The sequence below is a fragment of the Corallococcus sp. AB032C genome (genome assembly GCF_003668935.1).
Lineage (GTDB): Bacteria > Myxococcota > Myxococcia > Myxococcales > Myxococcaceae > Corallococcus > Corallococcus exiguus.
Window position 1 is genome coordinate 1 of record NZ_RAWP01000061.1, and the last position, 57,671, is coordinate 57,671.

The following is a 57,671-nucleotide window of genomic DNA, read 5'->3' on the forward strand; positions in this document are numbered from 1 at the left end:
GCGCTCGGGGGGAGGGCTTGGCGGGGCTTCTTCCCCGTGGGCGGGGAGCTCACGTCGGGCCGGCCGGATCGTAAGGAGGGACTGTACTTCGGCACGGAGCTGCCGCCGGATGACCCTCGCGTGCGCGCCGGCACTCCGCTGCATGGACCCAACCTGTTCCCCCTTGAGCCAGACGGGCTGGGCGGCGCGGTGCTGGCGTACATGGCGGTGCTGACGTCCCTGGGACACGCGTTGATGTCCGGCATCGCGCTCAGCCTGGACCTGGAGGCGGACTTCTTCGCTGCTCGGTACATGGCGGATCCGACGGTACTGTTCCGCATCTTCAACTACCCGCCGGGCCCGGAGGTGGACGCGCAAGGGCTTCCGGTGTGGGGCGTGGGCGAGCACACCGACTACGGCGTGCTCACCATCCTCAAGCAGGACGACGCGGGCGGGCTCCAGGTGAAGACGCGCCAGGACGGGCACACGCGGTGGGTGGATGCGCCGCCGGTGGAGGACGCGTTCGTGTGCAACATCGGCGACATGCTCGACCGGATGACGCGCGGTGTGTACCGCTCCACGCCGCACCGGGTGCTCAATCGCGCGGGCCGCGACCGGCTGTCGCTGCCGTTCTTCTTCGATCCGGACTGGACGGCGGAGATCGCGGCCATCGACTCACCCGCTTTGAAGGACGCGGGCGCGGACGACCACGCGGAGCGGTGGGACCGGCAGAGCGTGCATGCTTTCCGGGGCACGTACGGTGACTACCTTCTCGGCAAGGTGGGGAAGGTGTTCCCCGACCTGCGCGCGGACGTGCTGTAGCGTTCGCTCAGGACTGCCGGAGGCGCTGGTCGCTGCCGGTGTCCTGCAGGGACCGCGGCGCGGTCTCCGCGGCGGCCATGTCGGGCGGCCCGGGGTCCTTCATCGCCAGCACCAGGCACTCCCGCAGGCGCTGGCGCGCGCGGAACAGGAGGATGCGGGCGTTCTCCGGCGAGATCTCCAGCAGCGTGGAGACCTCCTCGCCCGGACACTCATCCAGGAGCCGGAGGCGGATCACCGCCTGCTGCATCTGCGACAGCTGCTGGACACATCGCACCAGGCTCACCCGCGCCTCCGCCTCCGCCACCAGCGTGTCCGCTGAAGGCAGGTCGGAGGCCACCTCGGACAATTCGATCTCGGTCGGCAGCGCCCGGCGCGCCAGCTTGCGCCGCTGATTCAGTGCGGCGTGGGCCACCAGCGTCGACAGAAGGCGCTCGACCTCGCTGGAGCGGGCCGACAGTGTCGTGGCCTCCGGCATCCGCAGGAAGGTGACGAAGGCGTCCTGGACGCAATCGAGCGCGTCCTCGGGAGGTAGACCCCGGCGCCTCGCGCTCGTCACCAGTCGCGCACGGTGCTGGTGGACGAGCAGGGTGATCCAGGAAAGGAACTGGGCGCGCTCGGTGGCGGCGTCCGGGGAGCTGTCATCAGGCATGGCTCCGCCATCCTAACCCCCTTCGGCGAAAGCCGCCGAAGAGGGAAGGCCGGAAGACCCGGATGACGCATGATGACTTGCGCCGTCGCCTAAACCGGGCGGTGCGCCCCACGCGCGAGCGCGGTCATCAGCTCCTTCTCGTTGAAGCCCAGCGGCGGCAGGGCGGACTGCCTCCCGTAGACGACCTCTCGGGAGGGGGCCAGCAGCACGGTGCCGCTCGGCTGCAGCTTGCCCCAGAGGATCGGCTCCAGGCCCGCTTCCGCGTGCGTGCCCGTCCCGCTGGTCAGCACCGGCACCGGCACCCCCAGCCAGGTGGCCAGCTCCCGCGCCTCCTCGGGCCCATCCGGGATGACCGAGATCACCTTCGCCTGGTTCGCCGCGATGTCGCCCTGGCGCTTCGCCAGCGTCTTCAAGTGGTTGCGGCACACCGGACAGGCCGCGTTGCGGAGGAAGAACACCACCGCCGCCTCGCCGCCCATGGCCTCGCCCAGCCGCGTGGGCTTGCCCGTCCCGTCCCGCAACTCCAGGTCGGGAAAGCGGGCCCCGGGCTCGAAGGTCGCTGTCACGCGTGGATTCCGTCGATGACCGCCGCTGGGACCAGGTCCACGGGCGGGATGTCGATCTCCGTCTGGGCCAGGTGGTTGAGGTAGTTGCCGAAGGTGGTGGCGACGACCTGCGCCAGGATCTCCACCACGTCACCGTCGTTCCAGCCCGCGGCACGCACCGCCGCCAGCTCCGCGTCCGTCACCGCGCCGCGGCGCGCCGCGATTTGACGGGAGAACTGGAGCGCCGCCTCCACCTTGGCGTCCGGCGCCTTGCCGGAACGCGCCTGATCCAGCTCCTGATCAGAGAGGCCCGTCTTGCGGCCCAGCTGGGTGTGGTGCGAGACGCAGTAGCGGCAGCCCTGCGCGTTGCCCACCGCGAGCGCGATCTGCTCGCGGACGCGCGGCGTCAGCTGCCCCTGGCCCAGCGTCCCGTGCAGCGCGAAGAAGGCGCTCATCGCCGCGGGCGAATTGGCAAGCACCCGGACCGGCGGAGGCAGGTTGGCGCCCAGCTTCTCCTTGATGGGTTTGAGCGTGGCGTGCGAAGCGTCGACAAGGTTCAGACGGGACATTGAGAACTCCTGAGGCCGCATGATTGCGGCTTGCCAGTCATTAAGGTCGCGACCCCAGGCCGGCGTTACGCCGGACCTGTCGATTCTTCTCCGGGAATCGTAAGTCCTCGAAATCACGTGTGATTTTTGGAGAAATAATCATACATAAAATCCCCATAAATCAGGCGTCAGTGCGCAAGGGAAAATTGAAATGGATGTGATTCTTTGTTGAAACGGATTTCTCGCGGTGGCATTGTCAACTGAATCCAACATTCCATTTTTGGGGAGGGTGAGTCTTGGGGCGACTGAGGATTCATACGATTGAGAGCGCGCCGGAGCAGTCCCGTCCGGTGCTGGCCGCGGTGGAGAAGTCCGCCGGTTTCCGTTCGAACCTGCTGGGGCTCATCGCGGAGTCGCCCGGCGTGACGCAGGCCTTCGCGCAGATGGGGCCGCTGCTGGCCCAGTCCTCCCTGGGCGCCGTGGAGCGCGAGGTGGTCATCATGACCATCGGCTGGGAGAACGACTGTTCGTACTGCATGGCCTTCCACAGCTTCTTGTGTCGCAAGCTCCAGGTTCCGGATGCGCTCGTGGCCGCGCTCCGGTCGGGGACGACGCTGCCGGATCCACGGCTGGAGCTGCTCGCGGAGTTCACCCGGACGGTGGTCCGTGAGAAGGGGACCGTGGGAGACGACCTCTGGAGCCGGTTCACGGCCCAGGGCTTCACGAGCGCCAACGCGCTCGACGTCATCCTGGCCCTCTCCCAGCAGGTGCTGGTGAACTACGCGAACCACCTGGGCGGCGTGGAGCTGGAGCCGGCGCTGAAGGAATTCGCGTGGACCCGCCCGTCCGGGGCGGCGGCGCGCCAGGCGTAGTGCTCGGAGGCCCTGGGCCAGGCCCCAGGGCTTCCTCCCATACATCCGATGTTTCGCGCCCAGGCCCTTCGCGCTGGCGCGCGAGTCCGCGTTCGCGGTGACGGTCTTGTCGTGTCTTGAGTGGCTTCAGGCGCGGGTGGGGTCTGCCTTGCGCTGACGTGGAAACCGGGCCCTTGGGGAAGGGCTGACAGGGGGAAATGCCATGGGTGCGCCGACGAACTCTGATCCTGTGACGGACGCGTCCGTGCTGTCCGCGCTCAGGTCACACCTGCTGGAGGCAATGGCGCGCCGCAACGGCCTGTCGCCAGAGCAGATCGACTCCCGCCGGCCCTTCAGCCACTACGGGCTGGACTCTCTGGGCGCGGTGGCGCTCGGCCGGACGCTGTCGGAGCTGGCCGGACGCGAGGTGTCTCCCACGGTCTTCTGGCGCCACCCCAGCGTGGACGCGCTCTTGCGGCACCTGGCCACGGGTGACGCGGACGCCACGGCTCACGTGGAGGTCGCCGGGCCTTCCGTGGCCCGCGACGAGCCGATCGCGGTGGTGGGCATGGCCTGCCGCCTTCCGGGCGCGGCGGACCTCACCGCGTTCTGGGAGCTGCTGCGCACCGGGCGCGACGCGGTGTCGGAGGTCCCCTCCGGGCGCTGGGCGGACGGGCGGCTGCAGCAGGCGGATCGCGGCGGGGGCAGCGCGCCGGTGCCGCGCCGCGCCGGGTTCCTGCCAGACATCGCGGGGTTCGATCCGCTGTTCTTCGGCATCTCCCCGCGCGAGGCGGCGGAGATGGATCCGCAGCAGCGCCTGTTCCTGGAGCTGGCGTGGGAGGCGCTCGAGGACGCGGGCATCGTCCCGCGCGAGCTGCACGCGACGGCGACGGGCGTGTTCGTCGGCGCCATCTGGCGTGACTACGCGGAGCTGGGCGGCGCGGAGCCGGGGCGCATCACGCCGCACACGGCCACCGGGCAGGCGCTCAACATGATCGCCAACCGGCTGTCGTACGTGCTGGGCCTCCAGGGGCCCAGCCTCGTCCTCGACACGGCGTGCTCGTCGTCACTGGTGGCGGTCCACCTGGCCTGCCAGAGCCTGTGGGCGGGGGAGAGCACCACGGCCATCGTCGGCGGCGTCAGCGTGATGGCCTCGCCGCACACCATGGTGGCGCTGTCCCGCTTCGGAGGCCTGTCGCCGGACGGCGTGTGCAAGGCCTTCGACGCGAGCGCGGACGGCTTCGGGCGCGGAGAGGGCGGGGGCGTGGTGGTCCTCAAGCCTCTCTCCGCCGCGCTCGCCGCGGGCGACACCATCCGCTGCGTCATCCGCGCCACGGGCAGCAACAACGATGGGCCGAGCAACGGCCTCACGGCGCCCAACCCGGAGGCCCAGGAGAAGCTGCTGCGGCAGGTCCACGCGCGGTCGGGCGTGGCGCCCGGCGCGGTGGGCTACGTGGAGACGCACGGCACGGGGACGGCGCTGGGAGACCCCATTGAAGCGGGCGCGCTCGGGGCCGTGTTCGCGAAGGCGCGTGGCGAGGGCCCGCCGCTGGTCATCGGCTCGGTGAAGACCAATATCGGTCACCTGGAGGGGGCCGCGGGCATCGCCGGCTTCCTCAAGGCCTGCCTGTGCGTCGAGCAGCGCACGGTGGTGCCCAGCCTCCACTTCACGCGGCCCAACCCGCTCATCCCCTTCGAGGAACTCCGGCTGGAGGTCTCGCGTGAGACCCGCGCGTGGCCGGTGCCGGACGGGTTGGCCGTGGCGGGTGTCAGCGCGTTCGGCTGGGGCGGCACCAACGCCCACGTCGTGCTCCAGGAGGCCCCGCCATCGCGGCTCGCCTGGGTGGGGCTGGCGGCGTCCGGAACCGAGGCCCTGAAGGCCGAGGCCCGCCGCGCGCTCGACGCCCTGCGGACCGGGGTGCCGCTCGACGCGCTCCACGCGGTGCTGGCGCCGGAGGCTTCCGGCCCGGAGCGGCTCACCGTGTGCGTGCGCACCCGGGGCGAGCTGGTGGCGCGCTTGAGCGGGTTCCTGGACGGCGTGGCGGGGACGGTGACGCTGGGGACGGCGCCTGGCCGGCCTCCGAAGGTGGCCTTCGTCTGCGCTCCGCAGGGCGGCCAGTGGGTGGGCATGGGCCGGCGCATGCTGCTCACGGAGGACGCCTTCCGCGCGGCCTTCGAGCGCGTGGACGCGGCCCTGGCGGTCCACTCCGGCCAGTCGCTCCGGGAGGAGCTGTTCAAGGCGGAGGGCATTGCCCGCTACGACGACGTGGACGTGGTGCAGCCGCTCCTCTTCGCGTTCCAGGTGGCCCTGGCGGAGCAGTGGCGCGCCTGGGGCATCACCCCGGACGTCGTCGTGGGGCACAGCCTGGGGGAGATCGCCGCCGCGCACATCGCGGGCATCCTCGACCTGGAGGAGGCGGCGCTCGTCATCCACCACTACAGCCGCCTGCAGAAGCTGCTGGCGGACCGGGGCGGCATGGCCGTGGTCAACCTGCCGCCCGACGCGCTGACCGGGCTCCTGGAGGCCACGGGCGGGGCGGTGGTGCTGGCCGGCCACAATGGCCCCCGGTCCACCGTGCTGTCCGGAGACCCGGCCGCGCTCGACGCGCTCCTCGCGGAGCTGAAGCGCCGCAAGGAGCTGTGCGCGCGGATCCGCGTGAACGTCGCCGCGCACAGCCCGCAAATCGACGAGATCCTCCCGGAGCTGGAGACGGTGCTCGCCGGGCTCCGTCCGAAGCCCGCGCGCCTGCCGATGATCTCCACCGCGCTGCGGCGGCGGATGGAGGGGCCGGAGGTGGACGGGCGCTACTTCGGCCAGAACCTTCGCACGCCGGTGTGGCTTGCCCCGGTGCTCGCGTCGCTGGTGGCCGACGGCGTGGACGCGCTGGTGGAGCTCAGCCCGCACCCCGTGCTGGTGGGAGCCCTGCAGCAGGCCGCCGAGGGCCGGCAGCCGCCCCCTGTCGTCCTGCCGTCCACCACGCGGGACGAGGACGAGCGGCTGGCCCTGTACGAAGCGCGCGCCACGCTGTTCCGTCTGGGATGCGCGGGGGCGGCCCCCTCCGCCGCCCGCGACGCGCTGGTGCCGCTGTCCGCCCATACCCCGCAGGCGCTCCGGGAGCTGGCGGCGCGCGTGGCCGGGGCGCTTCGCCAGGCGCCCTGGACACAGGTGGAGGACGTCGCCGCCACGGCCGCGCTGCGCAGGACGCACCACGCGGAGCGGCTGGCGGTGGTCGCGCGCGGAGGGGAGGACCTGGCCCAGGCGCTGGACGCGTTCGCCCGGGGCGAGCCCCATGAGCGGCTGGTGACCCCGGCGCTCGCGAAGGCGCCCTCCGTGGTGTTCGTCTTCCCGGGGCAGGGCTCGCAGTGGCACGGAATGGCCCGGCAGCTCTTGCGCGACGAGCCGGCCTTCCGCGCGGAGATCATGCGGTGCGACGCCGCCATCCACGCGCTCACCGGCTGGTCCGTGCTGGAGGAGCTGGAGGCGTCCGAGTCCGCGTCCCGGATGGCCCGGGTGGACGTGGTGCAGCCGGTGCTCTTCGCCGTGGAGGTGGCGCTGGCCGCGCTCTGGCGCTCGTGGGGCGTGCGGCCGAAGGCGGTCATCGGCCACAGCATGGGCGAGGTCGCGGCGGCGTATGTCGCGGGCGCGCTGAACCTGGCGGACGCCGCGCGGATCATCTGCCGCCGCAGTCAGCTGCTCCGCCGGGTGAGCGGGCAGGGCGCCATGCTCGCCGCGGAGCTGACGCTGGACGAGGCCCGGGAGGTCCTGCGCGGCCACGAGGCGCAGGTCGCCGTGGCCGTGAGCAACAGCTCCCGCTCCACCGTGCTGTCGGGCCAGCCACAGGCGCTGGAGGTCATCTCCCAGGCGCTCCAGGCCCGCGGCGTCTTCTGGCGCTGGGTCAAGGTGGATGTCGCCTCCCACAGTCCGCAGATGGACGCGCTGAAGGGCGAGCTGCTTGAGGTGCTGGCGGGAGTCCAGCCCGCGCCGTCGGCGGTGCCCATCCACTCCACGGTCCTGGACGCGGTGACGGACGGCCGCGACTTCGACGCGGGCTATTGGGTGCGCAACCTGCGCGATCCCGTCCTCTTCGCCTCGGCGGTCCGGCGCGCGCGCGAGGCGGGACACGACGTCTTCATCGAGATGAGCCCGCATCCCATCCTGCTGCCCGCCGTGGAGCAGGAGCTGGCGGACGTGGATCAGCCGGGCGAGGTGCTGCCGTCGCTGCGGCGCAACGAGTCCGAGCGCGAGACGCTGCTGCGCTCCGTGGCGGCGCTCTACACGCGAGGCCTGGAGCCCGTCTGGAGCGCCGTCACCCGCGCGGGGCGCCCCGGCGTGCCGCTGCCTTCCTACCCCTGGCAGCGCGAGCGCTTCTGGCTGGAACCGGCTCCCGCGGTCCGTGCTCCCGTCGCCGCCAGCCGTCCGAGCGGCGAGGGGCTCCTGGGCAGCCACTTCCCGTCCGCCGTGGAGCCGCGGCTGCACCACTGGCAGGCCGAGTGGGGCGCGGACGTGTCCGGCTTCCTCGCCGACCACCGCGTGGGCGGTGACGCCGTGGTTCCCGGCGCCGTCTTCCTGTCCATGGCGCTGGGGGCCGCGAGGGAGGTGTTGGGGGCCGCGCCCGTGGCGCTGAGGGACATCGCATTCCCGCAGCCGCTGATATTGGGCTCCGAGCCCGCGCCGCGCGTGCAGACCGTGCTCTCCGTGCGCGACGCGCAGCGCGAGCTCCAGGTGTTCTCCCAGGGCGAGGGACGCACGTGGGTGCCCCACGCTCGGGCCCTGGTGGACACGGGGCCGGCGGCGGCGGTGGGCCGGGAGCGGGCGCAGGAAGCGCTGGCGCTCCGGGACTCGCTGCGCGGCTCCGCGGCGATGCTGCTGGACTCCGTGCGGTACTACGAGCTGCTGGCGGGCTGCGGGCTGGAGTACCGCGCCGCCTTCCGCGGCGTGGACTGCGTCTGGTCCCGCGAGGCGCAGGCGCTGGGGCGCATCCTCGCGCCCGCGGCCTCCGTGGACCCGGAGCTGGCGCGGGTGGCCTGCATCGACTCCGCGCTCCAGCTCTCCATCGCCACGCTGCCGCCCAGCCTGGTGTTCCGGGGCCGGCAGCTCATCAGCGTCGGGGTGGATGGGTTCGCGCTCCACCGCCTCCCGGAGGGGGCCTTCCACGTCCACGCGCAACGCCGTCCGGGCGGTGAGGGCCCGGTGTTCCTGGTGGACGTGGTGGCGTTCACCGACGCGGGCGAGCCGCTGTTCCACGTCGACGGGCTGAAGGTCCGCGTGCTCGACGTGGCGCGGCCCTCCGTCGCCCGGAGTGACGAGGCCCGCCCGGTCGCCGCTCCGTCCCGGACGCTGTTCGACGAGCTGGGCGCGCTGGAGCCCTCGCGGCGGCGGGCCCGCGCCGAGGACGAGCTGCGGCAGGTGGTGGCCACGGTGCTCAAGCTGGCCCCGGCGCGCGTCCCCGTGGACCAGCCGCTGCGCACCCTGGGCATGGACTCCGTCATGTCGCTGGAGCTGCGCAACCGCATCGAGGCGCGCACCGGCATCCGGCTCTCCGCCACCGTGCTCTGGAACCACCCCACGGTGGAGGCGCTGACGGGGTTCGTCCTGAGCCAGGCCTCGTCCGCTCCAGCGGCCCGGTCCGCTCCGGCGCGCGTCGTCCCGCCAGCGCCCGCCCCACCCGCCGGTCCCGCCGACGCGGCATTGCCTTCCGACCTGGATCTCGAGCGGCTGTTGGAGGCCGAACTCGTCCAGGTCCACCAGCTCATCAAGGAGTCCTGACCATGACGGCCCCACTGCCCACCGCGAATGATCCCACGCTGCTCAAGCGCAGCCTCGACGCGTTGAAGGACCTCCGGGCCCGGTTCGAGACCCTGGAGTCCCGGGGCCGGGAGCCCATCGCCATCATCGGCCTGGGGTGCCGCATCCCGGGGGGCGGGGAGACCCCGGAGACCCTCTGGAAGATGCTGCGCGGCAAGGTGGACGCCGTCAGCGAGGTGCCCGCGGACCGCTGGGACCTGTCGCGCTACTACGACGCGGACGTGGCCACGCCGGGGCGGATGCACATGCGCTACGGCGCGTTCCTGGACGCGCCCGACCGCTTCGACCCGTACTTCTTCGGCATCTCGCCCCGTGAAGCGGAGCAGATGGATCCGCAGCAGCGCCTCTTCCTGGAGGTGGCGTGGCACGCGCTGGAGGACGCGGGCCTGAGCGCGAAGGCGCTCGCGGGCACGGACACCGGCGTCTTCGTGGGCGCCAACGGGAACGACTACCTCCAGCTCCAGCTCTCCGAGCCGCAGGTGCTGGGCACGTACTCACTGGTGGGCGGCACCAACTGCATCATCCCCAACCGGCTCTCGTATCTGCTGGACCTGCGCGGGCCGAGCATGGCCTTCGACACGGCCTGCTCCTCGTCGCTCGTCGCGGTCCACCAGGCCTGCCAGAGCCTGCGCCACGGGGAGAGCTCCACCGCCATCGTGGGCGGGCTCAACCTGCTGCTGTCGCCCGTGGTGTCGGTGGCGCACTCCAAGGGCCTGCCGCTGGCGCCGGATGGGCGCTGCAAGACGTTCGACTCGCGCGCGGATGGCTACGTCCGCGGCGAGGGCTGCGGCGTCGTGGTGCTCAAGCGCCTGTCGGACGCGCTGGCGGCCGGGGACCCGGTGTGGGCCGTCATCCACGGCTCGGCCGTCAACCAGGACGGGCTCAGCAACGGCCTCACGGCCCCCAACGGCGGGGCCCAGCGGGCCGTCATCCGCAAGGCGCTGGAGCGCGCGCGGCTCACCGGCTCGGAGGTGGGGCTCATCGAGGCGCACGGGACGGGCACGTCGTTGGGCGACCCCATCGAGGTGGAGGCCCTCTCTGAAATCTACGGCGCCGCGGAGGGCGAGCGGCGGCCCTGCGCGCTCGGCTCCATCAAGACGAACATCGGGCACCTGGAGGCGGGCGCCGGCATCGTCGGCATCCTCAAGGTCGCGCTGTCGCTCAAGCACGGCGTCATCCCGGCGAACCTGCACTTCCAGGCGCTCAACCCGCACATCTCGCTGGATGGCACGCGCCTCTACGTGCCCACGGAGTCGACGCCGTGGACGGACCCCGCGGAGCGCCGCTACGGCGCGGTCAGCTCGTTCGGCGCGGGCGGCACCAACGCGCACGTCGTGCTGGGCACCCTGGAGTCCGCGCGCCCCGAGGCCGCCGCACGGCCCTCCGTGTCTGGCGCGGAGCGCGCCCACCTGCTGGTGCTCTCCGCCCGCGGCCGCACGGCGCTGTCGAATGTGGCCCGGCGTCTGGCGGACCACCTGACGAGCGGTACCGGCCAGCATGAAACGCTGGAGGACGTCTGCGCCACGGCCGCGCTGCGCAGGACGCACCACGACCACCGGGTGGGGCTCGTCGTCCGCACCCGGGAGGAGGCCCTCCAGCAGCTGCGCGCGCTCCAGCAGGACGTCCGGCCCCCGGGCGCATGGACGGGCACCTCCGGAAGGCCGGGACGCCCGGTGTTCCTCTTCCCCGCGGAGCCCCGGCTGTCAGGGGCCCGGCTCGCGGCGCTGGGCCGCGACTGTCCGGTGTTCGCCCAGGCCCTGGAGCGCTGTCGCGGCGCGCTCCAGCTGGGGCAGGGCGCGGACGGGGTGGGTGAGCACTTCGCAGTGCAGGTGGCGCTCGCCGAGCTGTGGCGCTCGTGGGGCGTCGAGCCGGGTGCGGTGCTCGGGCAGGGAGTGGGGGAGATCGCCGCGGCCCACGTCGCGGGAGCGCTGTCGCTGGAGGACGCCGCGCGCGTCGTCCGTGAGTGCGGCGCCCTGCTGGCGAAGGGAGACGCGGCCGCCGGAGCGCTGAGCGCGGCGCTCGCGGGACTGACGCCCCGGCCCACGGCGGTGCCCTTGTACTCGGCGGACGGGACGGTGCTGGACGGCGAGTCCCTGGGCGCTGGCGCCTGGACGCGGTGCCTGCGCCGGCCCGCGCAGGCGTTGCCGGGCATCGAGGAGTCGCTGCGCGCGGGCCACGTGCTCTTCGTGGAGTTGGGCGCGGAGCCGGTGCTCACCGCGCCAGTGGAGGAGGCCGCCGCGCGCCAGGGCCTGACGGACGTGCTGGCGGTGTCCTGCCTCCGTGGGAGCCAGGATGCGCTGGGGGCGATGCTGACGTCCGCGGCGGCGCTCCACGCTGCTGGGCTGGGCCTGCGCCTGGAGCGGCTGCTCGCGCCCCACGGGCACTTCCTCCGCCTGCCGACCTATCCCTTCGAGCGCGAGTCCTTCTGGTTCAAGGAGCGGCCCGTCACGATGCTCGCGTCGGTGCGCTCCACCAGCCTGGAGCTGCCCCGCGCGGCGGTGCGTGACACGCCCCCGGAACCCGCCCGCCGCCCCGCCGAGGTCCGCACCCCGGCCTCGCCGCAGCTGGCCGGCTGGGCGGAGCTGCCGGAGCGCGAGCGCGCCACGAAGCTGCGGAGCCTGGTGCACGCGGAGGTGGCTCGCATCCTGAAGTTCGACGCCGCCCGGCTCGACCCCAAGGGTGGCTTCTTCCAGATGGGCATGGACTCCGTGATGGCCGGACAGCTGCGCAACCGGCTGGAGCAGCAGCTGGGACGCAAGTTCGCCGTGACCGTCATCTTCGAGCACCCCACCGTGGAGCGTCTGTCCCGGCAGCTGGGCACGTTCCTCACGCCGCCCCCCGCGCCTCCCACTCCACCGCGTGAGGCGTCCCCACCCTTCAGAGGCCAGAGCCTGGCGACGGGAGGCGGCACTGACAGCATCGCCGACCTCCTGGCGCGTGAACTCGAAGAGACCTCCTCCATCTCCAGCAAGGACCTGTCATGAGCACCCCGCCGGTTTCCACCGAAGCGTCCAACCGCGACGAACTGCTCCAGCGTGCCCTGGAGCGCATCCGTGAGTTCCGCGGGAAGCTCGACGCCGTCGAGTCCCAGCGCTCCGAGCCCATCGCCGTGGTCGGCATGTCCTGCCGCCTGCCGGGCGGCAATGACGACCCCTCCACGCTGTGGCGCTTCCTGCGCTCCGGAGGCGACGGCATCCGCACCTTCCCCCAGGAGCGCGGCGCCGCGGCGACCCCGGACGGACAGCCCTTCAAGGGCGGGTTCCTGGAGCAGGTCGACAAGTTCGACGCGGGCGTGTTCGGCATCTCCCCGCGCGAAGCCGCGACGTTGGATCCCCAGCAGCGCCTGTTCCTGGAGGTGAGCTGGGAGGCCCTGGAGAACGCGGCGCAGCCCTTCGACAAGCTCGAGGGGAGCATGGCCGGCGTGTTCGTGGGCATCACCAACTACGACTACTGCCAGAAGCTGATGCAGGAGACGCCCATTGATCAGCTGGACGCCTACTGCCTCACCAGCAACGCGTCCACGTTCGCGGCCGGGCGCCTGTCGTACTGGCTGGGCCTGCGCGGTCCCAGCCTGTCCGTGGACACCGCCTGTTCATCTTCCGCCGTCGCCCTGCACCAGGCATGTCAAAGCTTGCGCGCGGGAGAGTGTTCGCTAGCACTGGCGGGCGGCGTCAACGTGCTGCTGTCGCCGGAGTGGTTCGTGGTGCTGTCGCGCGCGGGCATGCTGTCGCCGGACGGCTACTGCAAGACGTTCGACCGCGACGCCAACGGCTACACCCGCGGCGAGGGCTGTGTCGTCTTCGTGCTCAAGCGCCTGTCGGACGCGGTGGCGGCGAAGGACCACATCCACGCGCTGATCCGCGGCTCGTGCGTCAACCAGGACGGCCGCAGCGGCGGGCTCACGGTGCCCAACCCCGCGGCGCAGCAGGACGTCATCCGCGGTGCGCTCAAGGCCGCGCGCGTGGGGGCGGACCGCGTCAGCTATGTGGAGACGCATGGCACGGGGACGCCGCTCGGTGACCCGATAGAGGTCCGCGCGCTGGGCGCGGCGCTGGGCGAGGGTCGCGCGGAAGGCGACCGCATCCAAATCGGGTCCATCAAGGCCAACATCGGCCACCTGGAGCCGGCGGCGGGGGCCGCGGGCCTCATGAAGGTCATCCTCGCGCTCCAGAACGAGGAGCTGCCGCCCCAGGTCCAGTTCCGGGAGCTGAACCCGGAGATCGATCTGGAGGCGCTGCCGGTGGCCATCTCCACCCGGCCGGAGGCGTGGCCGCGCGCGGAGCGTCCTCGCATCGCGGGGGTGAGCTCGTTCGGCGCGAGCGGGACCAACGCCCACCTGGTGGTGGAGGAGGCCCCGGCCGTGGTGCGCCCGGCGCGGGCCTTCGAGCCCGGCACGCAGCTCTTCACCCTGTCCGCGCGCAGTCCGGCGGTGCTGGCGCGGCTGGCGGGCCGGCACGCGTTGCATCTGGCGGCGAAGCGCGACCTGCTCCTGGAAGACGTGTGCTTCAGCGTGAACACCGGCCGGGCCCGGTTCGCGGAGCGCGTGGCGCTGCCCGTGGACGACCTGGAGTCGCTCCAGCACGCGCTGTCCGCCGTCGCGGCGGGGGAGCTGCCGGCGGGTGCGTCCCTGGGCCGCGCGCAGGTGGGGCAGGGGCCGAAGGTGGCCTTCCTCTTCACCGGCCAGGGTAGCCAGTTCCCGGGCATGGCGGTGGAGCTGCACGCCTCGCAGCCGGTGTTCCGGCAGGCGTTGGATCGCTGCGCGGAGGCGCTGAAGTCCCACTGGGACGTGCCGCTGCTCACGCTCCTGCGAGGGGAGGGCTTCACGGCGGGGCTGTTGGATCAGACCCGCTACACCCAGGCCGCGCTCTTCTCCGTGGAGTACGCGCTCGCCATGCTCTGGCGCAGCTGGGGCGTCGTCCCCTCGGCGGTGCTGGGCCACAGCGTGGGTGAGTACGTCGCGGCCTGCGTCGCGGGCGTCTTCGAGCCCGAGGCGGCCGTGGCGCTGCTCGCCGTGCGCGGCGCGCTCATGCAGGCGCTCCCGGCGGCGGGCGCGATGGCGTCCGTCTTCGCCAGCGAGGCCCAGGTGCGGGCGGCGCTGGAGGGGAAGGCCGACCGCGTGTCCGTGGCCGCGGTGAACGCGCCGGACAACATCGTCATCTCCGGCCAGGTGGACGCCGTGGAGCAGGTGCTCCAGGCGCTGATGGCGCAGGGTCACAAGCACAAGCGCATCAACGTCTCGCAGGCGTTCCACTCGCCGCTGCTGGATCCGATGCTGGACGCGCTGGAGCAGGCCGCGTCCGGGCTCACGTTCCATGAGCCGTCCCTCCCGCTCATCTCCAATCTGACGGGCCGGCCCGTGGACGCCGGAACGCTGGGGCCGCGCTACTTCCGCGACCACGCCCGCGAGGCCGTGCGCTTCCAGGCCAGCATGGAGTGGCTGTTCGAGAACGGCTTCGACACCTTCGTGGAGGTGGGCCCCGCGCCCCACCTCATCGGCATGGTGAAGCGCTACGCGCCCGCGGGGGACCGCGCCTTCCTGCCCTCGATGCGCAAGGGGCTGTCCGCGCAGCGCTCCATGCTGGAGAGCGCGGGCGCCCTGTACACGCGCGGCGCCGACCTGGACTGGGACAGCCTGCACGCGGGCCTCGAGCCGCGCCGGGTCCCGCTGCCGACGTATACCTTCGACCGGAAGCGGTACTGGTACGCCGCCCCCGCGCCCGGTGCGGCGGCCCGGTCCTCGGCCCCGGTGCGGGAGGAGACCGCTTCGACGACGCTGCTGGGGAGCCGGCTGCCGTCGCCGCTGCCCGCGGCGCAGTTCCGCGTGCGGTACGACGCGGCCCAGCACCCGTGTCTGGCGGACTGCCGGATGGGCGGGATGCGGGTGGTGAACGTGGGCGTCTTCCTGGAGGCCGCGCTTCAGTCCTGGCACGCGCTGACGCCGGGAGCCGGAGCCTGCCGTGTGGAGGGCCTGTCGGTCCGGCGCGGGCTCCTCATGGACGACGACGAGACGCGCGTCGCGCACCTGGTGGTGGAGCCACCGGACGCGAAGGGTGAGCGTGGCTTCGCGCTCCACAGCCTGCCGCCGGGGGCTTCGGAGGACTCCAGCGCCTGGGCGGTGCACGTGGAGGGACGGCTCGCGGAGGCCCAGGAGGAGAAGGGCCTGGAGTCCGCGGACGCCATCCTCGCGCGCTGCACGCGGACGCTGGACGGCGCGGAGTTCTACGCGCGCATGGAGAAGCGCCAACTGGTGCTTGGGCACTCGGCGCGGTGGATTGAGCAGGTCCGCTTCCGTGAGGGCGAGGCGCTCGCGACGATGCGCGCGCCCGACGCGAAGGAGGCGGAGGGCTACCGCGTCCACCCGGGCCTGGTGGACGCGCTCTTCCAGGCGGTCTTCGCGTGCCTGCCGGGCGACGTGCCCGAGGACGCCATCTACATGATCGTCGAGGTCGCCCGCTTCGTCGTCGGTCCCGCCACCCCGGCGACCGCGACCCGGGCCCACGTGCGGCTGCGCCCCTGGAAGGACGGGGACACGACGATTGTCGCGGACGTGGACGTGGCGGACGCGCAGGGCCGCGTCTTCCTGCGCGCTGAAGGAGCGCTGCTCAAGCGCACGACGGTGCAGGCGCTCCAGAAGGTGACGCGCGCGGAAGTCACGCCGTCGGCGAGCGCCGCCCGTCCCGCTTCGTCCGGCCTGCGGGACGTGCTCGCGCGCCTGCCGGTGGCGCAGCGCACGCCCCGGATCGTGGAGTGGCTGCGCGCTCAGGTCGCCGTCATCCTGCGCGCGTCCGCTTCGGACGTGGACGTGGACGCGCCGCTGGCGCACGCTGGCTTCGACTCGCTGATGGCGTTGGAGCTCAAGAGCGCGGTCGCCAACGAGCTGAACGTGGCGTTGTCGCTCGGCGGGCTCCTGGCGGGCGCGAGCCTCAAGGCCCTGTGCTCGGAGATCCTCGGTCAGCTGTCGCTGGAGGCGCCTCCCGCGAGCAGCGCGGCGGAGCCGGCGCGGACCGCGAGCGCGGAGCCGGCCCCGGTGGAGGTGCTCGTGCATGACGGGGAAGGGCGCCACCAGCCCTTCGGCATGACGGACCTCCAGCAGGCGTACCTGCTGGGCCGCACCCGCTCCTTCGAGCTGGGCGGCGTGTCCACCTACTTCTTCCTGGAGGTGGACCTGCTGGGCGTGGACCTGGAGCGGCTGGGCTCGAGCCTGGACGTCGTCATCCAGCGCCACGACATGCTGCGCGCGGTGGTGACGCCGGACGGGCAGCAGCGGGTGCTGTCCACGGTGCCGTCCTTCGTCATCCGCACGGTGGACCTGCGGGGCCAGGACGCGTCCCAGGTCGAGCGCGCGCTCGCGGCGCTGCGCACGGAGATGGCCACCCAGGTCTTCCAGACGGACCGCTTCCCGCTGTTCGACGTCCGGGCCACGCGGCTGGACGGCGAGCGCACGCGGCTGCACCTGGGCTTCGACGCCCTGGTGGTGGACGCGTGGAGCACGTCGCTGCTCTTCAAGGAATGGTCCGCCGTGTACCGCGAGGGCGCCGGGGCGCTGCGGCCCATCGACATCACCTTCCGCGACTACGTGCTGGGCGTGCAGGCGCTGGAGTCTGGCCCTGCGTACGCCGCCGCGGAGAAGTACTGGCTCGACCGCGTCCCCAAGCTGCCGCCCGCGCCGGAGCTCCCCATGGCCCGCCACCCGGGCACGCTGGAGCTGCCGCGCTTCACGCACCGCTCGTTCCGGCTGCCCAAGGCGCAGTGGGCGCGCTTCAAGGAGCTGGCGCGCGAGGCGGGCGTCACGCCCTCCATGGTGATGTGCGCGGCCTACTCCGAGATCCTGGCCACCTGGGGCCGCAGCCGCGCCTTCACGCTCAACGTGCTGTTCTTCAACCGCGTGCCGCTGCACCCGCATGTGGACCGGGTGCTCGGCAACTTCAGCGCCACCACGCTGCTGGAGGTGCAGGTGGAGCGCGCGGAGTCCATCTCCTCGCGGGCGCAGCGGCTCCAGCAGCAGCTGTGGAACGACCTGGACCACGCGTCGTTCAGCGGCGTGCGCGTGCTGCGTGAGCTCAACCGGCGCGACGGCGACATGCGGCGCGCCCGCATGCCCGTCGTCTACGCGAGCACCATCAACTTCCACTCGCGCGAAGGCGACGCCGCTCCGGCCGGCCTGGCCCAGCACCTGCTCACCATGGGCACGGGCGGCGAGGAGATCCACAGCAGCATCCGCACGCCCCAGGTGTTCCTGGATCACCAGGTGGTGGAGGACGGCGGTGGACTCGTCCTCAACTGGGACGTGGTGGAGGAGCTGTTCCCGGCGGGGATGATCGACGCCATGTTCCAGGCCTACTCGGGCCTGGTGACGCGGCTGGCGGCGGAGCCCGCCGCGTGGACGGAGCGCACCCGGCTGCTGGTGCCTCCGGAGCAGCTGGACGTCCGCCGGGAGGCCAACGCGACGGCCGCGCCCGTGGCTCGGGGCCTGATGCACGAGCCGTTCGTGAGGGCCGCCGCGCTCCAGCCGGACCAGCCCGCGGTCATCACCTCGCGCCGCACGCTCACCTATGGCGAGCTGGACGCCGCCTCCAACCGCGTCGCGCGGTGGCTGCGCGAGCAGGGGGCAAAGCCCAACGCGCTCGTGGCCCTGGTGATGGAGAAGGGCTGGGAGCAGGTCGTCGCCGCGCTGGGCGTCCTCAAGTCCGGCGCCGCGTACGTGCCCATTGACTCGCACCTGCCTCCGGCGCGCCTGCGCTACCTCCTGGAGAACACGGGCGCCAAGCAGGTGCTCACCCAGTCCTGGCTCAAGCTGGAGCTGGCGGGCGTGGACCCCAGCGCGGTGCTGGCCATCGACGGGCCGGAGGCGCAGCGGCCGTCCGCGGACGCGCTGCCGAGCGTGCAGCGTCCGGACGACCTGGCCTACGTCATCTACACGTCCGGCTCCACGGGGCACCCCAAGGGCGTGATGATTGAACACCGGTCGGCGCTCAACACGCTGCTGGACGTCAACACGCGCTACGGCGTCGGCGCGGACAGCCGGGGCTTCGCGCTGTCCGCGATGAACTTCGACCTGTCGGTGTGGGACGTCTTCGGCCTGCTGGCCGCGGGCGGCGCGCTGGTCATCCCGGAGCCCGGCGAGCTGCGCGAGCCCGGCCGCTGGCTGCACCTGGTGCGCGAGCACCGCGTGACGGTGTGGAACAGCGTCCCGGCGCTGATGGAGATGATGGCCGACCACCTGGCGGGCCTGGGCGAGACGTGGCCCCAGCTGAAGACGGTGATGATGAGCGGCGACTGGATCCCGGTGTCGCTGCCGGAGCGCATCCACGCCGTGGCGCCGGATGCCGCCGTCTACAGCATGGGCGGCGCCACCGAGGCGGCCATCTGGTCCATCGTGTACCCCATTGGCGACGTGGACCCCGCCTGGCCCAGCATCCCCTACGGCAAGGCGATGCTGAACCAGCAGATGCTGGTGCTCGACGACGCGCTGATGCCGTGCCCCACCTGGGTGCCGGGGCAGATCTTCATCGGCGGCGTGGGCGTCGCGCGCGGCTACTGGCGCGACGAGGAGAAGACCCGCGGAAGCTTCATCCGCCACCCGTTGACGGGCGAGCGGCTGTACCGCACGGGAGACCTGGGCCGCTTCCTGCCGTCCGGCGACATCGAGTTCCTGGGCCGCGAGGACTTCCAGGTCAAGGTCCAGGGCTTCCGCATCGAGCTGGGCGAGATTGAAAACGCGCTGCTCCAGCACCCGGGCGTGCGCGCCGCCGTCGCGTCCGCCGTGGGAGAGAAGCGGGGCAACAAGCGGCTCGTGGCCTACGTGGTGCTGGACGCGGAGGCGCCCCCAGCGCTGGACGCGCTGCGCGAGGCGCTGCGGACGAAGCTGCCGGAGTACATGGTGCCGCAGACCTTCGTGACGCTGGATTCGCTGCCGCTCAGCACGAACGGGAAGGTGGATCGCGGCGCGCTGCCGGCCCTGGAGGGCACGCAGCCGCCGAAGCAGACCGGCGTCAAGGTGCCGCCGCGCACGGAGCTGGAGAAGACGCTGGCCGGCCTCTGGGATGGGCTCTTGCCGGGGCCCGTGGGCGTCCACGACAACTTCTTCGAGGTGGGAGGCAACTCGCTGCTCGCGGTGCGGCTGATGGCGCGGCTGCGTCAGGAGGTGGGCCGGGAGCTGCCGCTGGCGACCCTCTTCGAGATGCCCACCATCGCGCTGCTCGCCGAGTCCCTGGCCGGACCGGAGGCTCCGCGGCGCGAGGGGCGTGGCGCGCTGGTGCCCATCCAGCCCGCGGGCACGCGTCCTCCGCTCTTCCTCGTGCACCCGGTGGGAGGCAGCGTCCTTTGCTACGCGGAGCTGGCGCGGAAGCTGGGGACGGATCAGCCCGTCTTCGGGCTCCAGGTGCCGCCCGGCGCGCCGGCCCGGTCCATCGAGGCCATGGCCGCGGCGTACCTGGAGGCGCTGCGCGACGTGCAGCCGCGCGGCCCGTATCACCTGGGTGGCTGGTCCATGGGCGGCGTCGTCGCCTACGAGATGGCGCGCCAGCTCCAGGCGGCAGGGGACACCGTCTCCACGCTCGCGCTCATCGACGTGCTCGTCCCGCCAGCGGGGCAGGGCGGGGACGCCATGGACGAGGCGGCGCTGATGGCGCGCTTCGCCGAGGACCTGGGCGCCCTGTCGGCCCGCCGCGTCTCGGTGGATGCCGGCGCGCTGCGGGCCCTGCCCGCGGACGCGGTGCTGGAGCGCGTGGTGGAGGACCTGCGGGCGCAGGAGGCCATTGCTCCGGAGCTCGACCGCGCGACGCTGGGGGCGCACGCGGAGGTGTTCAAGGCGAACATGCGCGCCCTCACCGCATACCAGGCCCGGCCCTACGCCGGCCGCGTCTGGTTCTGCCGGGGCGCGCAGCCCGGAGGCGCCTCGAGGCAGAACGCGGAGGCGTGGCTGCGGCTCACCTCGGGCGGCCAGCTCGTGGAGCTGGAAGGCAATCACTACACCCTGTTCAGCCACGGGCTCGACGCGCTCGTGGGCTCGCTGTCGTCCGCCCTGCGCGCCTGAGCCAGGGCTTCTGCTTCGTTCATCTCGTTTCGTTCACAAGGAGTGCAACCGTGTTTCATCGTCTGAGTCCGTGGATCCTGGGTGCGGCCCTGCTGGGCATGGCCGGCTGTTCCGATGAAGGGGAGACCGTCGACGCCTGTGTCGACAACAAGGTCCAGAAGGTCTCCGAGAAGGAGCTGTCCAAGCGGTTGAAGGACGGCGCGTACCGCGGCACGTGCGACCTGATGGAGAACCGCGTGTCGTTTGGCGACGGTTACGTGCAGTCCATCATCCACAAGAACGCGGACGGCTCCGTGAAGGCCATTGGCGTCACCGTGGATCAGGCCGCCATGGACACGCTGCCCATGCTGCCCCATCTGCCGACGAACGACGGGCAGACGTGCTGGGACATGAACAACGACGGCGTGACGGACCCGGAGAAGGAGTGCAACGGCGGCCACGAGCGCGTGCTCTGGTTCCCCAAGATGAAGGACGTCCCCTTCCAGTGGATCATGTTCAACTGGCAGGGCCGGGGCCACGGCCCCATCGGCGCGTTCGACAAGGGGCACTTCGACCTGCACTTCTTCATGCAGGACTTCGTGACGCGTAACTTCATCCGCACCGGCCCGTGCGGCGTCTACACGGACTGCAACGACTACGCGAAGGCCATCAAGGATCCGCCGGCGCCCTTCTACCCGACGGGCTTCGAGAACCAGAAGGGCGTGTCCGCGCGCATGGGCAACCACCTGGCGGACATCGCCGAGTCGCCCTTCAACGGCGAGCCCTTCACGCAGGCGTTCGTCTACGGCGCCTACGACGGCCACATCACGTACTTCGAGACCGTCGTCGAGGGCGGCTTCGCCAAGAGCAAGCCCGCCGATGACTGCCGCCCCATCAAGGCGCCTCCGGCGATGGAGGCCTCCGGCCTCTACCCGACGCGCTACTGCTTCCGGTACCGCGAGGACAAGAAGGACTACCTGATGACGCTCGAGGACTTCGAGTACCGCAACGCGCCCAACTAGTCGGTCCCCCCACGCGAGCGGCCGTGCCCCGGAGCGGATCCGGGAGCGGCCGCTCGTTGTTTCCTCTCCGCGCTGGAGCCTCACCGTGAAGAAGACATCCATCCTCCTGTCCTGGAGGCTGCCGCTGCTCCTGTCGTTGTGGGCGGCTCCGGCCGGGGCGCACTGGGGCATGCCCGACGAGGCGAGCAGCATCAGCGTGCGCCGCGGGCACGAGGACGACTGGATCATGGGTGACGCTTCCGGCGCGCTCATCTCCCGCGACCAGGGGACGAACTGGCGGTGGATCTGCCCGGAGGGCATGGGCATCGCCATCTGGCGTCCGGAGCGCTACTTCTGGCTGTCTGGCGGGGCCATCATGGCCGCCACGGGGAGCGCGCTGATCCGCTCCGACGACAGCGGCTGCTCGTGGGCGCCGCATACCTATTTCAAGGACACGTGGGTCACGGGGCTGGCGGTGCACCCGACGGACGAGCGGTTCCTGTACGTCAGCACGGGGCGGCCGTCCCTGAACAACGGGCTGTACCGCTCCGAGGACGGCGGGGAGTCCTGGGTCCAGGCGCTGGCGCCGACGCCGGGCTCCCGCTATTCCGCCATCCGCATCGCCGCGTCGGATCCGCTGCGCCTCTACGCTTCGGGCCAGGACGCGGAAGGACAGTTCCTGGCGCGCAGCGATGACGGCGGGCGCGTCTGGACGCGGCTGCCCCAACCGCTCACCGCGTTGAAGCTCCCGTATGACCTGGTGCTGCTGCGCGTGAGCGACGCGTCACCGGACGTGCTGTGGGCGAAGATCTCCGCCCAGGGGCGCGACTGGCTGCTCAAGAGCACGGACGGTGGCGTCACGCTGACGTCGGTGATGGACACCTACGAGCGCATCTCCAGCGTGGAGGCGTCCCCGGACGGGAGCACGGTCTGGGTCTCCACGACGACCCGCCTCTTCCGGGGGCAGGATGACGGGCCCTTCACGGAGCTCGCGGAGCCGAACGGGAACGCCTGCGCGCTGAAGCGGAACGGGACGCTCTATGGCTGTGGTTCGGGTTGGACGGGCGGCTGGGCGTTGGCGAAGAGCGCGGACGAGGGCACGACCTGGGAGCCGATGTTCAAGCTCGGAGATGTGCAGGGCGCGCACCTCTGTCCCGCCGCGACGCCCGTGCAGCAGCGGTGCCCGGCCCTGTGGCCGCAGCTGGCGCAGCTCTACGGCGCGGCTCCGGACGGGGGCGTGGGGCCCACGCAGGACGCCGGCCCTTCCGAGCAGCCCGTGGCGCCAGCGTCCCCGGATGGCTGCGCCGCGTCGCCGGGCCTGGTGCCGGGCGCGCTCCTGGTGCTCGCGACGGTGTGGGGGCGCCGTTCCCGAAGGGACCCGCTGGCGCGGAGCCGCAGGTCATGACGGTCTCACTGGCTCGTACGAAGCGCGCTGTCGGGGCGCGGTCCTGGCTGCTGCTCGCCCTGTCGGTGGGCGTGCTCGGGGCCTGTGGTGAGACGGACACGGGACCGCTCCATGTGCCGGAGCTGGAGTACGGCGTCGAAGCGCCGTGGCCGGTGTCCGCGCCGCTGCCGCCCGTGGGGCCCGCCGGACGGCTGATCATCACCAACAACCTGGAGGACACCCTCAGCCTGTTGGACCTGGACGGGATGGAGTCTCCCACCTGGGGAGAGCTGGCGCGCGTCCCGGTGGGGCTCAACCCGGTGGAGCTGGAGGGGCCGCACCACTCGGCCGTCTCGCCGGAGAGTGACTTCTATTACGTGGGCATCTCCAACTACGTGCCCGGCTCCGGCTCCGGACCGCACGGGACGCATGGTTCGGGGAAGGCGGATGGCTACTGCCTCAAACTGGACGCGACCACCCACGCCGTCGTGGGCTCCGCGCGCGTGGATCCCAACCCGGGCGACGTCATCCTCAGCGCGGACGGGCGGACGCTCTTCCAGACGCACTTCGACCTGCTGAAGATCGCGGAGGTGGCCCGGAGGGGAGGCACGGAGGCGGAGATGGATTCACGGATGGCCATCCTCGACGCGCGGACGATGACGCGCATGGCGATGGTGCCCGTCTGTCCCGCGCCCCACGCGGTCCGGCTGTCACTGGATGGGCGCCGTGCCTACGTCGCCTGCTGGTCGGACGAAGTGGCCATCGTGGACCTGGAGCAGGCGGACCACCCGGTGCGCCGCGTGAAGGTGGCGGCCAACACCGGCACGGCCGTGCGCCCCCTTCATCAGCCCTATGCGCTCACGGTGTCGCCCACGACGGGGGCGGTGTGGGTCAGCTCGCTCGCGAGCCGCGCGGTGCAGTACCTGGATCCGGAGACGCTCACGATGGATCCCCAGCGCACGGTGTGGCTGCAGGGCGCGCCGATGTTCGGTGCCTTCACGTCCGACGGACGCACGCTCTACATGCCGTACCAGTCGGTGGACTCCATCGCCATCATCGATGCAGCCCATCCGGAGGCGGTGCCCGGGGAGATTCCGCTGTCGCCCAGCGGCTGCCTCAACGTGCACCAGTTGATGCTGACGCCGGATGAGCGCCATGCGCTCGTGGTCTGCGAGGGCGACCACGTGGGGCCGGGCACGCTCCACGTCGTGTCGTTGGAGGAGCGGCGGGTGGTGAAGACGGTCCAGGTGGGGCTCTTCCCTGACTCGGTGGCGCTGCTGAGGAGCCGGCCATGAGGTGGCTCTGGGTGCTGGGCGCGCTGCTGGCGGGCTGTGGCGGCGCGACGCCCGCGGCGGAGTTCGGTGAGACGCTGTTCCAGGATGCCCGGCTGTCGGACAGCCAGTTCAACAGCTTCTCCTGCGCGACCTGCCACGCCACGAGCGCCACGCCCGATCCGGACCGGATGCTCGCGGGCTACCCGCTGGAGAACGTGGCGTTCCGCCAGACGTGGTGGGGCGGCTACGAGACGGACCTGCTGAGCGCGGTGAACTTCTGCTACCTGGGCTTCATGCGCGGCGTGTCCCCCCTCACGCGGGAGGACCCCAAGGCGCGGGCCCTGTACGAATACCTGGTGCGGATCAGCCCGGCCGCGGACGCACCCGCGCTGCCCTTCACGGTGGTGAAGGACATCCAGGACGTGCCGGCTGGTGATGCCGGAAGGGGAGGCGCCGTGTACCGCGCCGCCTGCCAGACGTGCCATGGGGCCACGCACACAGGGGAGGGGCGGCTGACGACGTTCGCGTCGGTGTTGCCGGAAGTGACGGACGACTACGACGCGCTCTTCCCCGGCGTTTCACGGCGGCTCGTGGTCATCGAGAAGCTGCGTCATGGCAACTTCTTCGGCGTCGGCGGCACCATGCCGCTCTACAGCCGGGAGGCCCTGTCGGACGAGGACCTGGCGGCGGTGCTCACCTTCCTGGGGTTGTGAGCCGGAAGGAGAGCACGGGGCGTCTCAGGTCCAGAGCGACTGCTCCAGCGAGTCCAGCAGCGCCGCGGCGACTTCGGGCGATGGCAGCCCGGCATCGGCGGTGAGCTCGGCGTCCAGCGGGACGGCCACCTCCGCGCGCAGCACCGCGATGGCCTGCCGCCGGGCCTCGTGGAGGGAGGCTCGCGCTTCGGTGGACAGGCCGGGCATGGCCCATGCGTCGATGTCCCAGGACAGGCCCGCGTGCCGGGTCTCGTCGTCGGCGATGCACGCCATGGCTTCACGGATCTCCGGGTCGCGCGCTTGCAGCGCCTGATGGTGTGCCACCAGCGCGCCGTAGGTCTCCCGCACGCAGCCCTCCACGGTGTTGTCGAGCAGTACTTCGCTCAAGGGCCGCAGCGGCAGGGAGGTGACGGCCGGAGGCACCGGCGTGGCGCCGAAACGGTGGGCCAGCCGCAGGGTGACTTCGGTGTGCCGCACCTCGTCCTCCGCGCTGGCGAGCGCCGCGTCCTGCAACTCACCGCTCGCGCCATGCAGGGCCAGTTCATCGCGCAGGCGCAGGAAGGCATGGATGGCGGCGGCCTCCAGCCGGGCTGCGTTCGCGAAGTAGCCGCCCCTGGCGTCCTCGCAGTCCCCAGCCCGGCCGCGCTGGAGTCCCACGGGCCTGCGGCCTACGACGCAGTCGGGCGTGCCTTCCTTGAGAGGGAACGTGCCTTCCTCCGTCACGACACCGGACGGCGTGACCTTCAGGTCGTGCCGGGTTTCGTACACGTTCGTTTCACAGTCGTAGTCTTGGATGCTGACGACGCTGAAGGTCCCGTCCGGAAGGGCCCGCACCTTCCCGCGCTCGTAGGCAGGGTGGCTGCACAGGGCGTAGCCCGAGGCGTAGGCCAGGAGCGCGGCCTCCTCCGGGGTGTCGATGCCGCCGAGCAGGGCCCGGACGGCGTCCGCGGTTGTGTACGTCGTCACCTCGTCGCCGCGGGTCGTGACGAGGAAGCTCTTGAAGCACTCGATGCTGTAACCACAAATCCTCGGGAAGCCTTGAGCGATGCTCAGCGCATCGAGCTGGTCCAGGCACGCCTGGGGATCCGTCGCCGTCGCGCAGGGTTCGCCCTCCGACGAAATGAGCTGGGCGTCCGGGGGCGAAGAGGGAGGGTACCGGTGGATGATGGTTCGCAGCTGGAGCACATCCGGAGCCGGGGCAATCGTCAATCCGGTGAGGACTGGCAAGCCGTTCACGCAGGAGACGTCCGAGTGCTGGCTCAGGTCGATGGGTTCGGGCTTCGTGGGCCCTGGCTTCGAGGGCTCTGGCTTCGTGGGCTCTGGCTTCGGCGAAGGCTCCACGACGGGTTCTCCCTGACATCCCGTGAGCAGCAGGGGCGTGGCCAGAGAGACCCGCAGAGCACGGGAGAAGAGAAGCCGCAGCCGATCCACGTTCATGGTTCCCTCAAGGGCGATGCGCGGCCACCGGGCCCGCTCCACTTGGACACGCGACCCCGGTGGTTTGGGACATGGCCCGGCTCAGGCCCAGAGTTCCTGCTCCAGCGAGTCCAACAACGCCAGTGCCACCTCCGGTGAAGGCAGCCCGGCCTCCGCGGAGAGGCGCGCGTCCAGCGGCACGGTCATCTCCGCGCGAAGCACGGCCAGGGCCTGGCGCCGGGCCTCCCGAAGGGCGGAGCGGTCCTCCTCGGACAGCCTGGGCGCGGCCCATGCGTCGATGTCCCAGGACAGGCCCGCGTGGCGCGTTTCATCCTCGGCGATTTGAACCATGGCCTCGCGGATCTCCGCGTCCTCCGCGTGCAGCGCCTGATGGTGGGCCAGCAGCGCGCTGTAGGTCTCCCGCACGCACCCCTCCACGACGTTGTCGAGCAGCACCTCGCGCAAGGACCTCAACGGCACGTCGGCCACGGAGGGCACGGGAGGCACGGCCCCGAAGCGCAGCGCGATCCGGGTGGTCACCTCCGCGTGCCGGACCTCGTCCTCCGCGCTGGCGAGCGCCGCGTCCTGCAAGTCGGAGCCCGCGCCGTACAGCGCCAACTCCTCGCGCATCCGGAGGAAGGCATGGACGGACGCGGCCTCCAGCCGGGCGGCATTGGCGAACCAGGCGCCCCGGGCGTCCTCGCAGTCCTCAGCCTGTGCCTCCTGGAGTCCCACGGGCCTTCTGCCGGGATAGCAGCCCGTATCGCCGATCTTGACCCTGAAGGATTTGTACTCGACCACTTCTCCCGAGGACGAGATCCGCACCGGCTTCCGAGACAACCATTCCTGCTTCTCGTCACAATCATGGCCCTGCTCCACCAGGACCGTGAAGCCCTCGTCGGGATTGACGCCGACCGATGACGGGAACTCGGTGGAGGGGCAGACAGCGTGGCCGGCCGCGAAGGCCAGGAGTGCGGCCTCCTCCTCCCGGTCGATGGTGCCCAGCACCTGCCTGATCGAATCCCTCGTCCTGTAGCTCCTCACGTCATCGCCCCGGGTGGTCACCACGTAATGGGCAGTACACGTCGAAAGGGCGCCGCCAAGACACTCACCTCCAAAGCCTTCCATGCCTCCGTTGTCCTGCGACTGGAGGGCTTCCCCACAGGCCTCCTTGTTGACGGCCGTCTCGCAAGCGTTTCCCGTGGTGAAGACGGACTGGAAGCCAGGGATTCGCTTCCGCTCGACACGGACTGGCTGCCCTCCACCAGGTCGCCGGGGCTGTGACGTGTCGGCGACGAACTCCCAGGTGTACGAATGCCGCCTCAACTCGACGAAGTCCGGCACAGGCACCATCCACGCCCTGTCGATCCCGGGGACGGCGTTGAAGAAGGGGTACCCCTCCCTCGGAGGAGCCTCCACGCACCGGATCCGTCGGTAGTTCGTCGCCAGCCGGCCAGCGGGCACGTCCGGCTTTACGTGCCGTTCGCCGTGGCAACCGGCAATCACAAGCGGCGTGGCCAGTGATGCCTTCAAGGCCCTGGCGAACAACCGCCGCAATCGCTCCGCATTCAATGGCAACCTCCGTGTCGGCAGCCCGGCCTCTGCGCTGTCCACAAACCCTATCAAGCCGGTTCGGCAACGTGCCAAGGAAAGGCAGACGGGCGATGCACGCCGCGAAGCGCGCATCGCCCGTGGGACTTCACATCAACAGCGCAGGCCTTACGCCCCCGCGTACTTGCGGCGGAACTCGTGGATCTCCGCCAGCCGGAACGTGCCCGGCTCCGGGGCAATCGCCTCCGGCGCGTCGTAGGGCAGGTTCATCAGCCGCTCGTACTCCTCCACCGACACGCGCTCGCGCTTCGCCAGCACCGTGTCCAGGTCCGCGCGGGCCATGCGCTCCGCGGCCTTCTCACCCACGACACCGGTGTAGAACTCCGCGCAGGAACCGCTGCCGTAGGACAACAGGCCAATCCGCTGGCCCGCCAGCGCCGCGCCCTCCGCGTGCAGCTGGCCCGCGAGCGCCAGGTACAGCGACGCCGTGTAGACGTTGCCCACCCGCGCGTTCAGCCCCAGCGACTTCGCCACCTGCGCGTCGTAGCTGGCCTGCGACTTCGCCGCCTCGTCGCGCGCCTCGGGCGTGGCCGGCCCGTTGGCCGAGTCCTCCAGGTCGCACAGCCGCACCTGCGCGTGCGCCTTGCGCGCCATCTTGCAGAAGGGCACGTGGTAGAGGATGCGCGCCAGCTGCTCGCTGGGCAGCTTCGAGTCCCACCGCACCAGCCCCTGCTCCATGGCGCGCTCTCGCCAGCCCCGGTACGCGCCCGCCATGGCGTCCAGGTAGCAGGTGATGGAGTAGTGCCCGTCCACCAGCGCCTCGCGCCGGCCCACCGGCCGCCAGAAGTCGTACACGTCCGCGGTGCTCACGCCGTTGAGCCCCACGTCCACCGCCAGCAGGTCCGGCGTCTCCGACACCAGCAGCGCCACCGCGCCGCCGCCCTGCGTGGGCTCGCCCGCCGTCTTCAGGCCGTAGCGCGCGATGTCCGTGCACACCACCAGCGCGGAGCGGCCCGCCGCCGCGCCGGACGCAATCCACTCCACCGCCGCCATCAGACCCGCCGTGCCGCCGTAGCACGCGTGCTGCGAGTCGAACGTGCGCATGCCGCGCGGCAGCTTCAGCAGGCCGTGCACGTGCGACGCGATGGGCTTGGAATGGTCAACGCCCGTCTCCGTGCCCACCACCAGCATGCCCAGCTTGGAGGTGTCCACGCCCTGCTGCTGGATGAGCCGAGCGGCCGCCGTGGCCGCCAGCGACACGGAGTCCTCGCCCGGGTCGTTGACCGCCATCTCCTTCGCGCCCAGGCCCGCGGTGAACTTCGCCGGGTCCACGCCGCGCGCCCGCGCCAGGTCCTCGATGTCCACGTACCGCCGGGGGACCGCCACCGCCAGCGCTTCGATTCCAACCCGCTTCTTCATGGGGAACTCCTCAAGTCAAAAGGTCGCGAATCCAGACGGCCTCACGCCGCCGGGGGCACCAGCACCAGCCGGCCCGCCACTTCCCGGTTCTCCAGCCGGAAGTGCGCGCGGCCCGCGTCCGCCAGCGCCACCTCTTCCGACACGAAGGGACGGACGAGGCCCTTGGCCGTCAGCCGCAGCGACTCGTCCAGCTCCTCGCGCGTGGTCGCGTACGCGCCAAGAATCTCCAGCTCCTTCACGATGACCAGGCCCGGGTTGAGGTTCACCACCCCGGACTCCAGGTTGCCCACCACCACCACGCGTCCACCGGGCGCCATGGCCTTGAGCGTCTGATCAAAGGTGGCGCTGCCGACGATCTCCACCGCCACGTCCACACCCTGGCCCTGCGTGCGCTTGCGCGCCTCCGACCCGAAGTCCAGGCCGCGCGAGACAATCACCTCGTCCGCGCCGGCCTCCTTGAGGGCCGAGACCTTCGCCTCTCCGGACGTGATGGCGATGACACGCGCCCCGTCCACCTTGGCCAGCTGCACGGCCGCCAGGCCCACGCCGCCGCTGGCGCCGGTGATGAGGACCGTCTCACCGGCCTTCACCTTCGCCCGCGTGCGCAGCGTGTGCACGGCGGTGCCCAGGGTGCAGCACACCGTCGCGGCCACCGCCCAGGGCAGGTCGGACGGCACGCGGCCGAGGCCTCGCACCGGGGCCACCATGAACTGCGCGTAGCCGCCCTGGAGCTCCTCGCCGAAGAAGCGATTGTCCGTCTTGCACAGGCTGTTGCGGCCGGAGAGGCACAGCGCGCACTCGCCGCAGGACATGCGCTGCAGCGTCGCCGCGCGGTCGCCCACCTTCCAGCCCACCGTGTCCGGGCCCACCTCCACCACCTCGCCCGCGGCCTCGTGCCCCAGGATGGCGGGTACGTGCGTGCGGGGCAGGTTGCCGCGGCGGTTGATGACGTCGTGGTAGCAGACGCCGCACGCGTGGACCTTCAGCAGCACCTCGCCCTTGCCCGGCCGGGGCACCGGCACGGTCTCCAGACGCAGGTTCTCTGCACTCCCGAACTGGCGAAGAACGACGGCTTCCATGCGGTGCCTCTTTTCCGTGTTGCTTGAAGATTGGGGGAGATGTGCTTCAGCCGCCGACGAGCGCGTCGCGCAGGTTGCGGGGGTCCAGCGCACGGATGGCCGACACCGTGCGCGCGTCCGGAAGGGAGGTGACGGGCAGCGCGTCCGGCACCGCGAACTCGAAGCCGGTCCGCTCTGCGATGCCGTCCACCGTGGCCCAGGGGTGACGCGCCAACAGCCGCGCCCCACGGGGTCCGCCCAGCTCATACGTGCCCAGGTCGGAGATGAGCCGCACCGGACGGCTGGGGTCGCGCGTCGTGGCCACCTGGACCTGGGGGACGAGGTTGCGGCGCGACTGCCGGGGCACCAGCAGCACCGGGTTCTTCACCCACTGGCGCAGCGTGGCCGCGCCAGCGACGCCGGGGAACTTGGTGCGCGGCTTCTCCAAGGTGCCGGACGCCGACATGTTGGTGCGGCCCGCCGGATCCACCTCGGCCGCGCCGAAGAACACGGTGTCCACCCGGCCGCGCCGGGCGTGGTCGAACAGGTCCGCGATGCTCACCTCCGCGGATCGGCCGTCCAGGTAGCGCAGGTCCTCGGACGACGGGTACAGCTCCGGCAGCTCAGGGTCCAACGAACCGACGCACGCCAGGTACGTCAGCCCCGGCGCATGCGTGGCCCTGGCCACCGCGATGGCCAGGATGACCAGCGGCGACGCCACGCCCGTGGCCACCACCGAGCCGTCTTCAATCTCCCGCGCCAGCAGCGACACCACCGCCTCCGCGGGCGTCGCGTCCACCGTCGTCGTCATCATGCCGCGCTCCGGGTCGCGCGCAGCGACATGAGGAAGCCTTTCGCGTCGCCCGCATCCGCCGCGGCCAGGTAGGCCGCGAGCATCGCGTCGTCATGCGGGTACTTGCCCAGACAGCCCGTGGGCAGCGCACCGCCGGGGGCGAGCACCACGCGCTCCACCTGGAAGGCGGGGATGGTGACGCGCGACAGCTTCGGCACGCGCTCCTCCACCGTGGCGATGATCCGCTTCGCCGCGCCCGCGACGAGCAGGTCCGTGGTGGGGTCTTCAATCAGCAGGTTGCCCTTGTCGTCCGCCGCCCGAGCGTGGATGAGCGCCACGTCCGGGTAGTACGCGGGCTCCACCGGCACGCGGCGGCCCGTGAACGGATCCTCCACCGTGCGCGGCGCGTCCACCTCCGCCAGCTCCGACACGTCCGCGTCCGGCGCGGGGATGAAGGGCAGCCCCATGGACGCCGCGCGCAGCCGCTGCACCACGCGGTAGCCGTCGTGCTCGCGCCATTCGATTTCGCCCGCCTCGATGGCCCGCTTGAGGCAGGGCAGGGGACGCACGCGGTTCTCCAGCACCAGCGCGCCGAAGGGCAGCTCCACGCGCTTGAGGCACCCGCCCGCGACCAGGAACTCCGCCGGCAACGGGTTGGGCAGGGAGATGAGCTGCAGGCCGCGCTTCTCCTGCGCCACCAGCTCCAGCACCAACGCCATGGGCGCGCGGCCCAGCATGAACCCGCCGGCCGCGATCGACGCGCCGTCCGGGATGGAGGCCACCGCCTCCGACAGGGAACTCCAACGGGCGCGGTTCACTGGGGCTCTCCTCCAGAACCGGAGCTGGAACCGGAAGCGGCGCGCGGCACCATGCGCAGCGCGGGCGCGTCTTCAGCCGAAGGGGCCGGGGCGCTCACGGCCGAAGCGGCGGAGGGAAAGAGCAGCTCCACCATGCCGTCGGCGATCTGCTCCTCGGTGAGGCGCCCGTCCGGTTTGAACCACTTGTAGACCCAGAGGATCATCCCCAGGAACGAGAACGCCGCCACCGTGGGGTCCACCACGCCGCGCAGGCGGCCCAGGCGGTTGGCCTCCGCGAACGCATCCTCCAGGAAGCGCACGTAGCGCTTCTTGCGCCGGTCGATGTACTCGCGAGCTTCACCGGTGAGCGTGGCGTGCTCGTGGAGGATGATGATGACCTCCTTGCTGCGGCCGCTCGTCACCAGGTGGATGTTCTGCCGCATGCACTGGCGCAGCCGCTCCACCGGATCCGCCACGTCCTGAACGGGCCCGAGGACCTGCTCCTCGAACACGTCCATGCCGTAGTTCATGATGGCGAAGAGCAGCTGCTCCTTGTTCTGGATGTGGTGGTAGAGCCCCGCCTTGGTCATCCGGCACGCGGCGGCGATCTCCTGCATCGACGTGCCCTCGTAGCCGCGCTCGCAGATGAGCCGCGCCGCCGTCTCCAGGATGGCCCTGTACCGCTCGCCCTCGTCCGGTTTGCGCCCCGTGGGTGTCATGCGTGCCTTCCCTTGCCGGCCTGCTTGCTCCCGCCGGGCTGAAACCACCTACCGACCGGTAGGTCACTTCACCTACCGACCGGTAGGTAGCACTCGGCAACGCGCTTCGTCAACGGGCAAGTACCGGAGGGCTGGTGGGACAAATGCTTTTGGAAACAAGGACTTGGGACCACCCAACGGGTTAGGTTGCGGGCCTCCCATGCGGTCCACGCTCCTGCCCATCCTCCTCTTGTGCGCCGCGCTGGCGAGCGTGGGGGTGGGGGTCTGGACCCTGGTGAAGCGCAGCCGGACGACCCTGGTGGAGCAGTTCGCGGGGGACCGGCAGAAGCAGTTGGACGAGGCCGTGGGCGGCGTCACGGACTCGCTGGAGGAGGTGGGCAAGAACCTGCGCTTCGCCGGTGAGCTGATGTCCCAGCCGGGGACCCTGGCGGAGCACCGGCGGGAGCTGCGCGCGCTGCTGGAGGCAGTGGGTCAGTACAAGGCCATCGCGGCGTACGACGGCGACGGCGCGGAGCGGCTGCTGCTGTTGGATCGCAAGCCGGACGCGCAGGTGTCGCGCGAGGGGCTGGTGGCGGAGATGGCCGACACGGCGCGCCGCGCGTTGCAGCGTCCGCCGGGCGACCTCACCACGTCGCCCAGCCTGGACGCGGCCAACGGCGGCTGGCTGCGCATCCTGGCCACGGCGCTGCCCGCGACGGACGGCAAGCCCGAGGGCGCGGTGGCGGTGCTGGTGGACACGGAGTCGTTCTTCGCGCCGCTGCGCATCGTCACGTCGGACCTGGAGGCTCGGATGCTGCTCGTGGGCACGCACGGCCAGCCCACGCCCGCGAGCGACCCGGCCCTGACGGAGTGGTTCGGCCGCGCGAGCCAGAAGGACTCGGGCGTGCCGGGCTTCGCGTTCCTGGTGTCCCGGCTGAAGGCGGGCGCGCGCGGCATGCTGCCCCTGTCCGAACTGGAGGCGGAGCGGCTGGGGCTGGGGCGCGCGGAGGTGGTGGCCGTCTACACGCCCATCCGCATGCGCGGCGGCAGTCACTGGGCGGTGGCGACGCTGGTGTCCACCGCGGCGCTGCGTTCGCATGAGCAGTCGCTGGTGGTGCGGCTGTTGGGCGCGGGCGCGCTGGTGGCGTTCTTCCTGGTGGCCTTCGCGGTGTACGTGGTGCTGGCGCGGCGGCGCGCGGTGGCGCTGATGGAGAGCCGCCGGCACGCGGCCCAGCTCGCCGCGCTCCATGATCGGACGCGGAAGATCCTCGACCATCTGCCCACGGGCGTCCTCGCGCTGACGGAGGACGGGCGGATCAGCGCCGTCAACCAGGCCCTGCGCTCGCGCGTGCCCGGCAATGTGACAGGTGCTCCGCTGGCGTCCGCGTTTCCCGGGGCGCCGGAGCCGGTGGTGGAGCGGCTGTCAGCGTTGGTGGCGTCCGCGCGGCGGGAGGACCGGCCGCTGAGCCTGTTGGGCGAACCGCTGGCGCTCTTCGGTGAAGAGGGCACGTACAACCTGCACGCGGTGCCGCTGACCGCGGAGGATCCGAAGGAGGAGACGCGCGCGCTGCTGGTGGTGGAGGACCTGAGCGACGTGCGCGCGCTGGAGACGCAGCTGTTGCGCGCGGAGAAGCTGGCCACGGTGGGCGTGCTGGCGGCGGGCATCGCGCATGAGATCGGCACGCCGCTGGGCGTGGTGCGCGGCCGGGCGGAGTACGTGCAGAGCAAGCTGGGTCCGTCGCATCCTCAAGGGCCGGGGCTGGGCGTCATCGTCGAGCAGATCGACCGGGTGAGCCGCACGCTGCGCCAGCTGCTGGACTTCTCCCGCCTGCAGCCCGCGATGGTGCGGCCGGTGGCGCTGGGGCCGCTCGCCCGGAGCGTGCACGAGCTGTTGCAGGTGGAGGCGGAGCGGCGGCGGGTGAGCTTGAGCGTGGACGTGCCGGAGTCGGTGCCGGCGCTGGCGGCCGACTCGGATCAGCTCCAGCAGGTGCTGCTCAACCTCACGCTCAACGCCTGCGATGCGTGCAGCGAGGGCGGCACGGTGGAGGTCTCGGCTTCCGCGCTGGCGGGCCCGGAGGAAGGCACGTGGGGCCTGGTCGCGCTCACCGTGCGCGACGACGGGTGCGGGATTCCCAAGGAGCGCCTCAACCAGGTGTTTGATCCGTTCTTCACCACGAAGAAGCGTGGTCAGGGCACGGGGCTGGGGCTGACGATGGTGGCCCACGTCGTGCGCAACCACGGCGGACGGGTGGAGCTGGAGAGCACGCCGGGGCAGGGCACCCGCGTCACCGTGCTGTGGCCGGTGGCGCGCGCTGTCCCAGAGGAACGAAATGCCGAGCGACTTGCCGTCTGACGCGCGCATCCTCGTGGTGGACGACCACGTGGAGATGGGGCGCATGCTCCAGGAGCCGCTGGCCGACGCGGGCTGGACGGTGGACCTGGCCACCGGAGGGCAGGAGGCGCTGACGCTCATCCGCTCGCGCGTGTACGACGCGGTGCTGACCGACCTGCGCATGGAGAAGGTGGACGGCCTGGACGTGCTGGACGCCGCCCGCGCGGTGGACCCGGAGCTGCCCGTGCTGCTGATGACGGCCTTCGGCGGCGTGGAGAGCGCGGTGGAGGCGATGCGCCGGGGCGCGTACCACTACTTCACCAAGCCCTTCCGCCTGGACGAGGTGCGGCTGTACCTGGGCCGCGCGCTGGAGGACCGCCGGCTGCGCGCGGAGCACCGTGCGCTGAAGCAGGCGTCGCAGGAGCGCTCCGGCCTGGGCGCGCTGGTGGGCAAGAGCGCGCCCATGCGCGGGCTGTACGAACTCATCGACCGGGTGGCGCACGCGGCGGCCCCGGTGCTGCTCCGGGGCGAGAGCGGCAGCGGCAAGGAGCTGGTGGCCCGCGCGCTCCATGTCGAGGGCCCTCGCGCGTCCAACCCCTTCGTGGCCGTCAACTGCACCGCGCTACCGGGGCCGCTGCTGGAGAGCGAGCTGTTCGGCCACGTGAAGGGCGCCTTCACCGGAGCCACGTCCGTGCGGCGCGGCCTGTTCGTGGAGGCGCACGGCGGCACGTTGTTCCTGGACGAGATTGGCGACATGCCCACGGAGCTCCAGGCGCGGCTGTTGCGCATCCTGGAGGACGGCGAGGTGCGCGCGGTGGGCTCGGACGCCAGCCGCACGGTGGATGTTCGCGTGGTGGCCGCCACGCACCAGGACCTGGAGGCGCGCGTGAGGGAAGGGCGCTTCCGCGCGGACCTCTTCTACCGGCTCAACGTCGTCACGCTGCGGGTGCCCTCGCTGAAGGAGCGCCGGGAGGACATCCCGCAGCTGGTGGAGCACTTCACCGCCCGCTCTCGAGCGCGCAACCCGCGCTCCCGCGTGACGTCGCTGTCACCGGAGGTGGTGGCCGCGCTGGGTGCCATGCCCTGGCCGGGCAATGTGCGCGAGCTGGAGAACCTGGTGGAGCGGCTGGTGGTGCTCGTCCCTCGGGAGACGGTGACGCTGGAGGACCTGCGGCCCCACGCGCCGGTGCCCTCGGCGGAGGAGGCCACGCCCTTCGCCCAGGCTCGGGAGGGCGTGTGGACCCTGCGCAAATTGGAGGGGGAGTACATCCACTGGATGGTCCAGCACTGCGGCGGGAACAAGACCCGCGCCGCGGAGCTGCTGGGCATCGATGTGTCCACCATCCATCGCCGCGAGCGGGAGCGGTGAGCGGGCTGTCTCCTCGCGCGGGCTGACAGCCGGGCGGCCGGACGAACGTCCGTGAAAGAGCCTTCGCCGGGTTGCCGCACGGGCAGCGGGGGCCCATGGAATGGGCATGCCCACGCCTCGCCCCGCCGGGACCGAAGTGTCGTGGAAGCTGCTCTTCCTCGCCTTCGCCGCCGTCGTGGGCAGCTTCTTCGTGACCAGTTGGATCGTCCAGCGATCGTCCGGGGTCATCAGCGATCTCTCCAATAAGATCATCTACAACTCTGCGCCGAGCATCGAGCACCTCGCGCTCGTCCGCAGGGCCGTGCTGGAGGCCGAGCTGGTCCTCGCCCGGTTCATCAATGAGCCGACGCACCGGGGGGAGCTGGACCGGGAGCTGGAGACGGCCCTGTCGGAGGCGAGGGCGGGCATCAGCGAGTACCTGGACCTGACGGCGCTCCCGGGCGAGCAGGCGGTGAGGCGGGACGTGCAGGAGTCCTGGTCGCGCTTCGAAGCCGCGGTCAAGCAGGCCCGCACGGACGCGGCATCCATGCGGGAGGGGGCGGAGGGGGCGCTGTTCGAACAACAAGTCGAACCTCCGGGCCGGCACCTCCTTGAGGACATCACGCGCTCCATCGAATGGAACGCGGTCCGGGGACGGGAGCTGGCGGAGCGCATCCGTGAAGCGCGCCGCGAAGCCGTGTGGCTGAGCACGAGCCTCCACGCCGTGTGCGGCATCCTGGCCGGGGTCGTGGCGTGGTTGCTCCATCGCGAACTGCAAGGACGCCGCGCGCTCGCGGACGCGCACACGAAGTTCGTCGAAGCGCGAGCGGAGGAGCTGGAGCAGTTCGCGGGCCGCGTCGCGCACGACATCCGCAACCCGCTGTCATCGGCCCGGATGGCCGCCGAGCTCGGCTTGCGCAAGTCCCCGGATGAATCCTCCCGCGCGCCCTTCAAGCGCGTCATCCGGAGCCTCTCGCGGGCGGATGCCATCACTGGCGCGCTCCTGGACTTCGCCCGCTCCGGAGCCCGGCCGGATCCCGGTGCCCGGGCCGAACCCCGGGCGATCATCGCCGACCTGCTGGGCGGCTTCGCGGCGGAGACGGAGCAGGCCGGCATCGAGCTGCGTCACGAGCCCGTTCCGCCGGTCCTGGTGGCTTGCAGCACCGGCGTCTACCTGAGCCTGCTCGGCAACCTGATCCGCAACGCCATCAAGTACATGGGCGATGCGACGACCCGGCGGGTCACCCTCCGCGTGGAGGACACGGGGGCCTTCATTCGCACCCGCGTCAGCGACACGGGGCCGGGCATCACGCCGGAGCTCCTGCCCTCCCTGTTCGAGCCGTACTTCCGCGTCAAGGGGAGCAGCGCCATCGCCGAAGGGCTCGGGCTGGGGCTCGCGACCGTCAAGAAGCTGGTGGAAGGGCACGGGGGCCGGGTGGGTGTCACGTCCACGCGCGGGAAGGGGAGCACGTTCTGGTTCGAGCTTCCGCGGGCGGGCTCCTCCTCCTGGGACGTCCCCCCGCCGCCGCACGACGCTCCAGGCACGAGCCCCCTGAACTAGGCCCGCGTGGCAATCCGCCAGCCCCCCGTGGCGGATTGCCACGGTCCACGGGTGATCACTCGGTGGCCCAGGGGGACGGTGGTTCCGGCATGTAGCTTGCTGTGACGTGGGACCGTGGTGTCCCTGCGCACAACCCGGGCCTTGCTGCTCGGTGCGGATGAGTCCCTGGCCTCGCTTCTGGCGGACGTGCTGGGCGACCTGGGCATCGCCCTGTTTCTGGACGCGGGGGACGCGGCCCGGCCGGACCTGGTGCTGGCGCACGTGGAGCGCGGGGAGGCCATCCTCCCGGTGATGACGCGCGCGCGGGACTGCGCCGCCGCCGCGCCCGTCGTCGTCCTCCTGCCCTTCGCGGACGAGCGCCTGGTGTCCCACGCCCTGTGTCAGGGGGCCCGGGCATGTTTCGCGCTGGGCAGCCCGCTCGATGAGCTTCGCGCCCTCCTGCGCTCGCACTTTCCTCTGTTGGAGACCACCCATGGGTGAACCGATGGCCGTCGTCACCGTGCTGCGTCCCGTTGTCCCCTTGCGTGAAGTGGAGCGCCGACCGGTGGCTCCGGTGTCGGACGCGGGGGAGCCCTCCCTCTTCCAGGCCGGCCAGGTCCGCGTCACCGCCGAGCGGCTCGTCGTGGGTGGCCAGAGCTGGGCGCTGCGCGACGTTATCCGGGTGGAGACCTCGCGCCGCACCCCGAAGGTGTGGCCCTACCTGCTCGCGGTGGGGCTGGCCGGGGCGCTGGGGCTGCCGCTGCTGTCCTGGCTGTCCGTCAGCGTGACGGCGCTGAGGGGCGCGTACGAGGCGGGGCTCGTCCTCACCGCCCTGGGCCTCTTCACGTCCATGGCCGCGCTGCTCGTCGTGGAGGACACCCACTACCTGGTGCTGGGGCTGCCGGGCGGCTCGCGCCGCGTCTTCGGCAGCCACGACGCCCAGCTCATCGCACGGCTTGCGGGGACGGTGCGGGCCGCGTGTCAGCGGCCGTGAGCTGCTCGCGCACCCGCGCGACGATCTCATAGGAGCGCAGCCTCGCGGCGTGGTCGAAAATCTGCGCGGTCACCATCAGCTCGTCGGCCCCCGTCTGCTCCAGGAGGGACTGGAGGCCGTCGCGCACGCTGTCCGGTGAGCCCACCACGGTGCACGCCAGCATGTGTTCGATCTCCGCCAGCTCCATCTCGTTGAGCTGACCGTCCATGCTGTCCACCGGCGGCAAGAGCGGGCCCGGCCGGCCCCGGCGCAGGTTGATGAAGGCCTGGAGCAGCGACGTGAAGAGGCGCTGCCCCTCCTTGTCCGTGTCCGCGGCGAAGACGTTCACGCCGATCATCGCGTACGGCTTCTGGAGCACGTCCGACGGGCGGAACTGCGTGCGGTACAGGTGCAGCGCGCTCATCATCTGCGCGGGCGCGAAGTGCGACGCGAACGCGAAGGGCAACCCCAGGGCCGCGGCCAGCTGCGCGCTGAAGGTGCTGGAGCCCAACAGCCACAGCGGCACGTGCAGGCCCGCGCCCGGCACCGCGCGCACGGCCTGCCCCGGCGTGGGGTCCTTGAAGTAGTTCTGCAGCTCCACCACGTCCTGCGGGAAGCTGTCCGCGCCCCCCAGGCCGCGGCGCAGGGCGGCGGAGGTGCGCTGATCCGTCCCCGGCGCGCGGCCCAGGCCCAGGTCGATGCGGCCGGGGTAGAGCGTCTCCAGGGTGCCGAACTGCTCCGCGATGATGAGCGGCGCGTGGTTGGGCAGCATGACGCCGCCCGCGCCCACGCGAATCGTCTTCGTGCCCCCCGCCACGTACCCGATGACCACCGACGTGGCCGCGCTGGCGATGCCCGTCATGTTGTGGTGCTCGGCCAGCCAGAAGCGCTTGTAGCCCAGGCCTTCCGCGTGGCGGGCCAGGTCCAGGCTGTTGTGGAGGGCGAGGCCGGCGTCGCCCCCGGAGATGACGGGGGACAGGTCGAGGACGGAGAAGGGGATCATCGGGGGGACCCTCGCGCCACGGGGGGCGGAAAAGCCCTTCGATAGCCAGGGCCCCTTGGGTTTTCACGCCATTGACGCACCGCTCGGGCGCTCGGGCCCTCCGGACTGCCAGGCGGAGGCCATCCCACCCATCAGCCTGGCTTGTCGCCAGGCGCGCCCGGGGGGGCCAATGCCTTCGAAGCTGTCCGACTGTCGGACAGGTTTGCGGGCGGTCGCGCCCGGGGGCTGCTTTCAGTCGTGCTTGGAGGCTGGCTTCGGCTCCGACTTCGCTCGAACCAGCGCGGCGTGCGCGCGGTCCAGGGTGCCGTGTGGATCCTCCTCGCCCTGCACCGTCACGGCGATGGACACGCACGCGGGCTGGCCGGGCACGTCATGGAGCTGCTGGCGCGCGGCCTCCGCGCCCACGGCGTCCGCCCCGGGCAGCGCGAGCAGGAGGGTGTCCCCCGTCCAGCGCACCACGAAGCCCGGTGGAGGACAGAGGCCCTCCGCGCGCCGGGCCAGCTCGCGCAGCGCCGCGTCGCCCGCGTCGTAGCCGCGCGTGCGGTTGACGGCGCCCAGCTCCACCAGGTCCACCAGGAGCAGGCTGGTGGGCAGGCCCTCGCGGCGGCAGCGGCCAATCTCCTTGGCCAGCCGCTCCTCGCCCACGCGCCGGGTGTCCAGCCCCGTGAGCGCGTCCTGGCGCAACAGCCGCTCGCGCTTGCCCTTCAGGTCGGCGCCGATGCCCAGGTCCATCAGCGACAGGAGCTGCGCGATGCCACCGGGCACCAGGAAGGGCCTCGCCACCCAGCGCACCACGCGCGGACGGGGCCGCTCCAGCGACAGCGTCAGGTGCAGCCCGCGCGAGCTCTCCGCCGCCAGGTCCAGCTGCCGCAGCGTGCCGCCGGGGTCCGCGGTCAGGCTCGCGATGTGCTGGCACAGCGAATCGAAGGCCATGCCCGACAGCCGGTCCTCCGGCAGTCCCAGGAACTCCGCCAGCGCCGCGTTGGCGGCGAAGGGCTTGCGGCCCGGCGCCACCACCAGCACCGGCACCTCCAGGGCGCTCACCGCCTCGCGCACCAGCGCCAGCGCCGCCGCCTCGTTGAGCACCGGCTCCGCCGCACGCCGGGGATGCGGCAATGCGGGGGCCGCCCGTCCCCGCGCCGCGGTGTGCTCCAGGTTCTCCGCCACGCGGCCCGCCAGCTCCCGCAGCGCCGCCAGGTCCTCCGGGCCCAGCATCAGCGGACGCGTGTCGATGACGCACAGCGAGCCCAGCACGTCCCCACTGGAGGTGATGAGCGGCGCGCCCGCGTAGCTGCCGACGATGCCGTCCCGCACCAGCGGGTTGTCCCGGAACACCGGGTGGCGCGTGGCGTCCGGCACCACCAGTGCTTCGCGGCCCTGCACCACGTGGTGGCAGAAGGACCAGTCGCGCGGCGTGCCCCGGTCCTTCGCGAGCGCCGGGGGCAGCCCCACGTGCGCCTTGAACCACTGCTTGTCCCCCAGCACCAGCGTCAGCAGCGCGACGGGCACCCCGAAGGCCTGCGCCACCTCCGTCACCAGCTCCTGAAGCTCCTTGTCGGGCAGGTTCGGGTCCACCAGCTTCAACTCGTCGATGCGCGCGAGCCGCCGCTTCTCATCGTCCGTGTTGAGCTCCAGCTGGCCGTGGCCCGCGAGCTGGCCCGCGAGCGCGCGCCGCACGCCGTCGCGCATCGCCTCCGGCCCCGCGCGCCGGCTGAGCAGCGCGTGGATGCCCAGCGCGTCCTTGAGCTGCCACGCGCGCACGCGCAGCTCGTCGAACGCCGTCACCACCATCACCGCGGTGTGGCGCGCATCCGAGCGGCCTCGCAGCCACGCCAGCAACGCGAACCCATCCACCCGGGGCAGCGCCAGGTCCGTCACCAGCAGCGTGGGCGAGCCGCGCTGGCGCACCAGCTCCTGGGCCTCCGCGCCATCGCGCGCCACCACGCCCTCCAGCCCCTCTTGTTGCGCGAGCGCGATCAGTCCCGCGGCACGGTGGCGATCCGGTTCGGCGATGAGGGCGTAGCGAGGCATGTCGGTCCGCTCATGCTGCCACGCGTGTCGCCGTTGCGTACCCTGGCCCTTTGTCCAAGTGAGGGCCGCCCGTCCATGGGCACGACGGTGCAGGGCGCCCTCGTGGGTTTCCACGATCGCGGGCGCCTGGGTCAGGACCGGGGCTCTCCCGGCCGCGAGCGTGAGGCGTCCGGGGCCGCTCCGGCGTCGCGCGCTTCGGAAGGCGAGAGGGCCGTCTCCCGGGGGAAGCGGCCGAACAGGCGCTTGAGGGCGCCGCTCTGCCGCTGGAGGTCCTCGGTGCGCGCCACGGCCTCCGCCAACGTCACCAGCCCCACGCCCACGACGGCGGGCAGGAGCGGCACGACCCAGCCCGGGTCCGCCAGGAGCCAGCCCACGAACACCGTGTGCATGACGACGAGCACCGAGGCCTGGGCCACCACCGCGCCCAGGCTCCTCGCGCGGCCCCTGCGCCACAGGAGCAGGGCCAGCACCAGCGCGGTCTCCACCAGTCCCAGGAGCTCCGCGGGACGGGTGGATCGCAGCACCCTGCCGGTGCGCAGGTTGTCCAACGCGAAGGCGTGGATCTCCACGCCCGGCACCGCGAGCTGGCCGGGCAGGGTGCTCTGGCCGTGCAGCCCCGTGGCGGTGACGCCCACGAACACCGTCTTCTCCCGGAGCGCCAGGTCCAGCCCCACCGAGGACGGCCCCGCGGACAGCACGTCCGCCAGGCTCACGCGCGGCAGCCAGTCCGGAGAGGGCAGCCGCATCAGGGGCGCGCCGTCGTCGGTGGACGCCACGCGCAGGAGCGCCTCCGAGCGCTCCGGCCACAGGCGCAGCGCCGTCGCCAGCGCGAGCGAGGGCCACGCCTTGCCACCCACCCGCACCGCGTAGGGATAGCGCCGGATGACGCCGTCCGCGTCCGGCAGCACGTTCAGCATCCCGCTGCCCCAGGCCGCCAGCCGCAGCGGGGCCAGGTTCGTGGACAGCCCCATCGCGCCCAGCCGCAGCCGGTCCGCGTCCAGGGGCACCGGCGTCAGCGGATCTCCCGGCACGGGCACGCCGCCGGTGTCCTCCTCCAGCGCCATGCTGCCCAGGATGACGGTGCCCACCCCGGAGAAGGCCTCCGTGAGCCGCGCGTCGCCGTCCTGCGCGTGCAGCCTCGCCTCCAGGTCGTGGGCCAGCGAGGCGCCCGCGGGCGTGTCCGCGAGCCCCGTCGCGCGCAGGCGCTCCAGCACGTCCTCGCCCAGGTCCAGCGCGTCGCGGGACTCCGGCGCGTCGAAGAGGACGTCCACCACCACCGCGTTGGGACGGTATGCCGCCAGCGCCTGGAAGGCCTTCGCCCAGGTGGCGCGCGACAGCGGCCAGCGCTCGCCCAGCGCCGCGAGCGCGCGGTCGTCCACCTCCACCAGCACCAGCTCCGCGGTGGGAGGCAGCGGCGGCAAGAGCCGGCTCACCGCGAAGTCGTACAGGGCCCGCTCTCCCGGGCCCGGCGCGCCGCCCGTCACCGCCGTGCCCACCGCGAGCAGCAGGCCCACGCCCACGCCCAGCCACCGAGGCAGGGCGGGGGAGGACAGCCACGAGGACCTGGGACCGCGAGCTGGCAGCGTCATCTCACCTGGCGACGTCGAAGCTGAAGATCTTCGACGGGTAGCCTACGAAGCCGTCGGCATCCACCGCCAGCACCCGCCAGAACCACTTGCCCGCGTCCGGCGCCGCCGCGTCCACCGTGGGGTTGGCCGAATCCTGGACCTTCACCTCGCCCACGAAGTCCGCCGTCGTCCCCAGCTCCACCCGGTACACCTTCGCGCCCGGCACGGCCTTCCAGACGAGCGAGGGCGCCTTCGGGTACGTGCCGCCCCGGGGCCGCTCCAGCGCCGGAGCCGCCAGGAGCGCACGGGGCGCTTCCGGCGCCTGGGCAGGCCGGGCCCGTGAGCCGAAGCCCTCGTCCACGTCCACGGAGGCTGCTGCCGCGCCCAGGGCCACCTTGCCCTCCAGCGTCTCCACGCGGCTGGTCCCGTCCTCCTGCTGGGACACGCGGAAGCGCGTGCCTCTCACGCCCGCCACCGCGCCTCGCGTGCGCACCTCGAAGGTGGAGCCCGCGCCGCCTGGCGCCGCCTGCGTCTCCACCGTGCCCTTCACCAGATCCAACAGCACCTTGCGCTGGCGCTCGGCGGTGAGCTCCAGCGTGCCCAGGCGCACGGCGCTCCGGGGGGACAGGAACAGGACGCTGCCGTCCGCCAGCGCCAGCTCCGCCCGGCCGGCGTCATCCGTCGCCACGAGCTCGCCCGCGTACAACGAGTCTCCCGTGAGACGCGGCGTGGGCTGTCCCTCGCCGGTGCTCGCCGTCACCTGTCCGCTGGCCGTGCGCAGCCGGGCCACCGCGACCTGCGCCGGGCGCTCCACGTACGCGAGCTGCAGGCGGCCCGGGGTGTTGGCGTCGGCCGGGGGCGCCACGAAGGACACGCGCGTGCGGGGAACGCCGGCTTGCACCAGCACCTCCGCCGCGGCCTTCGCCACCGCCAGTCCCTGGCCGTCCAGCCGCTCCGCGTCCGGCAGCTTCGCGGCCACGGTGAGGCCCCGGATGGCGGGGCGCGCCTTCACGGCCTCCGCCACCTCTCGCAGGCAGGCCTCCGTCCGGGGCCCCTTCACCTCCAGGGGCTGGCCCGTCGTGAGCCGCCCGTTGTCGAACGTCAGCCCGCCGCAGGCGCTGGCCGCCTCCGCCGCGAGCCCCGCGACAGGCGAGGCCGACAGCAGCAGCGACAGCATCAGGGGGACTCCCGCCTTCCACACGGCGACACTCCTTCCGCCTGGCCGGCGGTCCTCAGGACGTTGAACTCCACGCGGCGGTTGTTCTCCCGGCCCTTCGCCGTGGCGTTGGTGTCCACCGGCTTCGTCTCACCATAGCCCACCGCCTCCAGGCGCTCCGCCGCGATGCCGTTCTTCACCAGCCAGTCGCGCACGGTGTTCGCGCGCCGCTGTGACAGGTCGAGGTTCTTCGCGTCGTCGCCCTGGCTGTCGGTGTGGCCCTCCACGCGCACCAGGTCCAGCTCCGGGTGGGTGCGCAGGATGGAGGCCACCTGCGACAGCAGCGGGAACGACCTGGGCAGGATGACGTCCTTGCTGGTGGCGAAATACACCTTGTCCAGGATGACGATGCGCGTCCCCTCCAGGCGCACCTTCGACGCGCCCTTGTCCGGGCACCCGTCGTCGTCATTCACCCCATTGATGACCTCCGCCTCCAGCGGGCACTGGTCCTCCGTGTCCGGGATGCCGTCCCGGTCGTTGTCCGGATCCGGGCAGCCGTCCTCGTCCTCGAAGCCGTCCTTGTCCTCGGGCGCGGTGGGGCAGCGGTCCTCCGCGTCCGGGATGCCGTCGCCGTCCGTGTCGCCGGAAGCGGACGGCAGGGCGAGCGCGGCCGGGGGCGGGGCGCCTTCCGAGGCCGGCTTCGTTTCGGGCACCGTGTCCGGGCAGCCGTCGTCGTCGCGGTAGCCGTTCACCGTCTCCGGCTCGGTGGGGCAGATGTCGTTGACGTCGGGGATGCCATCGTTGTCGTCATCCGGATCCAGGCAGCCGTCGTCGTCCTGGAAGCCGTCGAAGTCCTCGGGGCCCAGCGCGCAGGTGGGGGGCCGCGCGGCACCCACCGGGGCCGGGGTGCCGCCCGGCGTGTAGGCCAGCCCCGCGAGCACGCGGAAGGCGGGCGTGCCGTAGCCGCGCGAGAGGCCCGGCCCGGCGCCCACGTGCGCGGCGAAGCCCTGGGCGAAGCGGTACTTCACCGCGCCCAGCAGCTCCAGGGGGAACTCCTCCTTGTCGGACTCCTGGAGGCCCACCGCGCCCGCGACCGTCGCCTGCGCGGACAGCGCCTGGGTGATGGGCACCTCCGCGCCCACGCCGAACGCGAGCTCGTTGCCCACGTGCAGGTTGCGCAGGTCCTGCGCCTTGCGGAGGTTCACGCCCACGTTGGCGAGCAACCGCAGCGACGGCGTGGCCCACTCACCGGCCACGCGCGGCTGGAAGGTGAGCCCGTCCGCGCCCACGAAGTGGTCGCCACCGCCGGTGGGCAGGGTGAAGGGCGCGACCACCGCCAGGTTCAGCGCGCCCTTTGACAGCAGCGCCAGCTTGGGCACCACGCGCAGGTCGCCCAGACCCGCCGTGCCCACGCCGTTCGCGAACTGCTCCGACACGGGGCCCGCGGGTTGCGAGCCGGTGACCGTCAGCGGCAGCACCAGGCCCACCTCCAGCCGGTCGAAGAGGGACACCGCGCCCATCAGGTCCAGCGACACCTGCCGCTCCACGATGTGGTAGACGAACTTCTCCTCGCGCGGGTCGTAGAAGTTGAGCGGCTGGTGCGCGTAGTTGAGTGACGCGCCCACGTTCCACGTCAGGTGCGGCGCGACGCGGGCGCTGTTCAGCCCGAGCACGTCGTACGCGCCAGGCCCCGGCTTGTACTGCTGCACGTCGATGGCCTGCGACACCGACACCTGGGCCTGTGCACGCGACGCGACGCCCAGCGACAGGCCCGCCGCCACCGTCAGCGCCAGCCCCCGGCCCATGCCGAACCGGCGGCGACGCCCGAGGAACGGCACGGACAGCAGGCCCAGCACCTGGAAGTCATCGTCGGCGTCGAGCGGGTTGGTGCCGCCCTTCACCTCGCCGCCGTCGGGGATGCCACCGCCGCCGGTGTCCGCGTTGTTGGGGCCGGACTCGTTGGCGTCGCGGATGGCGTTGGCGTCCTCCTCGCAGGCTGACAGCCCGTCGCCATCCGTGTCGCTGGCCAGCGGGTGGGTGGGGTTCCGCCCACGCATCTCGATGCCATCCATCAGGCCGTCGCCGTCCGTGTCGGCCTTGCGGCGGTCGGTCTCCGGGGGCTGGGTGATGCCGTCGTGGTTCACGTCTTCCTCGCCATCCGTCAGGCCGTCATTGTCGTTGTCGATGTCGAGCGCGTCGATCTTCCCGTCGCCATCGGTGTCGACCAGACCCGCGATGCCGCGCTCCGGCGCTTGGACTCGGCGACGTGCTCGCACGGAGCGCGCTGTCCAGCTTGCGGATCCACTTTCCGGAATCTGGATCCGCCCACCGCGCGTCTTCCTAGCGAGGAGCTTCCAGCAATTGCGAGACGTGCTCCGCCAGGTCCGGCAGCGGTTGGGGTTTGCTCAGCACCAGGTCCACGCCCAGCGCCTGCGCACGCGTCCCCAGCTCCGGCGTCGCGAACGCCGTCAGCAGCACCATGCGCGTGGCAGGGGATGACTCGCGCACCCGCTCCGCGATGATGAGCCCTTCCTCGGACTGCGTTCCGCTCAGGCGCAGGTCGCTGATGACCAGGTCGTACCGGCCGCGCTTCACCCGCTCCAGGGCCTCGTTCAGGTCCGTGGCCGAGTCGACCTCGTACCCGGCGCTGGAGAAGAAGCGGCCCAGGACCCAGCACAGGACCGTTTCATCGTCGACGATCAGCAGGTTCCGGGGCACACGAGGAGGCATGAGCAAGGGAGGGGCCAGGGCCCCGGGAATAAAGCGGTGAAGTCTTTACAGCCACTTGGCCCGGCGGAAGCACGTCCGCCGCGCGCGCTTGTCCAGCTTGCGGATCCATTTTCCGGAATCCGGACCGGAACAGACAATAACGGCAGCCCGGATTTTCACCGCATGGGGATGGGCTGGGGCTGGTCCTCGTTGGCCGCGGCGGGGATGAGCGCGGACAGGTGGAGGATGAGCACCGGCATCAGCTGCGGTTTGGGCAGCAGCTTGGTGATGCCACTGCTCCACGCCGAGTGCCGCACCTCGTCCAGGGGCAGCGCCGTCATCAACAGGATGGGAATGTGCGAGTCGTGCAGGCGCAGGTCGCGCGCGAAGCGCAGACCTTCTTCCATGCCGGGCCGGCCGAAGGGGTGGTCGATGAGGACCGCGTCGAACAGATTCGTATCCAGCAGGCCGCGAGCCTGGGAGTCCGTGCGAGCAGTGAGGACGGTGAAGCCCGCGGCCGTCAGGTGACGCGCCGTCGCCCCACGAACCGGGGGCTTCGAATCGAGGAGGAGGATTTTACCTGGCATGCACAACAACAGTGCAGCTGTTGTGCCGTGGAGGGCGTCATGCGCCCATTCCAGTCATTGCAAGGGATTGGAAGGGAGGGGGCAAGCGGGGACGGGGCCGTTTTCCAATTCCTGGACCAGTCTCCGGATTCTGGACGAAAAAGGCCGTACCCTGCCGCAGGATGCCCGAGCCCGTGAAGGATGAAGCACTCCAGCTCCTGCTCGCGCGCGCTGACGACCGCCGTCCGGTGCTGGAGGAAGGGCTTCCCGCGGACTCCACCCGGGATGCCCCCAGGCCCGCGCCGCTTCCTCGCCGTGCCGAGGGCATGACGCTGGAGCGGCCCGACGCGAACCCGAATGACCTGCCTTCGCAGCGCTGGGGTGTCATCGCGCCCGTGGGCACGGCGGGCGATGCCATGCTTCGCGCCATCGAGCCGCTCATCCAGCACCGCGAGCAGGAGCAGGGCGCTCCGGTGATGCGCTACCGCGTTCCTCCCGGCATGGACGCGAACGCGGCGGTGCGCTGGAAGGAGACGGTGCACCGGGCCGAGGACGTCCCCGAGGAGGAGCGCCCCAGGTACCTGCTGCTGCTCGGGGACCTGCCCGACGTGTCCATTGAATTGCAGCACGTGCTCGCGCATGGCGCGTTCGTGGGGCGGCTTCACGTGGGGCTGCCCGACGGTGAACCGGACCTCGCGGGCTACACGTCCTACGCCGGGAAGGTGATCGCGGCCGAGAAGCGGGGCGCGCCTCCGGAGGCCCCCGACATGCTCCTGTACACGGCGCGGGACGGGACGACGGCCACGACCTCCGGACATCACCTGCTGGTGGAGCCCTGCCGGCAGGTCATGGAGACGCGGTGGAGGCAGAAGCGGCCCGCGTTGAAGGTCCAGGAGGTTCCCTATGACTACGCGGACGCGGACGCGCTCTTGGAGGCCGCGGCCGCTGCGCGCTCGGCGGTGATGCTCACGGTGGCGCATGGGTTGGGGCGGCCCTCGAAGGGATGGACGTCTCCCCAGGAGCAGCGGGCCCTGCAGGGCGCGCTGACGCTGGGCGGAGGCCCACCGCTCACGGGCGCAATGCTGAGGGACACGCCCTTCCTGCCCGGAGGCATGTGGTTCAGCGTGGCGTGCTTCGGCGCGGCGACCCCACCGGACAGCGCGTTCCATGCATGGCTCGCGCAGATCGCCGCGGCTGGCGGGTTCGCGGGCCGTCCTGACTCCGTGCTGCACAGCCTGCCCAGGGCAGGGGAGCGTCCCTTCGTGGCGGCGCTGCCCCAGGCCCTGCTGGCGAATCCGCGCGGACCGCTGGGCATCATCGGCCACAGCGACCTGGCGTGGACGCTCGGCTTCCTGGACTCGGAGGACATGACGCGCGGCCGTGCCTCGCGCGTCCTCTCCGCGCTCCAGGTCCTGTCTCATGGCAGCCGCGCGGGCGTCGCCCTGGACGCGTTGATGAGCGCGTACCGGGGCGTCAACGACGCGCTGCTGGCGGGCTACCGGGCGCGGCAGGACGCGCAGGTGTATGGCATTCCGGATCCTGTCGACCCGAAGCGACAGGGGTATCAGTGGATGCAGCGCAATGACTTGCGCGGCTACGTGCTGCTCGGAGACCCCGCTGCAAGGCTCTCAGGGCAGCAACCGTAGTGTTGATGGCGGCGTCGCGAGCGGATCCCGCCCCTGGATCCGCTCACATTCCGCATACGCGCTCTTCGCCTGTTCCTCGCTTTCATCCAGGTAGCTGCGGCGGACGTCCGGAGGAAGGCAGTCCTTGTTGACGGCCCGGAGCCGCCGCTGGAGCTCTGAAACCTCCAGGGGCCAGAGCTGTGCCTGTCCATCGGCGCACACCGTCAGGAGCTGGTGCCCGTCCGGACTGAACTCGGCGGATGTGACTTCCGACTCACAGGCCTTGATCACCAGGGGCAGGCCCGTTCCGTCCGCCCTCCACACCCGCGCGGACTGGTCAACCGAGGTCGTCACGACCTGGTGGCCATCCGGACTGAAGCGGGCGGAGGAGACGACCTTCGGGGGGCCCTTGAGCACGACGGGCGTGCCCGTTCCATCCGCCCTCCACACCCGCGCGGTCTGGTCCGCGGACGCCGTCACCACCCACAGGCCATCCGGGCTGAAGCTCGCGGAATAGATCTCACCCCGATGCCCCTTGAGCACGACAGGGGTGCCCGTCCCGTCCGCCTTCCACACCCGCGCGGTCTCGTCCTCGGACGCCGTCACCACCCACTGGCCGTCCTGGCTGAACTCGGCGGAGAGGACGCGGCGCCCATGGCCCTTGAGCTCCACGGGCGTGCCGGTTCCATCCGTCCTCAGCACCTTCGGGACCTGGACGAACGCGGTCACGAACCACTGACCGTCGAGGCTGAACCGGGCGGAGCGTGCTTCGTTGGACCCCAGCACCCGCGGTGTCCCGCTCCCGTCCGCCCTCCACACCTGGGCCTCGCCCCCGGACGTGGCCAACACCGACTGGCCATCAGAGCTGAACTCCGCCGAGCCGATGGGCCTGAGCGGATCCTTCAGCATCACCGGAGGGCCCATCCCATCCGCCCGCCACACCCGCGCACTCCCGTTCTCGAAGACAGTCACCAACTGGTGGCCATCCGGGCTGAACGCGGCCGACAAAACGGGGCCCGCGCGCCCATCGAGCACCACTGGGTCGCCCGTCCCCTCCGTGCGCCAGACGCGTGCCGTTCCGTCGGTGCCCGCCGTGACGACCCGCTGCCCATCCGGACTGAACCGCGCGGACCGGACCGCGCCGGCTGCCTCTCCGGGGCCCTGGAACACCACGGGAAGCTCCGGCCCGCCGGCCTTCCACTTCCAGACCCGGAGGGCTCCATCGTTGGACGCGGTGATGATCCGCTGCCCGTCTCGACTGAAGTGCGCGTCCGCGACCCAGTCCTGGTGACCCTGGAGCACCCGGGAGGGGCCCCTTCCATCCGCCCTCCACACCCTGGCGGTCCCGTCGAAGGACGTGGTCACCACCCACTGGCCATCCGGGCTGAACTCCGCGGAGGTGATGGGGTCCGTATGTTCCGTGAAAACGAAGGGGGTGCCCGTCCCATCCGCCTTCCACACCCGCGCCGTCTTGTCCTCGGACGCCGTCACCACCCACTGGCCATCCGGGCTGAACGTGGCGGAGTTCACGTTCCCCTCATGCCCGTTGAGCACGACGGGCGAGCCCTTCCCATCCGCCCGCCACACCCGCGCCGTCTTGTCCTCGGACGCCGTCACCACCCACTGGCCATCCGGGCTGAACTCGGCGGAGAAGACGGGCTTCGTGTGCCCCTTGAGCACGACGGGCGAGCCCTTCCCCTCCACCCGCCATACCCGCGCCGTCCTGTCCCAGGACGCGGTCACCACGCGCCGCCCGTCCGGGCTGAAGCGCGCCGACAGGACCGAGGCCTGGTGCTCGCCCAGCATCACGGGCTCTCTGGTTCCATCCGCCCGCCGCACCTGCACGCTCATGTCCGCCGAAGCCGTCACCAGCCACTGGCCATCTGGACTGAACCTCGCGGAGTGAACGCTGTCCTCGTACTTCCAGAGCGCCTTGGGCGTGCCCGTCCCATCCGCCCGCCACACCCGGACGGTGGCGTCCCGGCTGGCGGTGGCAACCCATTGCCCGTCCGGGCTGAACTCGATGGAGTCGACGATGCCCTCATGGCCCGTCAACTCCACGGGAGTGCCCGTCCCGTCCACGCGCCATACCCACGCCGGTCCCTCCCTGGAGGCCGCCGCCACCCGCTGGCCGTCCGGGCTGAAGGCCGCGACGTTCAGCGGAGCCGTTCCCTGGAACGTCACCTCCGGAATGGACTCCTTCAGGACGTCATGCGCCAGTTGTGTCCACCACCGCGCCTGCTCGGGCTCGGGCACTTCGAGCAGCAGTTTCGCGGCCATCGCGGTGTAGCCACGGCCTTGCAGGTCGCGAGCCCCCGTTATCAACGCCAATCCCCGTGCGTCTCGCGCCTGCTTGACGGCTTCCTGCTTCGCGCTCTCCGCGTCCTTCTTCGCCCCCTCCGCGTGGGTTCGCTCTGTCCAGGCCCAGATGAGCAGCAGGGCCATCAGCACCGCCACGCCCACCGCCACCGAGGCCAGGATGATGAGCCTGCGCCGCTCGGCCGCTTCACGCCGGCGCTGTCGTTGCGCTGACTCACGCTCGATGCGCTGCTGCTTGAGGTCGAAGACCTTGCGCGCGAGCCAATCGTGTCCCAACTCAAAGTACCGGCTGCCCTGGTGCTGCTCCGCGTGCAGCACCGCCGCCGCTTCCAGGTGCGTCAACACCTCGTCCGCGTGCTGGAGTGGCAGCTCGGCGCGGGCCTCCTGCTCTGTCAGCAGGGTCCGGCTGCCATCGCTCGCGATGAGGTACTGCTCCAGCAACCGGCGCGCCGCCCGCTTCTTGTCGGAGCCGAGCGCATCCAGCGTCGCCTCCAGGTAGCGGTGCACCATCGGCTCCGCGGCGACAGGCTCCACGGCCTGTCCCCGTGCCCGCTCGTCCCACAGGGCCCGGCAGACGATCTGCGCGAACGCGGCCTGCACCTCGGCGTCATCGTCCTGCTCGCCCTGGCCCGCCATGCGCACCTGCCGCATCAGCGCGCGCACCTCCTGCTCGGACCAGGGCTGCGAGGGCAGGCCCTTCTCGGTGGCCAGCCGGCACGACACCCTCACCATCTCGCCCACGGTGAGCGGCCCCAGCCGGAAGCCCTGCTCCAGCAACTCGCGCCGGCCCCGCACGCGGTCCCGGAAGCGCCCCAGGTAGTCCTCGCGCATCGCCAGCACGAGCTGCAGCCCGCGCACCGGCTTGCGCGCCAGCGCGTCCAGCCCCTTCAGCAGCGCGCCGGTCGCCTCCACGTCGCGCCCCGGAAGGAAGAGCTGCTCCAACTGGTCCAGGTAGATGAGCACCGGCCGGTCCGAGCGCTGCGACGCGAGCTCCAGCGCCGAGTCCAGCGCCTCCACCGTCCCCGCCTGCTCCGGCGGCGGCCCCAGCTCCAGCTCCGCGTGCATCGTGCGCACGAGCCGCGCCAGCGGAGCCTCCCCCGCGAGCCACCCGTCGATGCGCACCGTGCGGAACTCGTGCGCCTCCTCCAGCAGCGGAATCACGCCCGCCTGCATCACCGACGACTTCCCCGCGCCCGAGGGGCCAAAGAGTGTGAGGCACGGGTGCGCGAGGATGCGGTTCACCAGCCGCTGCGTCACGGTCTCGCGGCCGAAGAAGCGCTCGCGGTCCGCCGCGCGGTAGGGCTGCGGCCCGAGGAAGGGATTCACCAGGCCGCTCATCGCGAACCTCCCGGCGTCCCCACGCCGAGCGACTCGGCCACCGCGCCCGCTTCCGCCTGCACCACCTGGATGCCCGCGCCCGCGGGCAGGCCCCGGCCTGACTTCCAGGACTCCGCCTCATGAACCCCGGGCTCCAGCAGCACCAGGCTCTTGCGAGGGAGCGGCCGGCGTCCGAACAGCCGCGACAACAACATGCGGTGGTTCCATGTCAGCAATGACAGTCCAATGAGCAGCGCGGGCCGGCTGTCCAGCGTCCCCAGGATGGCGTCCGCCAGGTCCGGAGGCAGGACGGACTCCAGGTCTCGCACGCCGTGCAGGTAGTCGTCCTCCGTGAGCAGGGGCGTTTCGAAGACGCGGTCGGGCAGGTAGCCCCGGTACAGCCGCACCAGCGCCACGTCGCGCGATGGGTCGAAGTCCAGGGGCAGCGTGTCGAGCGGTTCCCAGCCCTGCCCCGGCAGGCGCCGTCGGATCAGCGCGGAGCCCTCGTCGGGCGTCGAGGGCTGGATGACATACAGCGGCAGCTCCGGCCGGTGCATCGCGAGCGCGTGCTCCAGCACGGGCATGCGCAAGAGCGTGATGTGGACGCCGGGTTTCAGCCGCCGCGCCAGCGCCTCCACCAGCGGGAGCGTGGGCGTCGCATCCTGGAACACCTCCTGGAAGTGCGAGTCCAGCGTCTTGGGTCCGAAGCGCAGCGTGAACCGCTGCGCCAGCGCGCTCATTGGCAGCGCCTCCGGCACGGCCCACGGCGTGCCCCGCATCCGGCCGTGCAGCAGCTCCCGCAGATCCTCGTCCGGGGTGCCCCCGTGGTCGCCCAGCACCAGCGAGAAGGGACGTGAGACCAGGTCCAGGAGCCCGCGCAGGGACGGGTCCTCTGGGCGCACCGGTTCGGACTGCACGGGGGCTCGGGGCGCGGTGTTCGCCCGGGCGGGCCGGAAGGAGAAGAGCGTGGTGTCACTGCCTCGCAGGTACAGCACGGGGGAGAAGGCCTCGGCGCTCTCGCCGAACTCCGTGAGCACCGTGCTGCGCGCGTCATGGAGGCAGCGGGCCACGTCGCCCCGGTGCCGCGTGTCTCCCACCAACGCGCGGTAGAAGGCCCGCGAGCACGCGCGCGCCACGTCTGTCTTCACCGGCCACAGGTGCGCCACCACCGCGTCCGCGCCGCCCTGCGCGAGCAGCTCCGCCGCGCTCGTCAGCGCCCCCGGTTGAGCGCCCTGACAGGCTTCGAGCACCACCAATCGCAGGTCGCCCCGGAAGGCTCCCGCCAGCTCCTTCGCCAGCAACTCCACGGAGAGCCCCGCGGACGCGCCATCCGCATCCGTGAGTTGCAGGACCGGAGCCCCCTTCGCGTCCACTCCGCCATGACCGATGAAGTGCAGGATGTGCGGCGCGGGCTCCGAGCGGAGCCGGTCGATGACGTAGTCGCGCCGCGAGCGGGGCCCCACGAGCGGCTCCATCCACTCCAGCGCTCCGGAGTCGATGGCCGGCTGGAGCATGGCGCGCAGGCGGGCCGGAGCCTCTTCGTCCAGCGGCGAGACGACGAGCAGCCGCACGGCCCCGGTGACCTCGCGAGGAAGCCAGGGCTTCGTGGACTGCACCCCGCGCACGATGCACAGCTCCGGCGAGATGCCGAGGAAGTCGAGCGGCCCGGACGGTCCACAGAGCGCCTCCCAGGGAAGCGCCTGGAGCTCGCGGTCCCGGGGCAGCAGGCGCAGCAGCAGCGGCTTCTTGCTCGCGGTGGTGCGCAACACGCCGCGCAGCTCGAGCAGCACCTCCTGGAGCCCCTCGCGGAAGAGCGCGGAGTGCAGCGCCCGCGCCTGCTCGGGAGACTCCAGGGGCACCCCGCGCACGGCCGCGTCCCGCACCCACTCACCGAAGCGGCGGAGGGACTCGCGCGAGTGCGCGGGCCCCAACCTGTGCGGCGCGGGCTGTTGGCCGCCGCTGCCACGCGCCGTGGCGCTGACCTCATCGCCAGCCAGCGCGAGGTCGACCTCCAGCCAGAATCCGGGCGCCGTCGTTCCGCTCGTGCTCATGCGAGCGGAAGCCTACTCCGTCCTCATGGCACCTGGAGCAAGCGGCCGTATCAATAGAAAGTACGTCCGAGCATGGAGGCCTCGACGACGGCCGTTTCGCCATACACCGAGATGTACCAGGTCCCCTGGCTCGGGTAGTAGAGGGAGCAATACTCCAGGTTGCTGTCCGTGGCGCCGGAGCGGCAGGTGTAGTTCGTCAGCGTGGGCGCTCCGTTGTAGCGCACGTAGAGGGTGCCATTGCCGGTGCCCTTCTGGAGCGACACGGTGAACGCGGGGATGCCCGACGGCAGGGTGAGGGAGTAGTGCTTCCAGCCGCCCTGGGGCGCGTTCACGTGCTGCAGCGTCGCCCGCGGCGCGGTGCTCAGCCGCGGGGTCATGTAGTCGATGAACCCCTTGAGGTACGCAGCCCGCTCGAAGATGTCCGGCGCCGAGCAGCCCAGGTTGTAGCTGGCGACGCCCACCAGCTTCTTCCCGGAGAGGCCGTCCACCACCAGCGGGCCCCCCACGTCCCCCGTGCAGAAGGCGTTGCCCTGCGCCGAACCATCCGCCCCCAACTGGTCGGTGGTGAGGGGTTGCCCCAGCGCCAGGGAGGCATCCGCGTTGGACATCAGCGGCACGCTCATCTTCATCAACGCGTCTGGGATTGCACCGCCGGGGGTCGTCTGCCCCCAGCCCGCGAGCGTGGCGATGGCACCCGGATCGGTGTAGCCGGCGGAGACGTCCGCCGCCGTCGCCACCGGCAGGGCCGTCACCGTGGTGCCATTGAGCGTCAGCGGGGTCATCAACCGCAGGAGCGCCGCGTCCTTGCCCTGCGTCGGATCCCACGAGCCAACGAGGGGAATGATGTCCAGCAGCGTGCTCACCTGCCCCGCGCTGCTCATCGCCGCCAGGCTGTTGCTGCCCGCCGCGACGCGAAGGGTGCTGGGATGCGGGGGCGTCACGGTGCCGGTCCCCAGCACGCACTGTCGTGAAGTGAGGACCCAGTGGGTGTTGATGATGGTGCCGCCACACAGGTGGTTCCCGGCCGCGTCCTGGAGGGACACCATCCAGGGGAACTCACCGGCGGCGGCGGGCGTGGCCCCCAAGAGAGGCCGAGCGGCCTGCGCCACGGCGGGTGGATCACCGACCGCTTCAGGGCCACAGCCAGCACCCAGGGACAGGAAGCCCAGCGCGACGGTGACACGCAGGGAAGGGGACCACGGAAAGCACGAGCGGGGAGCGGTCATGCTGCCAATCTATGGGTCGTCCTTGGGATGCGAGCAGACTTGTTTCACCGTTTGAACCGGGAGTGTGGCCGTCATGGACGCGAAGGCGCATCGCTGGCTCGTCAATGAGTTGGACAAGTGGCGGGTCCCCGTAGACCTGTTGGAACTCCGCAATCGCGGACCCGAGGTGTTCGACGCGCTGGTGGAGATTCTCGAACAGGGCCAGCTCTCCGTCCGGCAGCGAGCGAACGCACTCCGGGCGCTGAGCGAGCTGAGCCTGAAACGAGGGGCCCTGCTGGAGCGGAGCACCGTCCTGGAGCGGCTCGCGAAGACCCTCGTCGTCGGCGACGAGCAGGAGTTGCGTGAGGTGGCGGCCCGGGTGCTGGTGCACCAGTTCTTCCGGCAGGAGTACTACGCGGACCTGCGGTCGCTGGTGAGCGCCGAGGAGCTGAAGTCGCTGCTGGAGCGCGCCGAGGCGTTGGGGTTGAGCGACGAGGTCCGCGACCACGTCTGGCGTTCCTTCAATGACGACACTGCGCGGCGACGTCCCAGCGAATGAGCATCCCTACAGTAGAGACTGCGAGAGACGTAGCCCGGCCCCTCCAGGGGACGCCGAACGAGGGCTGGTGGCCGGATATATCAGCCTGATATATCCGGGTGGAGGAGGCAGTCATGGCGAGGGAGAGCACCTGTCGGTTCGCCATCCTGGGGATGCTGTGCCGGGAGCCGATGAGTGGGTACGACCTGCGAAGCACCATCGAGCGGTCGGTGGGCCACTTCTGGCAGGAGAGCTACGGCAACCTGTACCCGACGTTGGAGCGGATGGCGGAGGAGCGGCTCGTCGAGCTCGAGCCGGAGGAGCGCTCGCGGGGCGGACGGATCCGCAAGGTGTACCGGGTGACGGCGGCGGGGCGGAAGGCGCTCGCGGAATGGCTGAGGCGGCCGGTGCTCCCCCACGTCGAGCGCAACGAGCTGTTGCTCAAGCTCTTCTTCGGGGCCCAGGTGGGGCCCGCGGACTCCCTGGCGCAGGTGGAGCGCAGCCGCGCCGAGGCGGAGGGGCTGCTGGCGGTGCTTCGCCTCATCGACGACGACGTCCGCCACGCCCGGAAAGACGATCCGGAGTTCGCCTACCAGCACTTGTCGATCCGCGCGGGGCTGCTCGGGCTGGAGGCGCACCTGCGCTGGTGTGACGAGGCGCGCGAAGCACTTGGGCGGCTGAAGCCGAAGAAGAAGAGGGGAGCGCGATGAGCGGTCATCCGGACGAAGGAGCGCGGCGTCTGTCCACGTTCGTGCCATGGCTCGCCCTGGGCGTCGGGGCTGGACTGGTGCTGTTGCTGAACACGGAGTGGGCGGTGCTGCCCGGCTGGCTGATGGGCGCCCTGTACCTCTTCTTCTCCCGGCGACAGCGGCCCGCGGTGGGCTTCGTGGGGCTGCTGGTGGCCAACACCATCGCCGTTTGCGTGGCGAACCTGGGAGTGTTCCCGGGCTCCGCCGCGAGCGCCTTCGGCATGGCCTTGGGAGGCGCGGTGGTGGTCGCGCTGCTGTACCTGGCGGACCGGCTCGTCGTGGGGCCACGGGGCACCTTCGTGGGGACGCTCTTCCTGCCAGCG

37 protein-coding genes and 1 pseudogene (1 of these 38 running past the window's edge) are annotated in these 57,671 nt (G+C 71.7%); 18 read left to right on the plus strand and 20 right to left on the minus strand.

From position 1 onward, the window contains the following. A partial coding sequence (locus D7X99_RS24760) for an isopenicillin N synthase family oxygenase (RefSeq protein WP_147476250.1) occupies nt 1–801 on the plus strand: 801 nt, incomplete at its 5' end. A gap of 7 nt (nt 802–808) precedes the next feature. On the opposite strand, the gene D7X99_RS24765 is transcribed toward D7X99_RS24760, so the two are convergent. The 3 genes from D7X99_RS24765 to D7X99_RS24775 all read right to left on the minus strand — a co-directional run bounded on the left by D7X99_RS24765 (nt 809) and on the right by D7X99_RS24775 (nt 2,564). Further along, nucleotides 809–1,450, minus strand: a complete 642-nt coding sequence (locus D7X99_RS24765; protein ID WP_121779942.1) for an RNA polymerase sigma factor — start codon at nt 1,448–1,450, stop codon at nt 809–811. Nucleotides 1,451–1,539: 89 nt separating this feature from the next. Further along, a complete protein-coding gene (locus D7X99_RS24770; RefSeq protein ID WP_120594346.1) occupies nt 1,540–2,016 on the minus strand; it encodes a redoxin domain-containing protein in 477 nt (158 codons plus the stop codon). Beyond that, nucleotides 2,013–2,564: a carboxymuconolactone decarboxylase family protein gene (locus tag D7X99_RS24775; protein WP_158627064.1), complete on the minus strand. Its 552-nt coding sequence runs from the start codon at nt 2,562–2,564 to the stop codon at nt 2,013–2,015. Before D7X99_RS24775 ends, D7X99_RS24770 begins: the two co-directional genes overlap by 4 nt. 275 nt (nt 2,565–2,839) lie before the next feature. Here D7X99_RS24775 and D7X99_RS24780 point away from each other — a divergent pair, with 275 nt between their 5' ends. The 8 genes from D7X99_RS24780 (at nt 2,840) to D7X99_RS24815 (ending at nt 24,586) form a co-directional block, all read left to right on the plus strand. Then, complete coding sequence (locus tag D7X99_RS24780; protein ID WP_126933717.1) at nt 2,840–3,415, plus strand: carboxymuconolactone decarboxylase family protein; 576 nt, start codon at nt 2,840–2,842, stop codon at nt 3,413–3,415. A gap of 202 nt (nt 3,416–3,617) precedes the next feature. Beyond that, nucleotides 3,618–9,161: a type I polyketide synthase gene (locus D7X99_RS24785; RefSeq protein WP_121779944.1), complete on the plus strand. Its 5,544-nt coding sequence runs from the start codon at nt 3,618–3,620 to the stop codon at nt 9,159–9,161. 2 nt (nt 9,162–9,163) lie between these two features. Further along, nucleotides 9,164–12,184 (plus strand): type I polyketide synthase, encoded by a 3,021-nt coding sequence (locus D7X99_RS24790; protein WP_121779945.1) that lies wholly within the window; start codon nt 9,164–9,166, stop codon nt 12,182–12,184. Next, nucleotides 12,181–20,235, plus strand: coding sequence for a non-ribosomal peptide synthetase/type I polyketide synthase (locus D7X99_RS24795; protein ID WP_121779946.1), 8,055 nt, complete (start codon nt 12,181–12,183; stop codon nt 20,233–20,235). The genes D7X99_RS24790 and D7X99_RS24795 overlap by 4 nt, the downstream gene beginning before the upstream one ends. 50 nt (nt 20,236–20,285) lie before the next feature. Continuing rightward, nucleotides 20,286–21,236, plus strand: a complete 951-nt coding sequence (locus D7X99_RS24800) for a hypothetical protein (RefSeq protein ID WP_120594351.1) — start codon at nt 20,286–20,288, stop codon at nt 21,234–21,236. A gap of 85 nt (nt 21,237–21,321) precedes the next feature. Beyond that, a complete protein-coding gene (locus D7X99_RS24805) occupies nt 21,322–22,620 on the plus strand; it encodes a hypothetical protein (protein WP_121779947.1) in 1,299 nt (432 codons plus the stop codon). Next, entirely contained in the window at nt 22,617–23,894 is a 1,278-nt protein-coding gene (locus D7X99_RS24810; RefSeq protein WP_171805238.1) for a hypothetical protein, read from the plus strand. The genes D7X99_RS24805 and D7X99_RS24810 overlap by 4 nt, the downstream gene beginning before the upstream one ends. After that, nucleotides 23,891–24,586 carry a c-type cytochrome gene (locus D7X99_RS24815; RefSeq protein WP_121779948.1) on the plus strand — a complete coding sequence of 232 codons (696 nt, stop codon included), beginning with the start codon at nt 23,891–23,893 and terminating at the stop codon, nt 24,584–24,586. The genes D7X99_RS24810 and D7X99_RS24815 overlap by 4 nt, the downstream gene beginning before the upstream one ends. Before the next feature lie 24 nt (nt 24,587–24,610). Here the strand turns inward: D7X99_RS24815 and D7X99_RS24820 are convergent, their stop codons facing one another. The 7 genes from D7X99_RS24820 to D7X99_RS24850 form a co-directional block, all read right to left on the minus strand. Then, a complete protein-coding gene (locus tag D7X99_RS24820; protein ID WP_121779949.1) occupies nt 24,611–26,023 on the minus strand; it encodes a ferritin-like domain-containing protein in 1,413 nt (470 codons plus the stop codon). Between the two features lie 81 nt (nt 26,024–26,104). After that, nucleotides 26,105–27,010 (minus strand): ferritin-like domain-containing protein, encoded by a 906-nt coding sequence (locus tag D7X99_RS43880; protein WP_233613703.1) that lies wholly within the window; start codon nt 27,008–27,010, stop codon nt 26,105–26,107. 711 nt (nt 27,011–27,721) lie between these two features. Beyond that, complete coding sequence (locus D7X99_RS24830) at nt 27,722–28,972, minus strand: hydroxymethylglutaryl-CoA synthase family protein (RefSeq protein ID WP_121779951.1); 1,251 nt, start codon at nt 28,970–28,972, stop codon at nt 27,722–27,724. Between the two features lie 41 nt (nt 28,973–29,013). Continuing rightward, nucleotides 29,014–30,051 (minus strand): zinc-binding dehydrogenase, encoded by a 1,038-nt coding sequence (locus tag D7X99_RS24835; protein WP_120577163.1) that lies wholly within the window; start codon nt 30,049–30,051, stop codon nt 29,014–29,016. 46 nt (nt 30,052–30,097) lie between these two features. Continuing rightward, nucleotides 30,098–30,841, minus strand: coding sequence for a CoA-transferase subunit beta (locus D7X99_RS24840; RefSeq protein ID WP_121779952.1), 744 nt, complete (start codon nt 30,839–30,841; stop codon nt 30,098–30,100). After that, the gene (locus D7X99_RS24845; RefSeq protein WP_121779953.1) at nt 30,841–31,641 is read right to left on the minus strand and encodes a CoA transferase subunit A; all 801 of its coding nucleotides are present in this window, start codon (nt 31,639–31,641) and stop codon (nt 30,841–30,843) included. The genes D7X99_RS24840 and D7X99_RS24845 overlap by 1 nt, the downstream gene beginning before the upstream one ends. Further along, nucleotides 31,638–32,339: a TetR/AcrR family transcriptional regulator gene (locus tag D7X99_RS24850; RefSeq protein ID WP_120594357.1), complete on the minus strand. Its 702-nt coding sequence runs from the start codon at nt 32,337–32,339 to the stop codon at nt 31,638–31,640. Before D7X99_RS24850 ends, D7X99_RS24845 begins: the two co-directional genes overlap by 4 nt. A gap of 199 nt (nt 32,340–32,538) precedes the next feature. On the opposite strand from D7X99_RS24850, the gene D7X99_RS24855 reads away from it, so the two are divergent. The 5 genes from D7X99_RS24855 (at nt 32,539) to D7X99_RS24875 (ending at nt 38,532) form a co-directional block, all read left to right on the plus strand. Continuing rightward, complete coding sequence (locus D7X99_RS24855) at nt 32,539–34,671, plus strand: ATP-binding protein (protein ID WP_121779954.1); 2,133 nt, start codon at nt 32,539–32,541, stop codon at nt 34,669–34,671. Beyond that, a complete protein-coding gene (locus D7X99_RS24860) occupies nt 34,661–36,019 on the plus strand; it encodes a sigma-54 dependent transcriptional regulator (RefSeq protein ID WP_121760543.1) in 1,359 nt (452 codons plus the stop codon). The genes D7X99_RS24855 and D7X99_RS24860 overlap by 11 nt, the downstream gene beginning before the upstream one ends. A gap of 106 nt (nt 36,020–36,125) precedes the next feature. Next, on the plus strand, nt 36,126–37,559 hold the full coding sequence (locus tag D7X99_RS24865; RefSeq protein WP_158627065.1) for a HAMP domain-containing sensor histidine kinase: 1,434 nt from the start codon (nt 36,126–36,128) through the stop codon (nt 37,557–37,559). Nucleotides 37,560–37,676: 117 nt separating this feature from the next. After that, on the plus strand, nt 37,677–38,039 hold the full coding sequence (locus tag D7X99_RS24870; protein WP_233613706.1) for a DNA-binding response regulator: 363 nt from the start codon (nt 37,677–37,679) through the stop codon (nt 38,037–38,039). After that, the gene (locus D7X99_RS24875) at nt 38,032–38,532 is read left to right on the plus strand and encodes a DUF6232 family protein (RefSeq protein ID WP_147476251.1); all 501 of its coding nucleotides are present in this window, start codon (nt 38,032–38,034) and stop codon (nt 38,530–38,532) included. Before D7X99_RS24870 ends, D7X99_RS24875 begins: the two co-directional genes overlap by 8 nt. Here D7X99_RS24875 and D7X99_RS24880 read toward each other — a convergent pair. From D7X99_RS24880 to D7X99_RS24910, 7 genes are all read right to left on the minus strand, one after another. Next, nucleotides 38,483–39,514: an LLM class flavin-dependent oxidoreductase gene (locus D7X99_RS24880; RefSeq protein ID WP_121779958.1), complete on the minus strand. Its 1,032-nt coding sequence runs from the start codon at nt 39,512–39,514 to the stop codon at nt 38,483–38,485. The genes D7X99_RS24875 and D7X99_RS24880 overlap by 50 nt on opposite strands. 231 nt (nt 39,515–39,745) lie before the next feature. After that, nucleotides 39,746–41,545, minus strand: a complete 1,800-nt coding sequence (locus D7X99_RS24885; RefSeq protein WP_121779959.1) for a diguanylate cyclase — start codon at nt 41,543–41,545, stop codon at nt 39,746–39,748. A gap of 131 nt (nt 41,546–41,676) precedes the next feature. Beyond that, entirely contained in the window at nt 41,677–43,134 is a 1,458-nt protein-coding gene (locus D7X99_RS24890) for a CHASE2 domain-containing protein (RefSeq protein ID WP_121779960.1), read from the minus strand. 1 nt (nt 43,135) lies between these two features. Beyond that, the gene (locus D7X99_RS24895; RefSeq protein WP_233613708.1) at nt 43,136–44,314 is read right to left on the minus strand and encodes a FecR domain-containing protein; all 1,179 of its coding nucleotides are present in this window, start codon (nt 44,312–44,314) and stop codon (nt 43,136–43,138) included. Next, complete coding sequence (locus D7X99_RS24900) at nt 44,290–46,074, minus strand: OmpA family protein (protein ID WP_171805239.1); 1,785 nt, start codon at nt 46,072–46,074, stop codon at nt 44,290–44,292. Before D7X99_RS24900 ends, D7X99_RS24895 begins: the two co-directional genes overlap by 25 nt. A gap of 535 nt (nt 46,075–46,609) precedes the next feature. Next, nucleotides 46,610–46,999: a response regulator gene (locus D7X99_RS24905; protein WP_121779961.1), complete on the minus strand. Its 390-nt coding sequence runs from the start codon at nt 46,997–46,999 to the stop codon at nt 46,610–46,612. Between the two features lie 155 nt (nt 47,000–47,154). Next, nucleotides 47,155–47,565, minus strand: a complete 411-nt coding sequence (locus D7X99_RS24910) for a response regulator transcription factor (protein WP_147476252.1) — start codon at nt 47,563–47,565, stop codon at nt 47,155–47,157. Between the two features lie 173 nt (nt 47,566–47,738). Here D7X99_RS24910 and D7X99_RS24915 point away from each other — a divergent pair, with 173 nt between their 5' ends. Then, nucleotides 47,739–49,190, plus strand: a complete 1,452-nt coding sequence (locus D7X99_RS24915) for a hypothetical protein (RefSeq protein ID WP_233613709.1) — start codon at nt 47,739–47,741, stop codon at nt 49,188–49,190. On the opposite strand, the gene D7X99_RS24920 is transcribed toward D7X99_RS24915, so the two are convergent. From D7X99_RS24920 to D7X99_RS24930, 3 genes are read right to left on the minus strand one after another with little or no spacing between them, the layout of a single operon-like run. Further along, the gene (locus tag D7X99_RS24920; RefSeq protein ID WP_121779964.1) at nt 49,173–52,826 is read right to left on the minus strand and encodes a hypothetical protein; all 3,654 of its coding nucleotides are present in this window, start codon (nt 52,824–52,826) and stop codon (nt 49,173–49,175) included. The genes D7X99_RS24915 and D7X99_RS24920 overlap by 18 nt on opposite strands. Beyond that, nucleotides 52,823–54,856 carry a CHAT domain-containing protein gene (locus D7X99_RS24925; RefSeq protein WP_121779965.1) on the minus strand — a complete coding sequence of 678 codons (2,034 nt, stop codon included), beginning with the start codon at nt 54,854–54,856 and terminating at the stop codon, nt 52,823–52,825. The genes D7X99_RS24920 and D7X99_RS24925 overlap by 4 nt, the downstream gene beginning before the upstream one ends. A gap of 50 nt (nt 54,857–54,906) precedes the next feature. Next, nucleotides 54,907–56,082, minus strand: coding sequence for a trypsin-like serine protease (locus D7X99_RS24930; RefSeq protein ID WP_121779966.1), 1,176 nt, complete (start codon nt 56,080–56,082; stop codon nt 54,907–54,909). Between the two features lie 73 nt (nt 56,083–56,155). Here D7X99_RS24930 and D7X99_RS24935 point away from each other — a divergent pair, with 73 nt between their 5' ends. From D7X99_RS24935 to D7X99_RS24945, 3 genes and pseudogenes are all read left to right on the plus strand, one after another. After that, nucleotides 56,156–56,620 (plus strand): hypothetical protein, encoded by a 465-nt coding sequence (locus D7X99_RS24935; protein ID WP_121779967.1) that lies wholly within the window; start codon nt 56,156–56,158, stop codon nt 56,618–56,620. A 113-nt stretch (nt 56,621–56,733) separates the two neighbouring features. Continuing rightward, nucleotides 56,734–57,309: a PadR family transcriptional regulator gene (locus D7X99_RS24940; protein WP_121779968.1), complete on the plus strand. Its 576-nt coding sequence runs from the start codon at nt 56,734–56,736 to the stop codon at nt 57,307–57,309. Continuing rightward, nucleotides 57,306–57,671: pseudogene (locus tag D7X99_RS24945) on the plus strand (apolipoprotein acyltransferase); its annotated part runs 271 nt beyond the window's last position; the annotation flags it as partial. The gene D7X99_RS24940 and the pseudogene D7X99_RS24945, both read left to right, overlap by 4 nt.

Bases quoted from the DNA above. Each gene is read 5' to 3' on its own strand.
- D7X99_RS24765 (WP_121779942.1), bottom strand. From the start codon at position 1,450: ATGCCTGATGACAGCTCCCCGGACGCCGCCACCGAGCGCGCCCAGTTC.
- D7X99_RS24775 (WP_158627064.1), bottom strand. From the start codon at position 2,564: ATGTCCCGTCTGAACCTTGTCGACGCTTCGCACGCCACGCTCAAACCC.
- D7X99_RS24785 (WP_121779944.1), top strand. From the start codon at position 3,618: ATGGGTGCGCCGACGAACTCTGATCCTGTGACGGACGCGTCCGTGCTG.
- D7X99_RS24790 (WP_121779945.1), top strand. From the start codon at position 9,164: ATGACGGCCCCACTGCCCACCGCGAATGATCCCACGCTGCTCAAGCGC.
- D7X99_RS24795 (WP_121779946.1), top strand. From the start codon at position 12,181: ATGAGCACCCCGCCGGTTTCCACCGAAGCGTCCAACCGCGACGAACTG.
- D7X99_RS24810 (WP_171805238.1), top strand. From the start codon at position 22,617: ATGACGGTCTCACTGGCTCGTACGAAGCGCGCTGTCGGGGCGCGGTCC.
- D7X99_RS24815 (WP_121779948.1), top strand. From the start codon at position 23,891: ATGAGGTGGCTCTGGGTGCTGGGCGCGCTGCTGGCGGGCTGTGGCGGC.
- D7X99_RS24820 (WP_121779949.1), bottom strand. From the start codon at position 26,023: ATGAACGTGGATCGGCTGCGGCTTCTCTTCTCCCGTGCTCTGCGGGTC.
- D7X99_RS24830 (WP_121779951.1), bottom strand. From the start codon at position 28,972: ATGAAGAAGCGGGTTGGAATCGAAGCGCTGGCGGTGGCGGTCCCCCGG.
- D7X99_RS24835 (WP_120577163.1), bottom strand. From the start codon at position 30,051: ATGGAAGCCGTCGTTCTTCGCCAGTTCGGGAGTGCAGAGAACCTGCGT.
- D7X99_RS24840 (WP_121779952.1), bottom strand. From the start codon at position 30,841: ATGACGACGACGGTGGACGCGACGCCCGCGGAGGCGGTGGTGTCGCTG.
- D7X99_RS24850 (WP_120594357.1), bottom strand. From the start codon at position 32,339: ATGACACCCACGGGGCGCAAACCGGACGAGGGCGAGCGGTACAGGGCC.
- D7X99_RS24855 (WP_121779954.1), top strand. From the start codon at position 32,539: ATGCGGTCCACGCTCCTGCCCATCCTCCTCTTGTGCGCCGCGCTGGCG.
- D7X99_RS24865 (WP_158627065.1), top strand. From the start codon at position 36,126: ATGCCCACGCCTCGCCCCGCCGGGACCGAAGTGTCGTGGAAGCTGCTC.
- D7X99_RS24875 (WP_147476251.1), top strand. From the start codon at position 38,032: ATGGGTGAACCGATGGCCGTCGTCACCGTGCTGCGTCCCGTTGTCCCC.
- D7X99_RS24880 (WP_121779958.1), bottom strand. From the start codon at position 39,514: ATGATCCCCTTCTCCGTCCTCGACCTGTCCCCCGTCATCTCCGGGGGC.
- D7X99_RS24885 (WP_121779959.1), bottom strand. From the start codon at position 41,545: ATGCCTCGCTACGCCCTCATCGCCGAACCGGATCGCCACCGTGCCGCG.
- D7X99_RS24890 (WP_121779960.1), bottom strand. From the start codon at position 43,134: ATGACGCTGCCAGCTCGCGGTCCCAGGTCCTCGTGGCTGTCCTCCCCC.
- D7X99_RS24900 (WP_171805239.1), bottom strand. From the start codon at position 46,074: ATGGGCCGGGGGCTGGCGCTGACGGTGGCGGCGGGCCTGTCGCTGGGC.
- D7X99_RS24905 (WP_121779961.1), bottom strand. From the start codon at position 46,999: ATGCCTCCTCGTGTGCCCCGGAACCTGCTGATCGTCGACGATGAAACG.
- D7X99_RS24910 (WP_147476252.1), bottom strand. From the start codon at position 47,565: ATGCCAGGTAAAATCCTCCTCCTCGATTCGAAGCCCCCGGTTCGTGGG.
- D7X99_RS24920 (WP_121779964.1), bottom strand. From the start codon at position 52,826: ATGAGCGGCCTGGTGAATCCCTTCCTCGGGCCGCAGCCCTACCGCGCG.
- D7X99_RS24925 (WP_121779965.1), bottom strand. From the start codon at position 54,856: ATGAGCACGAGCGGAACGACGGCGCCCGGATTCTGGCTGGAGGTCGAC.
- D7X99_RS24930 (WP_121779966.1), bottom strand. From the start codon at position 56,082: ATGACCGCTCCCCGCTCGTGCTTTCCGTGGTCCCCTTCCCTGCGTGTC.
- D7X99_RS24935 (WP_121779967.1), top strand. From the start codon at position 56,156: ATGGACGCGAAGGCGCATCGCTGGCTCGTCAATGAGTTGGACAAGTGG.
- D7X99_RS24940 (WP_121779968.1), top strand. From the start codon at position 56,734: ATGGCGAGGGAGAGCACCTGTCGGTTCGCCATCCTGGGGATGCTGTGC.